The 57671-nt window shown below is 69.2% G+C and carries 49 protein-coding genes; 28 read left to right on the top strand and 21 right to left on the bottom strand.

Annotated features, from left to right (window positions below):
• The first annotated feature begins 1070 nt into the window (after nt 1-1070).
• Entirely contained in the window at nt 1071-1190 is a 120-nt protein-coding gene (locus ABIN76_RS15400; protein WP_346960548.1) for a hypothetical protein, read from the top strand.
• A gap of 520 nt (nt 1191-1710) precedes the next feature.
• The gene (locus tag ABIN76_RS15395) at nt 1711-1920 is read left to right on the top strand and encodes a hypothetical protein (RefSeq protein WP_346960547.1); all 210 of its coding nucleotides are present in this window, start codon (nt 1711-1713) and stop codon (nt 1918-1920) included.
• 73 nt (nt 1921-1993) lie between these two features.
• Here ABIN76_RS15395 and ABIN76_RS15390 read toward each other — a convergent pair whose 3' ends face one another.
• From ABIN76_RS15390 to ABIN76_RS15380, 3 genes are all read right to left on the bottom strand, one after another.
• The gene (locus ABIN76_RS15390; RefSeq protein ID WP_346960546.1) at nt 1994-2173 is read right to left on the bottom strand and encodes a hypothetical protein; all 180 of its coding nucleotides are present in this window, start codon (nt 2171-2173) and stop codon (nt 1994-1996) included.
• 206 nt (nt 2174-2379) lie between these two features.
• A complete protein-coding gene (locus ABIN76_RS15385; RefSeq protein WP_346960545.1) occupies nt 2380-2739 on the bottom strand; it encodes a hypothetical protein in 360 nt (119 codons plus the stop codon).
• A 436-nt stretch (nt 2740-3175) separates the two neighbouring features.
• A complete protein-coding gene (locus ABIN76_RS15380) occupies nt 3176-3379 on the bottom strand; it encodes a hypothetical protein (protein ID WP_346960544.1) in 204 nt (67 codons plus the stop codon).
• A 116-nt stretch (nt 3380-3495) separates the two neighbouring features.
• Between ABIN76_RS15380 and ABIN76_RS15375 the strand changes: the two genes are divergently transcribed.
• The 5 genes from ABIN76_RS15375 (at nt 3496) to ABIN76_RS15355 (ending at nt 10113) form a co-directional block, all read left to right on the top strand.
• The gene (locus tag ABIN76_RS15375) at nt 3496-4314 is read left to right on the top strand and encodes a pyruvate, water dikinase regulatory protein (protein ID WP_346960543.1); all 819 of its coding nucleotides are present in this window, start codon (nt 3496-3498) and stop codon (nt 4312-4314) included.
• A 145-nt stretch (nt 4315-4459) separates the two neighbouring features.
• Entirely contained in the window at nt 4460-6883 is a 2424-nt protein-coding gene (gene ppsA, locus ABIN76_RS15370) for a phosphoenolpyruvate synthase (RefSeq protein ID WP_346960542.1), read from the top strand.
• Nucleotides 6884-6976: 93 nt separating this feature from the next.
• Nucleotides 6977-8461 carry an amidase gene (locus tag ABIN76_RS15365; protein WP_346960541.1) on the top strand — a complete coding sequence of 495 codons (1485 nt, stop codon included), beginning with the start codon at nt 6977-6979 and terminating at the stop codon, nt 8459-8461.
• Between the two features lie 130 nt (nt 8462-8591).
• On the top strand, nt 8592-9215 hold the full coding sequence (locus ABIN76_RS15360; RefSeq protein WP_346960540.1) for a hypothetical protein: 624 nt from the start codon (nt 8592-8594) through the stop codon (nt 9213-9215).
• 199 nt (nt 9216-9414) lie between these two features.
• Nucleotides 9415-10113: a YcnI family protein gene (locus ABIN76_RS15355; protein WP_346960551.1), complete on the top strand. Its 699-nt coding sequence runs from the start codon at nt 9415-9417 to the stop codon at nt 10111-10113.
• Nucleotides 10114-10217: 104 nt separating this feature from the next.
• Here ABIN76_RS15355 and ABIN76_RS15350 read toward each other — a convergent pair whose 3' ends face one another.
• Nucleotides 10218-10490, bottom strand: coding sequence for a hypothetical protein (locus tag ABIN76_RS15350; protein WP_346960539.1), 273 nt, complete (start codon nt 10488-10490; stop codon nt 10218-10220).
• Between the two features lie 22 nt (nt 10491-10512).
• Between ABIN76_RS15350 and ABIN76_RS15345 the strand changes: the two genes are divergently transcribed.
• The 3 genes from ABIN76_RS15345 (at nt 10513) to ABIN76_RS15335 (ending at nt 16975) form a co-directional block, all read left to right on the top strand.
• Nucleotides 10513-10896 (top strand): DUF4232 domain-containing protein, encoded by a 384-nt coding sequence (locus ABIN76_RS15345; RefSeq protein WP_346960538.1) that lies wholly within the window; start codon nt 10513-10515, stop codon nt 10894-10896.
• Nucleotides 10897-11007: 111 nt separating this feature from the next.
• Entirely contained in the window at nt 11008-16131 is a 5124-nt protein-coding gene (locus ABIN76_RS15340) for a DEAD/DEAH box helicase (RefSeq protein ID WP_346960537.1), read from the top strand.
• Complete coding sequence (locus tag ABIN76_RS15335; protein ID WP_346960536.1) at nt 16124-16975, top strand: DNA-formamidopyrimidine glycosylase family protein; 852 nt, start codon at nt 16124-16126, stop codon at nt 16973-16975. Before ABIN76_RS15340 ends, ABIN76_RS15335 begins: the two co-directional genes overlap by 8 nt.
• A gap of 43 nt (nt 16976-17018) precedes the next feature.
• Here ABIN76_RS15335 and ABIN76_RS15330 read toward each other — a convergent pair whose 3' ends face one another.
• Entirely contained in the window at nt 17019-17702 is a 684-nt protein-coding gene (locus ABIN76_RS15330) for a YitT family protein (RefSeq protein WP_346960535.1), read from the bottom strand.
• A 61-nt stretch (nt 17703-17763) separates the two neighbouring features.
• On the opposite strand from ABIN76_RS15330, the gene ABIN76_RS15325 reads away from it, so the two are divergent.
• Complete coding sequence (locus ABIN76_RS15325) at nt 17764-19329, top strand: PLP-dependent aminotransferase family protein (protein ID WP_346960534.1); 1566 nt, start codon at nt 17764-17766, stop codon at nt 19327-19329.
• Nucleotides 19330-19379: 50 nt separating this feature from the next.
• On the opposite strand, the gene ABIN76_RS15320 is transcribed toward ABIN76_RS15325, so the two are convergent.
• Nucleotides 19380-20072 (bottom strand): SRPBCC domain-containing protein, encoded by a 693-nt coding sequence (locus ABIN76_RS15320; protein ID WP_346960550.1) that lies wholly within the window; start codon nt 20070-20072, stop codon nt 19380-19382.
• The gene (locus ABIN76_RS15315) at nt 20065-20706 is read right to left on the bottom strand and encodes a helix-turn-helix domain-containing protein (RefSeq protein ID WP_346960533.1); all 642 of its coding nucleotides are present in this window, start codon (nt 20704-20706) and stop codon (nt 20065-20067) included. The genes ABIN76_RS15320 and ABIN76_RS15315 overlap by 8 nt, the downstream gene beginning before the upstream one ends.
• A gap of 157 nt (nt 20707-20863) precedes the next feature.
• Between ABIN76_RS15315 and ABIN76_RS15310 the strand changes: the two genes are divergently transcribed.
• Together ABIN76_RS15310 and ABIN76_RS15305 are read left to right on the top strand one after the other, a co-directional pair.
• On the top strand, nt 20864-21892 hold the full coding sequence (locus tag ABIN76_RS15310) for an RluA family pseudouridine synthase (protein ID WP_346960549.1): 1029 nt from the start codon (nt 20864-20866) through the stop codon (nt 21890-21892).
• Nucleotides 21893-21939: 47 nt separating this feature from the next.
• Nucleotides 21940-22584 (top strand): VTT domain-containing protein, encoded by a 645-nt coding sequence (locus tag ABIN76_RS15305; protein WP_346960532.1) that lies wholly within the window; start codon nt 21940-21942, stop codon nt 22582-22584.
• A gap of 29 nt (nt 22585-22613) precedes the next feature.
• Here the strand turns inward: ABIN76_RS15305 and ABIN76_RS15300 are convergent, their stop codons facing one another.
• The 3 genes from ABIN76_RS15300 to ABIN76_RS15290 form a co-directional block, all read right to left on the bottom strand.
• The gene (locus ABIN76_RS15300; RefSeq protein WP_346960531.1) at nt 22614-22919 is read right to left on the bottom strand and encodes a hypothetical protein; all 306 of its coding nucleotides are present in this window, start codon (nt 22917-22919) and stop codon (nt 22614-22616) included.
• A 277-nt stretch (nt 22920-23196) separates the two neighbouring features.
• The gene (gene ppc, locus ABIN76_RS15295) at nt 23197-26016 is read right to left on the bottom strand and encodes a phosphoenolpyruvate carboxylase (protein ID WP_346960530.1); all 2820 of its coding nucleotides are present in this window, start codon (nt 26014-26016) and stop codon (nt 23197-23199) included.
• 163 nt (nt 26017-26179) lie between these two features.
• Complete coding sequence (locus tag ABIN76_RS15290; protein WP_346960529.1) at nt 26180-26860, bottom strand: NAD(P)-binding domain-containing protein; 681 nt, start codon at nt 26858-26860, stop codon at nt 26180-26182.
• A 212-nt stretch (nt 26861-27072) separates the two neighbouring features.
• Here ABIN76_RS15290 and ABIN76_RS15285 point away from each other — a divergent pair, with 212 nt between their 5' ends.
• Complete coding sequence (locus tag ABIN76_RS15285; RefSeq protein ID WP_346960528.1) at nt 27073-27714, top strand: TetR/AcrR family transcriptional regulator; 642 nt, start codon at nt 27073-27075, stop codon at nt 27712-27714.
• A 9-nt stretch (nt 27715-27723) separates the two neighbouring features.
• The gene (locus tag ABIN76_RS15280) at nt 27724-28551 is read left to right on the top strand and encodes a DUF1684 domain-containing protein (protein ID WP_346960527.1); all 828 of its coding nucleotides are present in this window, start codon (nt 27724-27726) and stop codon (nt 28549-28551) included.
• Between the two features lie 203 nt (nt 28552-28754).
• Here ABIN76_RS15280 and ABIN76_RS15275 read toward each other — a convergent pair whose 3' ends face one another.
• Both ABIN76_RS15275 and ABIN76_RS15270 read right to left on the bottom strand, forming a co-directional pair.
• Complete coding sequence (locus ABIN76_RS15275; RefSeq protein WP_346960526.1) at nt 28755-29969, bottom strand: acyl-CoA dehydrogenase family protein; 1215 nt, start codon at nt 29967-29969, stop codon at nt 28755-28757.
• Entirely contained in the window at nt 29966-30793 is an 828-nt protein-coding gene (locus ABIN76_RS15270) for an SDR family NAD(P)-dependent oxidoreductase (protein WP_346960525.1), read from the bottom strand. Before ABIN76_RS15270 ends, ABIN76_RS15275 begins: the two co-directional genes overlap by 4 nt.
• Nucleotides 30794-30953: 160 nt before the next feature.
• Here ABIN76_RS15270 and ABIN76_RS15265 point away from each other — a divergent pair, with 160 nt between their 5' ends.
• The 5 genes from ABIN76_RS15265 to ABIN76_RS15245 all read left to right on the top strand — a co-directional run bounded on the left by ABIN76_RS15265 (nt 30954) and on the right by ABIN76_RS15245 (nt 38330).
• Nucleotides 30954-32273, top strand: a complete 1320-nt coding sequence (locus tag ABIN76_RS15265; RefSeq protein WP_346960524.1) for a glycoside hydrolase family 76 protein — start codon at nt 30954-30956, stop codon at nt 32271-32273.
• Nucleotides 32274-32438: 165 nt separating this feature from the next.
• The gene (locus ABIN76_RS15260) at nt 32439-33491 is read left to right on the top strand and encodes an iron ABC transporter substrate-binding protein (RefSeq protein WP_346960523.1); all 1053 of its coding nucleotides are present in this window, start codon (nt 32439-32441) and stop codon (nt 33489-33491) included.
• Nucleotides 33492-33494: 3 nt separating this feature from the next.
• Nucleotides 33495-35087 (top strand): iron ABC transporter permease, encoded by a 1593-nt coding sequence (locus ABIN76_RS15255; protein ID WP_346960522.1) that lies wholly within the window; start codon nt 33495-33497, stop codon nt 35085-35087.
• Nucleotides 35084-36259, top strand: coding sequence for an ABC transporter ATP-binding protein (locus tag ABIN76_RS15250; protein ID WP_346960521.1), 1176 nt, complete (start codon nt 35084-35086; stop codon nt 36257-36259). The genes ABIN76_RS15255 and ABIN76_RS15250 overlap by 4 nt, the downstream gene beginning before the upstream one ends.
• Before the next feature lie 115 nt (nt 36260-36374).
• Nucleotides 36375-38330 (top strand): glycogen debranching N-terminal domain-containing protein, encoded by a 1956-nt coding sequence (locus tag ABIN76_RS15245; RefSeq protein ID WP_346960520.1) that lies wholly within the window; start codon nt 36375-36377, stop codon nt 38328-38330.
• Here the strand turns inward: ABIN76_RS15245 and ABIN76_RS15240 are convergent.
• Together ABIN76_RS15240 and ABIN76_RS15235 are read right to left on the bottom strand one after the other, a co-directional pair.
• The gene (locus ABIN76_RS15240; RefSeq protein ID WP_346960519.1) at nt 38327-39076 is read right to left on the bottom strand and encodes a phosphatase PAP2 family protein; all 750 of its coding nucleotides are present in this window, start codon (nt 39074-39076) and stop codon (nt 38327-38329) included. The two genes, ABIN76_RS15245 and ABIN76_RS15240, sit on opposite strands and share 4 nt — an antisense overlap.
• 41 nt (nt 39077-39117) lie before the next feature.
• A complete protein-coding gene (locus tag ABIN76_RS15235) occupies nt 39118-39735 on the bottom strand; it encodes a YdeI/OmpD-associated family protein (protein WP_346960518.1) in 618 nt (205 codons plus the stop codon).
• 42 nt (nt 39736-39777) lie between these two features.
• Here ABIN76_RS15235 and ABIN76_RS15230 point away from each other — a divergent pair, with 42 nt between their 5' ends.
• Entirely contained in the window at nt 39778-40581 is an 804-nt protein-coding gene (locus ABIN76_RS15230; protein ID WP_346960517.1) for a VOC family protein, read from the top strand.
• Here ABIN76_RS15230 and ABIN76_RS15225 read toward each other — a convergent pair.
• The 5 genes from ABIN76_RS15225 to ABIN76_RS15205 are packed head-to-tail and all read right to left on the bottom strand — an operon-like array spanning nt 40578 to nt 48015.
• Nucleotides 40578-41861, bottom strand: coding sequence for a M20 family metallo-hydrolase (locus ABIN76_RS15225; RefSeq protein ID WP_346960516.1), 1284 nt, complete (start codon nt 41859-41861; stop codon nt 40578-40580). The two genes, ABIN76_RS15230 and ABIN76_RS15225, sit on opposite strands and share 4 nt — an antisense overlap.
• A 53-nt stretch (nt 41862-41914) precedes the next feature.
• A complete protein-coding gene (locus tag ABIN76_RS15220; protein WP_346960515.1) occupies nt 41915-43618 on the bottom strand; it encodes an amidohydrolase in 1704 nt (567 codons plus the stop codon).
• A gap of 13 nt (nt 43619-43631) precedes the next feature.
• On the bottom strand, nt 43632-45047 hold the full coding sequence (locus ABIN76_RS15215) for an aldehyde dehydrogenase family protein (protein WP_346960514.1): 1416 nt from the start codon (nt 45045-45047) through the stop codon (nt 43632-43634).
• Nucleotides 45048-45058: 11 nt separating this feature from the next.
• Nucleotides 45059-46690: a thiamine pyrophosphate-dependent enzyme gene (locus ABIN76_RS15210; RefSeq protein ID WP_346960513.1), complete on the bottom strand. Its 1632-nt coding sequence runs from the start codon at nt 46688-46690 to the stop codon at nt 45059-45061.
• Nucleotides 46687-48015, bottom strand: a complete 1329-nt coding sequence (locus tag ABIN76_RS15205) for an MFS transporter (protein ID WP_346960512.1) — start codon at nt 48013-48015, stop codon at nt 46687-46689. Before ABIN76_RS15205 ends, ABIN76_RS15210 begins: the two co-directional genes overlap by 4 nt.
• Before the next feature lie 193 nt (nt 48016-48208).
• On the opposite strand from ABIN76_RS15205, the gene ABIN76_RS15200 reads away from it, so the two are divergent.
• The 6 genes from ABIN76_RS15200 (at nt 48209) to ABIN76_RS15175 (ending at nt 54143) form a co-directional block, all read left to right on the top strand.
• Nucleotides 48209-49414: a helix-turn-helix domain-containing protein gene (locus tag ABIN76_RS15200; protein ID WP_346960511.1), complete on the top strand. Its 1206-nt coding sequence runs from the start codon at nt 48209-48211 to the stop codon at nt 49412-49414.
• Between the two features lie 76 nt (nt 49415-49490).
• On the top strand, nt 49491-50030 hold the full coding sequence (locus ABIN76_RS15195; protein ID WP_346960510.1) for an NUDIX hydrolase family protein: 540 nt from the start codon (nt 49491-49493) through the stop codon (nt 50028-50030).
• A gap of 122 nt (nt 50031-50152) precedes the next feature.
• Complete coding sequence (locus ABIN76_RS15190; RefSeq protein ID WP_346960509.1) at nt 50153-51223, top strand: DUF6707 family protein; 1071 nt, start codon at nt 50153-50155, stop codon at nt 51221-51223.
• A 90-nt stretch (nt 51224-51313) separates the two neighbouring features.
• Nucleotides 51314-52039, top strand: a complete 726-nt coding sequence (locus ABIN76_RS15185; RefSeq protein WP_346960508.1) for an SRPBCC domain-containing protein — start codon at nt 51314-51316, stop codon at nt 52037-52039.
• Nucleotides 52040-52072: 33 nt separating this feature from the next.
• Nucleotides 52073-53371: a tRNA guanosine(34) transglycosylase Tgt gene (gene tgt / locus ABIN76_RS15180; RefSeq protein ID WP_346960507.1), complete on the top strand. Its 1299-nt coding sequence runs from the start codon at nt 52073-52075 to the stop codon at nt 53369-53371.
• Nucleotides 53372-53393: 22 nt separating this feature from the next.
• The gene (locus ABIN76_RS15175; protein ID WP_346960506.1) at nt 53394-54143 is read left to right on the top strand and encodes a dienelactone hydrolase family protein; all 750 of its coding nucleotides are present in this window, start codon (nt 53394-53396) and stop codon (nt 54141-54143) included.
• A 58-nt stretch (nt 54144-54201) separates the two neighbouring features.
• Here ABIN76_RS15175 and ABIN76_RS15170 read toward each other — a convergent pair whose 3' ends face one another.
• Both ABIN76_RS15170 and ABIN76_RS15165 read right to left on the bottom strand, forming a co-directional pair.
• Entirely contained in the window at nt 54202-54900 is a 699-nt protein-coding gene (locus ABIN76_RS15170) for a queuosine precursor transporter (RefSeq protein ID WP_346960505.1), read from the bottom strand.
• 252 nt (nt 54901-55152) lie between these two features.
• A complete protein-coding gene (locus tag ABIN76_RS15165) occupies nt 55153-56544 on the bottom strand; it encodes an MFS transporter (RefSeq protein ID WP_346960504.1) in 1392 nt (463 codons plus the stop codon).
• Nucleotides 56545-56686: 142 nt separating this feature from the next.
• Here ABIN76_RS15165 and ABIN76_RS15160 point away from each other — a divergent pair, with 142 nt between their 5' ends.
• On the top strand, nt 56687-57550 hold the full coding sequence (locus ABIN76_RS15160; protein WP_346960503.1) for a hydroxymethylpyrimidine/phosphomethylpyrimidine kinase: 864 nt from the start codon (nt 56687-56689) through the stop codon (nt 57548-57550).
• The last annotated feature ends 121 nt before the right edge of the window (nt 57551-57671 follow it).

Raw genomic sequence — 57671 nt, 5'->3', positions numbered from 1 at the left:
CCGACGACATAGCCCCACGCTATCGGGCGCCACAGACGACCGGCCGTCCCGGCAGTCGTCGCCGGCCCTACAGCAAGGTCGGAAGCTTCCTCTCGGCCAGTCTTTTCACAGCCTCGGGCGTCGGCCGGCCCCGCGCCCCCGCGCCTCGTCCAGGGCGACCCTCAACTGCGCGGCCAGAATATTACGGCGCACATGGAGAGCCATTTCCCTCCGTGACGCCGGATCCGTCCTGAGCTTCCCATCCGGCGTTCTCAAAGTATCGGAGGGTGACGGCAACAGCGGGGGCGTTCGCTGTGCCAGCCGCACCACCGCGTCTGGCGTCTGGCGTCCCCGGGCCTCATCGAGAGCGACCCGGAGTCGGGCTGCACGGATTCCCCTCCGCATACGCAGAATGGTTTCTTCCCTCGACTCTCGGGCTTCCTCATCCGCAGCAGACATTGGATCGCCCCTCTCAGTCCGTTGCATTCATCATCTCCGAGAGGTCCATAACCGCCAAGGCTTTGCGTCACCGAGGCGTAAGACGCATGAGCTCTGGGAAGGTCGACGGGACGGCAGCCAGCCATCGCTGGCACAGGACGGCGTAGGGGCTACAAACCAGATTCTCGGCACAGGGTTTCGCAGGGTAAAGACCTCAGTTATACCGACTTCTAGGAAGTTCTAGCGGGTTATACGGATTTTCTTAGAACCCGCTAGAACTCGGTATAACTTGCCAGAATTCACGTCCGAACGGTGCGTGAGGAGAAGCGTCTGGCGTACACAACGGCCGTCCACAATGCCCCAGGCCATCGCACGGGGAGTCATTCGACCACACGTTCCAACTGTCGCCCCGGTGAGAAATCAGAGGCATGAGCAATTCCGGTTCCGAGTAGACGGCCATCTCTGTGGTTCACGTGCCCTCGAGACGACCCGCAGTCCCCTGTTCAGTCGATAAACTTGAGGGACCAGCAGAACCAGAGGGGGAGGGCGCCCTGGATAATACCAGCAACCGCAGCGCGCCGAAAGGGACGGCCGCCGAACAAGCTGACCGCGTCCTGACCCCTGAGCAGAAACGCGAACTCACCATCGACACTATGGCCAGCTGGGCCCTGGAGGGTATGGAACCTGACCGTCAGACCGTCGAGAACATCAATGCGTACTTGCGCGGCGAGGTCACGATGGAGGAATACCTGCGGAAGTTGAAGGGGGCGTGACCCCGGAGGAGGCTGACGTGGGCATTTGGACGTCACTGTCGGACTGGGTAGACGCATAACAATCCAGTCGGCGCCCACTTGACGCCCGGCAGCATCGGAACGTTTCTCCAACAAGACCTTTTGAGCCCGCTTTGTGACCGGATGACGCCCGTCGTGGACGAGCAGTTGCTGCTGCGCCTTACGCGGAATGGGCGTCGATGTACCCGCTCGGGACGGCCCGAATCAAATTGTCTTTCTCATGGCGCGCGGTCAGTAGCCATGGCTGACGCAGCTCACGAGTACGGAAAATCAAGCTGTGCCCCGCTGGTAGGTGGAGGCGGGGCGCCGGCGGTCGGTCTGAACGGATGGTTCACAGACCATCCTTTTATACAGCTTTACATTTTTTATATTCTTTATATTTTATAGATATGCCCATGCAGCTGCCTTGGCGACTCCCGACAGTCATCACCCTTCGGCCCCTGTCAGGCGATTTTCGTACATCCATCCATCGGGGACCCCTCCAAGCCAACGCCGTGGCAAGATGACACCCATCGTGGACAAGCGGTTGCGGCGCGCGCCTGACGCGGAATGGGTGTTGATGTACCGGCTCGGGCTGAGTCGGAAACGCATCGCCGAGCTGGTGCGCGGCGATGCCGCCACCGTCGGTTACCACCTCGTCACCGCCCGCCGCCAGGACCCGGGGCTGGAGGAGGCACATCTGGCCGCCGCCGGTACCCAACGAATGGACTAAGGCTGCGGGCCGGTTCCCTCGCGACCGAGAAGAAGCCGACCCTGACGAGGGCCAGCCGACTTGATGGTGTGCCCTATTCGCCCTTGGCCCGGGACGGTGCCTTCTTGGACTTCGGAGACGAGGTGCTAGTACCACGGGAATTCCGCGAGTTCACGGGAGGGGTGGCGGTGGCTGCGTCGATCTTGGCTGCCTCCTGGTGAACTTGGCACTGGCAGTCCGCCCGCTCCGGGTCGGCGAGGTGCTTATTTGCCACGCCGTATCCTACGGCAATGGCGAACAAGCCGAGTTCGCGGAGTATAGCTTTGATGTTGATGTTGGGCATTACGAGAACTCCTTGTAAACGCTAGTCGGCCTGCTGGCCAGAGGGCTGGTGTAGCGGTCCTGCGGGTCAAGCCAGGACAGCTGCTGGGTCAGGGGCGTCCCGTATCCACCGGATCTGGCCGGATTTCTATGATCATGTCACGGGGCGATCTGGATGCGCGCAGCTTCCTGCATCAGCGGGTCGGAGATCATGACCGTCACCGGTCCGGGTGCCACGTCGAAGGCGATGAAGCCGCGGGACTTGTCGCCGGGCAGGATCTTGCCGGACCCGAGCTGGTCGTCCACGAACAGGTTCTGGTCGGCCTTGCGGCCATTGGCATCCTTGGCCGAGAAATAGAACGGATTCGAGCTGGTCTCCCCCGACATCGTCTCCCAGAGTATGTCTAGGAGCAGGTACGAGCCGTTCTTCGCCGGCGACGAGAACTGCGTGTTCACAGATGTCTTGCGGACGGCCGAGAGGATAGTGATCCTGGCGACGTCGCCGTTACCGAGATCCATGGTGAAGGGCTTGCCCAGCAGCAAACAAACTCTTCGTCCGCAGAGGCGTCGACGCTCTTCGCCCGATTGACTCTTCGTTCAGCCGAGCAGATATAAGCGCTGCTCGCACACGCGCCGGCCAGCCATGACCCCTGCCCCAGCAAAATCAAATTGGCAAAGAATTGGCAAGGGAATCGCTGTGAAGTGTTGTTTTAGACTGTCGGAGAGCGTGACCAAACGTCGCCCGTTTAGCTGAAATACCAGAGCTTTTCAGGATTTTCAGCGAAACTGCAGGGATGATGAAATGGGTTCAAATCCCACCGTCACCGCCACGTAACAAGGCCCCTGCTTCCCTTTGTTTTCAAGGGAAGCAGGGGCTTTTGCTTTGCCCACATTTAAGGGTGCCCACATTTTGCCCATACTGGCGGGCGCCCAGCCCCTGCAACAGCCGCCGCTCCTAGCTGGCCGGCGATACCACGTCCTCCAGCACCGACCGGTCGAAGAAGCGGATCTCGCCGGTTTCCGCGAAGAACACGGGAACCACCGAAGTACTCGGGTCCTTTGAGGTCTCGTAGATTTCGGGCGCGCCCCCGTGCCTGCGCGCAATGGTGCCAACCAGGTCCGTACCGCGGACCTTCACAGTCCGATATTTGTAGCTCATGCGGCCTCCTTTGGGGATGTGGGTCACAGCCTACTCCCCGCAGTCCAGCCGGCGACCGGCGGCGGGTGCATGCGTCATGGAAGACCGCGCGGCCCCCGCTGGTGCACAATGCGTTTATGACCAATGACGCTCCCCGCCCGGTCTACTTCCTTTCGGACAGCACGGGCATCACCGCGGAAACGCTCGGCAACACCCTGCTCACGCAGTTCCCCGCGAACGAATATGACCGCATCACGGTCCCCTTCATCACCACCGTCGACCAGGCACGCGCCGTCGTCCGGGTCATCGACAACCTCGCGGCCACCGGCCAGCAGCCCATCGTCTTCTCCACCGCCGTCGGCAGCGACATCCGCCAGGCGCTGGGCACCTGCAAGGGGATCCTGGTCGATCTGATCGGGAGCCACGTCGGGCAGCTGGAGCAGGCCCTGGGAACCCAGGCCAGCGGGGAACCGGGCCGGGCCCACGGACTGGGCAACGCCGCCCGCTACCAGTCCCGGATGGCCGCCGTCGAATACGCCATGGAGCACGACGACGGGCAGAGCCTGCGCGCGCTCGAAAAGGCGCAGGTCATCCTGGTGGCCCCGTCCCGCTGCGGCAAAACACCCACCACCATGTACCTGGCGCTGCAGCACGGCATTTTCGCTGCGAACTTCCCGCTGGTGGACGAAGACTTTGAACGCGAGGGGCTCCCCAAGCCGCTGCGGCCGTTCGTGTCCAAGTGTTTCGGCCTCACCACCAACCCCCTGCGCCTGAGCCAGGTCCGGACCGAACGCCGCCGCGGCTCGCCCTACGCCTCCCTGCGGCAGTGCGGCTTCGAATTGCGCAGCGCCGAACGGCTGTACGTGTCCCACGGGATCCCCTACCTCAATTCGGCCAGCGTCTCCGTGGAGGAAATGGCCGCCACCATCCTCCAGAAGATGAACCTCAAGCACTGAGGCCAGGCTTCACAAGTGTTGCGTGGGCCACATCGTGTGGAATCACAGGCGCCGACCTGTCACTGTGGACAGGACTTGCGCCCATCAAACGGCGGCCGCCCCACACCGGCGGCATTACGGCATCACCTGCAAAGGAGCAGCAACCATGACGACGGACATCCTGTGGTTCTCAGAACTCGGGCTCAAGGACCTGGACCGGGTGGGCGGCAAAAACGCCTCCCTCGGCGAGATGGTGCAGAACCTCACCTCTGCCGGCGTCCAGGTTCCTGACGGCTTCGCCACCACCGCGGACGCCTACCGCCGCTTCCTGGCCGACTCCGGCCTGGACCAGAGGATTGCCGACCGGCTGGTCGGGCTGGATACCGACGACGTGACGGCCCTGGCCGCAGCGGGCCAGGAAATCCGCGCCTTGATGCGCGAGACACCCTTCCTGCCGGACTTCGAAGCGCAGATCCGCGACTCCTACCAGAAGCTGGTGGACAAGCACGGCGGCTCCGAGGACCTGTCCTGGGCCGTCCGCTCCAGCGCGACGGCGGAGGATCTGCCCGATGCCTCCTTCGCCGGGCAGCAGGAAACCTTCCTGAACGTCCGCGGCATCGAGAACATCCTGGCCGCCATCAAGGACGTCTTCGCGTCCCTCTACAACGACCGGGCCATCGCCTACCGCGTGCACCACAAATTCGAGCACGCCGAGGTGGCCCTCTCCGCGGGCGTCCAGCGCATGGTCCGTTCCGACGTCGGCGCTTCCGGCGTCATGTTCACTATGGACACCGAATCCGGGTTTAAGGACGCCGTCTTCGTCACCTCCTCCTACGGCCTCGGCGAAGCCGTGGTCCAGGGCGCCGTCAACCCGGACGAGTTCTACGTCTACAAACCCGCCCTCGCGGCAGGCCGCCCGGCCATCCTCAAACGCGGACTGGGCGAAAAAGCGCTCCAGATGACATACACGGACAACCGCGAAATCGGCCACACCATCGATTTCGTCCCGGTGGAGGCGTCCCTGCGGAACCGCTTCAGCCTCACCGACGACGACGTCGAGCAGCTCGCCCGGCACGCCGTCGCCATCGAAAACCACTACGGACGCCCGATGGACATCGAATGGGGCAAGGACGGGGTCGACGGCGGCCTGTACATCCTGCAGGCACGCCCGGAAACCGTGCAGTCCCGCCGGACGTCCGGCAGCCTGAGCCGTTTCCGCCTGAACGCATCCGGCCGGGTCCTGGTGGAGGGCCGCGCCATCGGCCAGCGGATCGGCGCCGGCAGCGTCCGCATCCTCACCGCGATCGACCAGATGGCCGCCTTCAAAACCGGCGACGTCCTGGTCGCGGACATGACGGACCCGGACTGGGAACCGATCATGAAGCGCGCCTCCGCGATCGTGACCAACCGCGGCGGACGCACCTGCCACGCAGCCATCATCGCCCGGGAACTGGGGATTCCCGCCGTCGTCGGCACCGGTGACGCCACCGACGCGCTCTCCGACGGACTCGACGTGACCGTCTCCTGCGCCGACGGCGAGACCGGCCTGATCTACGAAGGTCTGCTGGACTTCAGCGTCGAGGAAACCGAAATCACCCAGCTGCCCGAGGCGCCGGTCAAGGTCATGATGAACGTCGGCACCCCCGAGCAGGCCTTCACCTTCGCGCAGCTCCCCAACCACGGCGTGGGCCTGGCCCGGCTGGAATTCATCATCAACCGGCAGATCGGCATCCACCCCAAGGCGCTGCTGAACATGGACGATCAGCCCGCGGAGGTGCTCGCCGAGATCCGGGAGCACATCGCCGCCTACGACAGCCCGCGCGACTACTACATCAAGCGCCTGGCCGAAGGGGTGGCCACCATCGCCGCGGCCTTCGCACCGGAGCCGGTGATTGTGCGGATGTCCGACTTCAAGTCCAACGAGTACGCCAACCTGCTCGGCGGACCGGCCTACGAGCCGCACGAAGAGAACCCGATGATCGGCTTCCGCGGCGCCTCCCGGTACCTGGAACCGTCCTTCCGGGACTGCTTCGACCTGGAATGCGAGGCCCTGTCCTTTGTCCGCAACGAGATGGGCCTGACCAACGTCAAGCTGATGATCCCGTTCGTGCGCACCCTGGACGAGGCCAGCGGCGTCATCGACCTGCTCGCCGAAAACGGCCTGCGCCGTGGCGAAAACGGCCTCGAGGTCATCATGATGTGCGAAATTCCGTCCAACGCGCTGCTCGCGGACGAGTTCCTGGACTACTTCGACGGCTTCTCCATCGGCTCCAATGACATGACGCAGCTGACCCTGGGCCTGGACCGGGATTCGGCCATCGTCGCGGGCAGCTTCGACGAACGCAACCCTGCCGTCAAGAAGCTCCTGAGCATGGCCATCAAGGCGTGCAAGGCGCGCGGCAAGTACGTGGGCATCTGCGGCCAGGGACCCAGCGACCACCCGGACTTCGCCCAGTGGCTGGTCGAGGAGGGCATCGACTCCGTCTCGCTGAACCCGGACACCGTGGTGGACACCTGGATCCGGCTCGCCGGGGCGGCAGAAGCGTCGGCAACCGCCGGTGTCAGCGCCGCAGCCTCCGCCAGCAACTAGGCCACGCGCCGCTCCCACCTCGGTGGGAGCGGCCCGTCCGGTGCGCAACGGGGCCTCTTCCCTCGCGGACAGGGATTAAGGCACAGTGAACCCATGGCCATTGAACGATCCATCGAAGAACTGACCATTGCCCAGGCGCACAAGGCCTTCCTTAGCGGGGAGTTCACCGCCGAGGACCTCGTCAGCGCCTATCTGGACCGCATCCAACACCTTGACCAGTCCGGGCCGGTACTCAATTCGTTGATCTCCGTCTCGCAGAGCGCGTTGGAAGAGGCACGCCGGCTCGACCGGGAGCTCGCCGAAACGGGCCGGCTCACTGGACCGCTTCACGGCGTCCCGGTCGTCGTCAAGGATCAGATTGAGACCGCCGGCCTGCCCACGACATTCGGCAGCATCGCCTCCGGCGACTATCAGCCCACGCAGGATGCGACGGCAATTGCCAGGCTCCGGGATGCCGGCGCCATCATCCTCGGTAAGACCACGCTGCCCGACTTCGCAACGTCCTGGTTTTCGACGTCCTCGCGCAGCGGGGTGACCAAGAACCCGTACGACCTTGCACGTGACCCTGGCGGATCCTCCAGTGGAACCGCGGCTGCCGTCGCGGCGAACCTCTCCCTGGTCGGAGTCGGAGAAGACACCGGCGGCTCGATCCGCCTGCCCGCGTCTTTTTGTGGCCTCGTCGGGCTCCGCGTCACTCCCGGGCTGATCAGCCGCGCCGGCATGTCCTCCCTGGTGAAGCCCCAGGACACCTCCGGGCCGATGACCCGGACTGTGGAGGACGCCGTCCGGCTCCTTGATGTCATGGTCGGCTACGACGCAGCCGACGACTACACCGCGGCCGCCGTCATTGCCGGCCAAAAGGAGCCCTACGCCAGCGCACTCCAGGAGGCGACCCTGACCGGCAAGCGGATCGGGGTCCTCCGCCAGGCGTTCGGCGATGGCTCCGACCCGGACGGCGTCAAGGTCAACAAGACCATTGAGCAAGCGCTGGCGGCACTGCGCGGTGCAGGCGCCGAGCTGATCGACATCACGATCGACAACCTCGACGATCAGGTGGGCTTCACGTCGCTTTACACCACACGGTCGCAGGCGGATATGAATGAATTTGTCGGCGCCCGCCCCGATGCCGGAATCCCCTCCATGCGGTTCCTCATCGAGACAAAGCAGTACCACGAGAAGCTCGACCTGCTCGAGGCGATCGTGGCCGGACCGGAACAGCCCACCGATGATCCCCACTATGTGGAACGCCTCCTGGCGCAAACCGCGTTCCAGCGGCAGGTGATCGGCATCATGGCGCAGAACCGGCTCGACGCCGTCGCCTTCCCGGACGCCAAACTTCCAGCACCCACGCGCGAGGACATTTTCGCTGACCGCTGGACCTGCCTGACCTACCCGACCAACACGGTCATCGCGTCCCAGCTCCTCTTCCCGGCGATCACCATCCCTGCCGGGCAAACAGCTGATGGTTTGCCCGTAGGCCTTGAGTTGATGGCGGTGCCCTACGGCGAACGGGCCCTCCTGGCGCTCGCCGCCGCTGCCGAAGCAACCTTGCAGGGACGGAAGGCTCCTGCCCTCTAGGACAACGTGCCGGGGCTACCTCCCCTTTTCGCAGCCCGGTAGAACTCGCCGCTAGAATCGACGGACAACCCGCGGCGTGCAAGGTGCCTGCGGGAGCAACCATGGCCGCCGCTGGTGAAGGGAGTGTTCCGTGCGCACCGCCGCCAGGGCACCCTTCCACGCCGTGCGTTCGGCCATGGTCGCCACGACCGTCGTGACCCTCGCCGCGGCAGCGCACGTCGTCGCCGGAGGCCTGCTCCCCGCCCCCGCCGTGCTGTCCGCGCTCCTGGCGCTCACCGGCCTAGTCACCACCACGGCCACCCGGCTGAAACTGAATTTTGCCGCCATGTCCGCCCTGCTGGGCGCCGGCCAGGTAGTCCTGCACGAGGCGTTCTCCGCGCTCAGCCCGCCGGCTGCCGCGGCCGTGACCGGCGGAGGAGCCGGGCGGGCGCACCACGGCGGGGCGGCCTTCCTTCCGCTCCCGGCGGACCACCTCCCGCTCCACCAGGTGGATTCCGCCCTGGCCTGGTCGATGCTCGCCGGCCATGCCCTGGCAACGCTCGCGTGCGCCCTGCTGCTGTCCAAGGGCGAGGACGCGCTGTGGTCGCTGGCGGCCTGGCTCCGCCCGCTCATCCAGCGCCCGGCTCCGTTCCTGCCGCGGCCCGCCGCAGCGCGCGTGCTGCCGACGCGGCCCCTCGGTGCCGTTCCGCTGCCGTGGCGCAACCTCCGGCGCGATTGCCGCCGCGGGCCGCCCGCCGTCGTCGTTGCTTCCTGACATTCCTTACGGCCGCGGCCGGACCTGCCCGGAAATGCTTCCGCCACGGGCAGCACCGCCGTGCCACCCCGCTTCTGCGCGCCGCCCAACAAGCCGCGCGCACGCCTGAAAGGCACCTGTTTTGACCACTACACAGCACCCATCCGCCCTCCGCCGCACCCTCTCCGGGAGCGCCGTTGCCGGAGCAACCGCAGCCTTGATGCTCGCCGGCATCAGCGGCGCCTCGGCCCACGTTGATGCCACCCCGGACAGCACGGCCGCCAACTCCTACGCCCTGCTGAGCTTCGCCATCCCGCACGGCTGCGAGCATTCCGGCACCACGAAGATGACCATCACGCTGCCGCCCGAGCTTAACGATGCGCAGCCCACCGTGAACCCCAACTGGACGGCGGCCAAGGTGACCGAGAAGCTTGCTGGACCCAAGAAGCTGGCCGACGGCTCATCGATCACCAAGCGCACCAGTCAGATCGTCTACACCGCAAAGGCGCCGCTGAGCCCGGAACTCCGGGACGTCCTGGTGCTCTCGGTGAAACTGCCGGACACGGCAGGGAAAACCCTGTACTTCCCGACCCTGCAAAACTGCGAACAGGGGCAGACCGACTGGTCCGAGATCCCGAAGGACGGCCAGGACGAGGAGTCGCTCCAGAGCCCCGCGCCGTCGGTCACCGTCACGGACGCCGCTGCGGCGACCGACGGGCACGGCGCGCACGCGGCCGGGACCACGGACTCCACGGCAATGGATGCGGCGGCTGCCGTGACCGACGACGGCGGCCAGGCCAGGAGCTGGGCGGGCCTTGTGGCCGGCGTCGGCGGCCTGGTCCTGGGCGGACTCGCGCTGCTCCGAAGCCGGAAGCCCGCCGCTGTCCGGGTGCCGGCGGCCCGCGCACCCAAGGAGTAAACCACCGCCGGGCAGCGCCAGCGGATTGATGCCCGGAAATCACAATCCGGGCATCAATCCGCGCCCTTCGTCGTGGCGTCGTTGACTCAGGCAACTGTGGAACATCACAGTGGTGCCATGAGGCCTCTGCAGATGAAGAACAGACTGGTAATCACTTCCGTGACGGCTGCCGCCGCGGCTGCGCTGCTGCTCAGCGGCTGCGGACCCACCCAGAGCCAACCCCAGGGCTCCACCGGCGCCGCGTCGCCGTCGTCGTCCGCCTCGACCCCGGCCAGCGAGTCCAGCCCGGCGACCCCGGCTGCGACGGCGTCCGCCTCCCCGAGCGCATCGTCCGCACCTGCCTCCACCACCGCCGCGGCGGGACCGGCCCTGTGCAAGGCCGCAAACCTCACAGCTTCTTTGGATTCCAGGGGCGGCGGCGCGGCCGGCAGCGTCTACATGCAGCTGATCTTCAAAAACGCCGGCGCAGAGCCGTGCCTGCTCAAGGGCTTTGCCGGGGTGTCCCTCACCGCCGGCGCCAGCGGCGGACCCATCGGTGCCGCGGCGAAGCGCGACGATTCCACGCCGGTGGCCAACGTGCTGCTCGCCCCGGGACAATCCGGAAAAGCCACGCTGCGCTACACCCAGGCCGGTAACTACCCCGACTGCACCCGCACCCCGGCCGCGGGCTTCCGCGTCTACCCGCCGGAAGACACCGCGTCCCTGTTCATCGCAGCCCCCAAGGACGCGTGCCGCGAGTCCGCCATCAATCTCCTGACCATCGGGGCGTTCACGGCGGCCTAGCCTTCGCCTCCGGGCACCGCCCGCGTGCCGGGCAGCACCCGCTCGTCCGGCCGGATCGCCCCGGCAAGGACCCCGGCAAAGACTGTCTGCGGCATAGGGCATGATGGAGGAATGAAGGGGCAGGAGCTCGCTGGCGGCACACTCGCGGCCGAGGCCATGGACCGGTTCAGTCGGCCGACCCGGGAGTGGTTCCTGGGCGCCTTTTCTGCGCCCACCCCGGCGCAGGACGGCGCCTGGAACGCCATTTCCTCAGGCGCGCATGCCCTGGTGGTGGCCCCCACCGGCTCCGGCAAGACCCTCGCCGCGTTCCTCTGGGCGCTGGACCGGCTGCTGGTCTCGGCGCCGGCGGAGCCCGAGGAACTTCCCGGCCTGGACGCCACGGCCGCCAAGCCCGGCCGGAAGAAGGTTCCGAAGCGGAAAACCCGGGTGCTGTACATCTCCCCGCTCAAGGCGCTGGGCGTCGACGTCGAACGCAACCTCCGCGCCCCGCTGATCGGCATCACCCAGACCGCCAAACGCCTCGGCCTGCCCGCGCCGCTGATCACGGTGGGCGTCCGCTCCGGGGATACGACGGCGGCGGACCGCCGCTCGCTGCTCAGCCACCCGCCGGACATCCTGATCACCACCCCCGAATCCCTCTTCCTGATGCTGACCTCCAAGGCGCGGGAGACCCTGGACGAGGTGGACACCATCATCGTGGACGAGGTGCACGCCGTTGCCGGCACCAAGCGCGGGGCGCACCTGGCCGTCTCGCTGGAACGCCTCGACGCGCTGCTGCCGAAGCCGGCGCAGCGGATCGGGCTCTCCGCGACGGTTGAACCGAAAGAACTCGTGGCACAGTTCCTGGCGGGGTCCGCGCCGGTGGAGATCGTGGCGCCGCCCTCGAAAAAAACCTGGGACCTGACCGTCTCCGTTCCGGTGGAGGACATGTCCGATCTGCAGGGCGCCGCCGGGGCCTTCGATTCGGGTCCGGCGTCCGGGCTGCAGCCGCACGCGTCCATCTGGCCGCATGTGGAAGAGAAAATCGTGGACCTGGTGCTGGCGAACCAGTCCACCATCGTGTTCGCCAACTCCCGCCGGCTCGCGGAGCGGCTCACCGCACGGCTCAACGAGATCTACGCGGAGCGCCAGCTGATCGCCGCCGGCGGAGGCTGGGACGACGCCGGGCCGGTGGAGGCGGGCGGCGCGGCCCCGGGGGCGGGCGGCGCGCTGCCCGCGTCCACCGCCACACCCGCGCACATGATGGCCCAGGCCGGCAGCACCGCCGGCGCGGACCCGGTCCTGGCCAGGGCACACCACGGCTCCGTCTCCAAGGACCAACGCGCCCTGATCGAGGACGACCTGAAGTCCGGCCGGCTGCGCTGCGTCGTGGCCACCTCCTCGCTGGAACTCGGCATCGACATGGGCGCCGTGGACCTCGTCGTCCAGGTCGAGTCGCCGCCCTCCGTGGCCAGCGGGCTGCAGCGGGTGGGTCGCGCCGGCCACCAGGTCGGCGAAATCTCCCAGGGCGTCCTCTTCCCGAAGCACCGGGCGGACCTGGTCCACACCGCCATCACCGTGGAACGCATGCTGGACGGCAAAATCGAGCGGCTCTACGTCCCGGCCAACCCGCTTGACATCCTCGCCCAGCAGACCGTCGCAGCCACCGCGCTCGGGGCGATCGATGTGGAGGAATGGTTCGCCACCGTCCGCCGCTCCGCACCCTTCGCCTCGCTCCCCCGCTCCGCCTTCGAAGCGACCCTAGACCTGCTGGCCGGGCGCTACCCCTCGGACGAATTCGCCGAACTGCGGCCCCGGATCGTCTGGGACCGCAACGCCGGCACCATCGAAGGCCGTCCCGGGTCGCAACGGCTGGCCGTCACCTCCGGCGGCACCATCCCGGACCGCGGACTGTTCGGCGTCTACATCATCGGCACCGAGGTCGAGGGCACCGGCGGCTCCGGCGGCCCCGGGGACGGCAAGGCCCCGGGCAAGGCCTCCCCGGCCAAGGGCGGCCGCCGCGTCGGTGAACTCGACGAGGAAATGGTCTACGAATCCCGCGTCGGCGACGTCTTTGCCCTCGGTGCGACCAGCTGGAAAATCGAGGACATCACGCACGACCGTGTCCTGGTCTCCCCCGCCTTCGGCCAGCCCGGCAAGCTCCCGTTCTGGAAGGGCGACTCCCTCGGCCGGCCGGTGGACTTGGGCCGTGCGCTCGGCGCCTTTGTGCGCGAACTCTCGGCGTCCGACGTCGGACCGGCCACCGAGCGCTGCAGGGCCAGCGGCCTGGACGACTTCGCCGCCAACAACCTGATCCAGTACCTCGCCGAACAGAAGCTCGCCACCGAAGTGGTGCCCAGCGACACCACCCTGGTGGTGGAGCGGTTCCACGACGAACTCGGCGACTGGCGCGTGGTGCTGCACAGTCCCTTCGGCATGCCGGTGCACGCGCCGTGGGCCTTGGCGGTGGGCCAGCGGCTGCACCAGCGGTACGGGATGGACGGCTCCGCGATGGCCGCCGACGACGGGATCGTGCTGCGGGTGCCGATGATGGAGGACGAGCCGCCCGGGGCCGAGCTGTTCCTGTTCGAGCCCGAGGAGCTCGAACAGATTGTGACCGCGGAGGTCGGCGGCAGCGCACTGTTCGCTTCCCGCTTCCGGGAATGCGCCGCCCGGGCCCTGCTGCTGCCCCGGCAGACCCCCGGGAAACGCCAGCCGCTCTGGCAGCAGCGGCAGCGCTCCGCCCAGCTGCTGGACGTCGCACGGAAGTACCCGACCTTCCCGATCGTGCTCGAAACCGTGCGCGAGTGCCTGCAGGACGTCTATGACCTTCCGGCGTTGAAGGATATTGCCGCCTCCATTGAGCGGCGCGAGCTGCGGATCCTGCAGACCACCACGCAGCAGCCCTCGCCCTTCGCCAAGTCCCTGCTGTTCGGCTACGTGGCGCAGTTCCTTTACGAGGGCGACTCGCCGCTGGCCGAGCGGCGGGCCGCCGCGCTGGCCCTGGATTCGACCCTCCTCAACGAGTTGCTGGGCCGGGTGGAGCTGCGCGAGTTGCTCGACCCGAAGGTCATCGAGGCCACCGAGTTGGAGCTGCAGCGCCTGGCGCCGGACCGCAGGATGCGCGGCCTCGAAGGCGTGGCCGACCTGCTCCGGCTGTTGGGCCCGCTGACCCCAGACGAGGTCGCGGCCCGGCTGGAGGCGCAGTCCCAGCCGGAGGTGGCGCCGGAGGTCGTGCCGGAGGTCCGGCCCGGCGATGCTGCAGCCACGACGGGTCCGGAGACAGCGGAGTCCGGGGAAGCGGAAGCGGCCGACGGCGAGCCCACGGCGGAGCCGGAGCCTGCCGCGGCCCGGGGCGCCGATCCCGGCGAGGCCGCAGCGCACCTGGCCGTCCTGCAGCGCGCCAATCGCGCGATCAAGGTCAACATCGGCGGCGTTGAGCGGTTCGCCGCCGTCGAGGACGCCGCCAGGCTGCGGGATGCCCTCGGCGTCCCGTTGCCAATGGGCGTGCCGCTGGCGTTCATCGAACCCGTCGCGGACCCGCTGGGCGACCTGGTCTCGCGCTACGCCCGGACCCATGGGCCCTTTACCGCCGCCGAGGCCGCCGCCCGGCTGGGACTCGGCGTCGCCGTCGTCGGCACCGCGCTCAAGCGGCTGGCTGCGGACGGCCGTGCCGTCGAGGGCGAGTTCCGGCCCCATTCCGCGGCGCCGGAACCAGCCGGAGCCACCGCCGGGGAGCCCTCCGACGCGGCCGGCGAGGCCGACGCCGTCGAGGACGCCGCCGTCGCTCCTCCGGTCGTTCAGCCTTTGGCGGCCAGCGAATGGTGCGACGCCGAGGTGCTGCGCAAGCTGCGCCGCCGCTCACTGGCTGCGCTGCGCGCCGAGGTGGAGCCTGTGGACAACGCCGCGTACGGGAGGTTCCTCCCTGCCTGGCAGCACGTGCGCACACCCGGCGGCCGGGGGCAGTCCGCGCTGCGCGGGCTGGACGGCATCGTCACCGCCATCGATCAGCTCTCCGGCGTGCCGATTCCGGCGTCCGCCTGGGAACCGCTGGTCCTGGCCAGCCGCGTCTCCAACTACCAGCCGGCCATGCTCGACGAACTGATGGCCGCCGGTGAGGTCCTCTGGTCCGGAGCCGGCTCGCTGCCCGGCAACGACGGCTGGGTGAGCCTGCACCTGGCCGATTCGGCCGAACTGACCCTGAACCCTGCCCTGGACTTCGAACCCGGCGATGCCCAGCAGCGGCTCCTGGAGCATCTGCAGAACAACGGCGGCGGGTACTTCTTCCGCCAGCTGACCGACATCGCCGGCGGGATGGACACGGTGCTCAGCGACCAGGACGTTGTCTCCGCGCTCTGGGACCTGGCCTGGGCGGGCCGGATTACCGGCGACACCTTCGCCCCGGTGCGTGCCCTGATCGCCGGCGGCCACACCGCGCACCGGCAGGTGGGACGTGCCCCGCGGGCCCGGGCGCCCCGGCTCAGCCGGCTGGGCCGCGCCCACGGGACCGGGCTGCTCGGCTCCCCCGGCCTCACCGGCGGCCGGTACGGTTCCGCCAGCGGCGCCGCCCCCACCCCGCCGCTGGCCGCGGGACGCTGGTCCGCGCTGCCCGCGCCCGAACTCGATCCCACCATCCACGCCCGGGCCACCGCGGAACTCCTGCTCGACCGGTACGGCGTGGTCACCCGCGGGTCCGTGATGGCGGAGAACATCCTGGGCGGCTTCGGCCTGATGTACAAGGTGCTGGCCCGGCTCGAGGAAGCCGGACGCTGCCGCCGCGGTTACTTCATCGAGCACCTCGGGGCCGCCCAGTTCGCGGTGCCGGCCACGGTGGACCGGCTGCGGTCCTACGTCGAGGACGCCCAGCTGAACAAGGCCGAGCCGGTCGCCCTGGCACTCGCCGCCACAGACCCGGCCAACCCCTACGGCGCCGCGCTGCCATGGCCGGCCATGGACGTCGAGGCCGGCACCGGCCACCGCCCTGGCCGGAAGGCGGGCGCCCTGGTGGTCCTGGTCGACGGCGCCCTGGTCCTGTACGTGGAACGCGGCGGCAAGACCCTGCTGGCGTTCAGCACCGACACCGACGTCCTCGCCGCTGCCGGCGCCGCGCTTGTGGGAGTGGTGACCCGGGGCGCCGTGGACAAACTGATTATGGAAAAGGTCAACGGCCACGGCATCCTGGACACCCCCGTCGCCGCCGCCCTGGCCCAGGCCGGCGCCTACTCCACGCCGAAGGGGTTGAGGATCCGTGCCTGAGGGCGATTCCGTCTTCCGCGCCGCGGCGCAGCTGCACGCCGCGCTGGCCGGCAAGGAACTGCTCGCGTCCGATTTCCGGGTGCCGCGCTTCGCCACATTGAAGCTGGGCGGCTGGCGGGTGGAGGAGGTCGTCCCCCGCGGCAAGCACCTGCTGATGCGCGTGGCGGGCCCGGCCCCGAAGGACCGGCTCACCATCCACTCGCACTTGAAGATGGAGGGCACCTGGCAGATCTATCCCCCGGGCGGACGCTGGCGCAAACCCGGCTTCACCGCCCGCTGCGTGCTCCGGACCGCGACGGCGGACGCCGTCGGGTTCTCGCTGGGGCTGCTGGAGGTCATCCCGACCGCCGAGGAGGCCAGCGTCGTGGGCCATCTCGGGCCGGATCTGCTGGGCCCGGACTGGGACATGGCGGAGGCCGAACGGCGCCTGCTGTCGGCACCCGAGGTGCCAATCGGCGTCGCACTCCTGGACCAGCGCAACCTGGCCGGGATCGGCAACATCTACCGCTGCGAGGCGTGTTTCCTGTCCGGCGTCCACCCGGCGGCGCCGGTCTCCGCGGTCCCGGACCTGGCGGCGATGATCACCGACGCGAAGGTTCTGTTGACGGCCAACCTGGGCCCGGGCCGGCGGGTCACGGTGCTGAACGCCCGCGGCGTCCCGGTGGGCCGGACGGCGGGGCGGCCGGGCTACTGGGTGTACCGGCGCGAGCACCAGCCGTGCCTCAAGTGCGGCACGGCGATCCGGCGCGGGGTGCTGGCCAAGGCCTCCGGCGCCGAGGAACGGGACATTTACTACTGCCCCACCTGCCAGCCGTTGCCCGCCGCTTCGCAGGACAAGGCGTGACGCTTGCCGCGACGAGCCAGCCGTGGAACGCGGTCCGCAGGGCCTACGTCGCCGGGGTCGAGGCCCCGGCCGCCGCGGCCTCCGCTTCGGGCTGTGCTTCACCTTCGAGCGGCGCTGCAGCTCCGGGCTCCGCTTCAGCTGCGGCCCGGGGTTCCGGCACGGTGAACCGCGGCAGCAGGAGTTGCACCAGCGGGCCGATCGCCAGCGCGTAGAGCACGGTCCCCACGCCGACCGAGCCGCCCAGCAGCCAGCCGGCCCCCAGCACCACCACCTCGATGCCGGTCCGCGCGCCCCGCACCGGCCAACCGGTCCGGCGTGCCAGCCCGGTCATCAGCCCGTCCCTCGCCCCGGGCCCCAATCGGGCGCCGATGTAGAGCGCGGAGGCCACACCGTTGAGCACCACGGCACCGACCAGGAGAGCGATCTGGCCGCCCAGGTGTGAGAACCGCGGGATCAGCGCCAGCCCGATGTCGGCAAACACTCCCACCAGCACGGCGTTGCAGACGGTGCCGACGCCGGGCCACTGCCGGAGCGGAATCCAGAGCAGCAGGACCAGGAAACTCACGATGATCACCACCGTGCCGAGGCTCAGCCCCGTCCGGCCCGCGAGCCCCTGGTGGAAGACGTCCCACGGCGCCGTGCCAAGGCTGGCACGGATGACCATGGCCAGCGAAATGCCGTACAGGGCAAGGCCGAACAAGAGCTGGAGGAGTCTGCGCGTCAACATGTCCACCATCTTTGCGGAGAACTGGCCTTGTAATCCATATCCAGTTTGAAATACTGGCTTTATGTCCGGATCCCTGAACCCCGGCTCCCTGGCCCGCCTGCTGGGTGAGTGGAACGTCGGCGCCGCGCCCGCCTACCGCGAGCTGGCCGACGTCGTCCGCCTCCTGATCCTCGACGGCCGCGTCGCTCTCGACGTCGCACTGCCCAGCGAGCGGGCACTGGCGGCGACGCTCGGCATCAGCCGCACCACCGTGACCGCGGCCTACGCCCTGCTGCGCGAGCAGGGCTTCCTCAGCAGCGGCCAGGGCAGCCGGAGCAAGAGCTGCATCCCCAGCCACGGCCCCGTCCATACCGGCGGGAACGACGGCGGGCTGCGGCTCAGCGGCGCCCCCGGGCTGGCAGTTCCGGACGGGATCCTGGACCTGGCCTACGCCTCGCTGCCCGCCAGCGGCGAAGTGGTGCACCGGGCGTTTGCCGCCGCGCTGACCGAACTGCCGGCGCTGCTGCCCGGTTTCGGTTACGACGCCCTCGGGGTGGGGCGGCTGCGGGAGGCGATCGCGGCCCGCTACACAGCGGCCGGGGTGCCCACCACCGCCGGGCAGATCCTGGTCACTTCCGGTGCGCAGCACGCCCTGAACATCGTGCTCCGGACCTTCGCCGAACGGTCCGGGAAGGTTCTTGTGGAACACCCGAGCTACCCGAATGCACTCGATGCGATCCGCGCCGCGGGCTGCCGCCCCGTGACCGTGGCGATGCCCGCGGCGAACCGTGGCGGCGTCCGCAGCGGTTCCCGGTCCGGCGGGCGCGCCGGCGCCCGGACGGACGAACGCACCGACAGCCACATCGCGGGGCCGGCCGGCTGGGACCTCGAGGCGATGGAGTCGGCATTGCTGCAGCAGCGGCCGGCAATGGCCTACGTGGTGCCGGACTTCCACAACCCCACCGGCCGGCTGATGCCCGACGCCCAGCGGCGCCGCCTCGTGGCGGCTGCCGCGGCGTCGGGCACCGTGCTGGTGGTGGATGAGACGCTGCGGGAGCTGAACCTCGACGGCGCCGCGTCCACCCCGATGGCCGCGTTCGGTCCGGCAGTGGTGTCCGTGGGATCGCTCAGCAAGTCGCACTGGGCAGGGCTGCGCACCGGCTGGATCCGTGCCGGCGAGCCCCTGATCCAACGTTTCGCGGCGGTCCGCACCACCCTGGACCTGGGCGGCCCGGTGGTGGAGCAGCTCGCCGCGGCCCACCTCGTCAACGACCTGACGGAACCGCTGCCGGGCCGGCTCGCAGCGCTGCGCGGCAACCGTGACATTCTGCTGGACCTGCTCCGCCGGCATCTTCCGGAGTGGGAGCCGGAACGGCCGGTCGGCGGATTGTCGGTCTGGTGCCGGCTTTCGGCGCCGGTGAGCACCGCCCTCGCGGTTATCGCCCCGGACTTCGGTATCCGGCTGGCCGCCGGGCCCAGGTTCGGCGTCGGCGGCGCCTTTGAGCATTACCTGCGGCTGCCGTTCACCCTGCCGCCGGAGCAGTTGGAGTCCGCGGTGCTGGCCCTGCGCTCAGCCCAGGACCGGCTGGACCGCTCCCCGCAGCTGCGCCGGAACCTCCCCGCCCGGCCCGCCGCGGCCATCGCCTGATCCCCTTCGTGCCCGGCCAGGCCCGGCCCGCCCCGACCTGAGCCGCGGGCTTAGGCGTAGACCTTGTCGAGGAATCCGCCCCACGCCTTGGCTGTCGCGCCGGAGTCCCCGCGGCCGCTGAAGTCGTGCACAGTCACGCCCACCGGTGCGCCGAAGGCGTTACGCCCGAAGAACCGGTACATCGCGTCAGCGGTCCGCAGCCCGAGGAAGTTCTCGTTGGAGAAGTCCACTTCCCCGGCAAGGTGCCCGACGCCGTCGACGTCCAGCTCCACGGTGTCTCCCTGGGCTGAGGCGGCGACGCCGAGGGCCCTCCTGAGCCGGTCGAAGCCGTCCGGGGCCTGGGACGCGGCCGGCGCCTGGATGTCCGTGAAGACCACGGGCTTGCCGTCGAAGTGCTTCAGGTACTGGCCAAGGGTGTGCAGGTAGAACGCCGTGTGCTTGCTGGCGCCGTCGTATTGCTCGTCCCAGTTGTCGGTGAAGATGCCGCTGTGGACGTAATGCAGCCGCGCCCGGCCGCCGTCGAGCGGTTCCAAAACGTGTTCGAGCTGGTTGAACCAGCCGTCCGGGCCCTCCATCCGCGACACCAGGTGGGAGGGGCGCTCCTCCACGGTCTTCACGTCCGGCCACTGGTCCGTGGGGAACATCCAGGCGGGCGTACCGCGGGTGACGGCCTCCCATACGCGCTCCGGGGTGCCGGGCAGGTCGGTGTCATAGACGATCTCAAATTCCCGCTTGTCAGTTATGGTCCTGCTCCTTAGCTTTCAGGGTTTGGGGTGAGGTTTTCAGTGCCGGGTGGAGTGCGATGACGAGCCGGTGCTTGCGTCCCGCCGCCGGGGAAGCTGCCGGGCCGCGCGCCCCGCCGTCGTGGTACTTTTCGACGAGCCCGGCCACTGCGGCGCCGAGCTCCTCGGCAAAGGCCGCCCGGTCCGCCGCGGAACGGAAGGTGACCTCGCCGTCGATCGCGAAGGTGGCGAGTTTCTGCCGGGCCGCCGCCGCGCCTGCGATCAGCTGGCCCATTTCCTGGACCATGCGGCCCGCAAGCGCCAGCAGCCAGAAGGCGGAGAACCGGTCCGAGAAACGGTGCGGGTCCGGAGCCACGGAGGCCAGGGCCGCCGGCGATATCAGATACGACGCCGCCGTCGCCCGCAGGACGCGTTCCGTGACGTTGCCGCGCCGCCGCTCCTCGACAAGCTCCACCAGGCCGTGCCGCTCGAGGGCCTTGAGGTGGTAATTCACCTTCTGCCGCGGCAGGCCCACCCTCGCGGCAAGCTGGGTTGCGGATCCCGGTTCCGCCAGCTCACGCAGGATCCGGGTGCGGATGGGGTCCAGCGAGGCCTCCGCCGCCGCCGGGTCTTCGATGACCTCGATGTCCAACATGCTTCGAGTCTGCTCGCCGACAATTTTATTTGTCAAGAACTATTTAGTCGTCGGTGCGTTTCAACGGTTACCTGCCCACCCGGCGCTCGGAAACGTCGTGCGGGCACCGAACCGTCGAAACGGCGGGCAGGGAGGGGCAAAGTAGAATGGACCGGTGATGCAATCCCCCCTGCCCGTGCGCGACGGCGTGAACGCTACCCGCCTGCGGCTGCCGGACGAGGGGCCGTGGGACACCGCCATGGACTACATGATGCACCGCTGGGGACATATCGACCCGCAGGGCATCGAGGACCGCTTCGACGCCGGCGAGATCGTGGGCGAGGCCGGCGTGCCGCTGGACCGCACCACCCCGCTGCAGCGCCACACCTTCATCTGGTACTACCGCTCGTTGCCGCCGGAGACCCGGATCCCGGTGGAACTGGACATCCTGCACCAGGACGAACACCTCCTGGTCGTGGATAAACCGCACTTCCTGCCCACCACCCCGGGCGGCACTTACATCCAGGAGTCGGCCCTGGTGCGGCTGCGGAACCAGCTGCAGTTGCCGGACCTGATCCCGATGCACCGCCTTGACCGCATGACGGCCGGCATCCTGCTGCTCTCCACAAATCCCGAGACCCGCGGGAAGTACCAGGTGCTCTTCGAGAAGCGCCAGGTGCAGAAGGAATACGAGTGCGTGTCCGCCGCGGAACCCGCCCCGGGGCACCCCGCCGTCGACTTCCCCGTGGTGGTCCGGAACCGGATGACCAAGTCCCGCAGCTACCTGCTCGCCGAGGTCGTCGAGGGCGAACCCAACGCCGAGACCCGGATCGAGCGGTTGCGCACGTTCGCGGGGCCGGCCGGCATCGTCCAGCCCGGCGCCGCCCGGGCCGGCAGCACCGTGGCCGGCAGCACCGTGGCCGGCAGCTCTGAGGCCAACGGCACCGCTTACGACGCCGGGTCGGCGCGCCGCGCGCTTTACCGGCTGGAGCCGCACTCCGGCAAGACCCACCAGCTCCGCGTCCACATGGCATCACTGGGACTCGGGATTGTCAACGACGCGTTTTACCCCGAGCTGCTGGACAAGGCACCGGACGACTACGCCAAGCCGCTCCAGCTCCTGGCCCGCGGCATCCGCTTCGTGGACCCGATCTCGGGCAGACCGGTGGAGTACCGCAGCCGGCTCGAACTTTCCGAGGCCCGCTAGGGAACCCGCCACCCGCCGGGCGGCCGGATATGCGGTACCTTGTGCCCATGGACCTGGCCAATGCGGACACGTGGGGAGCCGCGATCTATTTCTGGATCATCCCCGTTGTCCTTGGCGACGCCATCTTCCCGCCGCTGCCCTCCGAAATGGTGGTTATCACCGCCGGAGCCCTGTCCGCCGATGGCTGGGCCAACGTCTTCCTGGTGGCCATCCTCGCCGCCCTGGCCTCCTGGCTCGGCGACCTCGTGGTCTTCCAGCTCTTCAAACGCCGCCTCAGCCACGTGCTGGACCGGTGGAGCTGGGGCCGCAAATTCCACAGCGGCGTGCATCTGGCCATCGCCCGGGCGGGCCGCTCCTCCACCTACGGGGCCATCATCGGGATCCGTTTCATCCCCGGCGGAAGGCTGGCCACCACGGCCGCGGCGGGGATCGCGAACGTGTCCACCAAGGGGTTCAGTTTCTGCGCTGCGCTGGGCGGCTCGCTGTGGGCGGTGTGGTCCGTGGGCCTGGGGTACGTCACGGGCTCGGCCACCAAGCTGCCGTTCTGGGCCAGCTCGCTGATCGGGGTGGGGCTTGGCCTGGTGATTGGCGCCGTCGTCGGAGTGATCGTCACCCGCCGCCGCGGCAACCGCTCCCCCGTGGTGGAACCCGGTTCTCCCGCGGCGGATCCGGACGCGGAACTGGACTTTTAGCCCGGCAGCCGCTGCGCCCGGGGTCGCGGCTAGACCGGAGCCCAGCGGCCCCGGTTGCGCCGCAGCACGGTCAGCGGCCCGGTCACCGCGACGCGTTCGACGGCGTCGCGCATCATGGCGGCCGACTCCAGCGCCTGGCTGTTCTCCGCCGCGTACGCCGTGGCGTCCACAAGGAAGCGCAGGTTCAACTGCGGGACACCGCTGGCGATCTCCAGCTGGTTGGACTCCACATGGTGCCGCGTCCCGAGTGCCTCCACGGCAGCGGCCATCACGGCTTCGGGCGGTGTGCCCGGCTTGAGTCCGGTGATCTTGAGTCTGGTCTGGAACGACGGCATAAACCAACCCTAGCCGCCCCCTCCGACGCTCCCGCAGATCCTCCGGAATCAAACCAACCCTCCCGCACATCCGGCCGGAATCAAACCAACCCTCCCGCAGATCCGGCCGGATTCGAACCAACGCTCCCGCAGATCGCTCGCCCAGAAGACCCGCCACACCTGAGGGAGCATCCGGAAAAAACCCGCCACACCTGAGGGAGCGTCCGGAAAAAACCCGCCACACCTGAGGGAGCGTCCGGAAAAAACCCGCCACACCTGAGGGAGGATCGGGGGCGGACTACCCGGTGTTGCGCAGGCCCGCCGCGACGCCGTTGACGGTGATCAGCATGGCGCGCTGGAGGCGTTCGTCGATCTCGGCGTTGGGCATGCCCTCCCCTGCGGCGGCCTCGGCCCGGACGCGCCGCAGCAGTTCCACCTGCAGGTAGCTGATCGGGTCGAGGTACTGGTCGCGGATCTCCAGCGAGCGCTTGAGCGTGGGCTGCGCGTCGAGGAGCAGATCCTCGCCGGTGAGGTTTTGGATTTCGGCGACCGTCAGCTCGTACTCCGCGCGGATGGTGTGGAACAGGTGGTGCAGCTCGGCCGGGACCAGGGTCGAAACGTAGTAGCCCGCGATGTCCATGTCCGTCTTGGCGAGGGTCATCTCCACGTTGGAGAGCACCGACCGGAAGAAGTGCCAGCCCTCCATCATCTCCACCAGCTGGGCCGAGTGGCCCGCCTCGCGGGCGGCCTTGAGCCCGGAGCCCACGCCGAACCAGCCCGGCACGATCTGCCTCGACTGGGTCCAGCCGAACACCCACGGAATCGCCCGCAGGCCCTCAAGTCCCGCGCCGGAGTCGGGGCGCTTGGACGGACGCGAACCGATGTTCAGCGAACCCAGCTGCTCCACCGGCGTGGACGACATGAAGTACGCCGGCAGGTCCGGGTCGTCGATCAGCGTCCGGTAGCGGGCAAACGCGGCGTCGGAAATGGTCTCCATGACGTGGCCGTACCGTTCGCGCTGGTCTTCCGAGGTCCGCGGGGTGCGGTGCAGCGCCGAACCCTGCAGCACCGCGGCGAGGGAGAGCTCCAGGTTCTCGCGCGCGAGCTCCGGCAGCGAGTACTTGTCCGAGATGACCTCGCCCTGTTCGGTGAACTTGATCTCGCCCTCGAGCACGCCGTTGGGCTGGGCCATGATCGCGTCGTAGGTCGGTCCGCCGCCACGGCCCACGGAACCGCCGCGGCCGTGGAACAGCCGCACCCGGACGCCGTGCTTGGCCGCGACGTCGCGCAGCTTGCGCTGGGTCTTGTGGATTTCCCACTGGCTCGTCATCACGCCGGATTCCTTGTTGGAGTCCGAGTAGCCGAGCATGATTTCCTGCACGTCGCCACGCAGCCGGACCAGCTCGCGGTAGGACGAGTCGGAGAGCAGGGCGTCCACGATCTCGGCCGAGGCGCGCAGCTCCTCCACGGTCTCCAGCAGCGGAGCGAAGCCGATCCTGGCATACGGCGCCTCGCCGAAAAGGTTCACCAGCCCGGCTTCGCGGGCCAGCACGGCCGCGGCCAGAACGTCGTCCGCGCCGCGGGTCATCGAGATGATGTAGGTCTCGATCACGTCCGGGCCGTAGGTACGCAGGGCGCGTCGGATCTCGCGGAAGACGTCGTACGTGCCGTCCGCGACGCCGTCGAGCTTGATCGGGTGGCCGGAGAGCGGGCGGCGGGACGCAAGCTCGGAGCCCAGCACTTCGAGCCGCTCGGCCCGGCTCAGCTCGGCGTACCGCACGCCGGGCCCCCCGAGGCGGTCCATGAGCTGCCCGACGGCGTCATGGTGATGGTCTGCGTGTTCGCGGATATCCAGCGTGGCAAGGTGCAGGCCGAAGGAGGCGATCGCCCGCCGGACCCGGGCCAGCGCACCGTCGGCGGCGAGGCCGGCATGGTGGTTCCGCAGCGAGGACTCGAGCAGGCCCAGCTCGGCCAGGAGTTCCGCGGTAGCGGCATAGTCCCGGCCGGGCTCGTGCGCCGAGCCGGCGGTGACCCGGCGGCCGGTGTTCAGCAGTTTGGCCTTGATGCAGGTGAGCTTGAGCCGGTACGGTTCCTGCGCGTTGAGCTCCAGGACGCGCCGGTCCAGCCCGGGCAGGTTCCCCAGGTCGACGTCGATCGAGTCCAGCAGCGCCTGGTCGGCGCCGGCCAGCGCGGTGGAGTTGGACAGGATGGAGATGAGCCCGTCGATCAAGCCGATGCTGATCCGGACGGCGTGCTGGTTGTGGATCTGCAGGATTTCGCGGGTGACGCCGGCGGTGACGTTGGGGTTGCCGTCCCGGTCCCCGCCGATCCAGGAGCCGAAGCGGATCGGCGCCTTGGTGGCCGGCAGGGTGACGCCGTGCTCGGTGAGGAGGTCGGACAGGTCCGAAAGCATCTCCGGCATAGCGTCGCTGAGGATGCCGGTCAGGTAGTAAATCGCGTTCCGGGCCTCGTCCACGGGGGTGGGGCGGACCTGGCGGAGCTCGTCCGTCTGCCACATCTGGTCGATCACCTCGGCCAGGTGGCGGTCCTGGCGGCGGCGGGCCGAGGTTCCTTCCGATGTGGATTCGGCCAGCACGTCGGAGAGCCGGCGGATCTTGTCCAGCACCGACCGCCGGGACGCTTCGGTGGGATGCGCGGTGAAGATGGGCCGGACGTCGAGTTCGTTCACGACGTCCTGCAGCACGGCGGATCCGGCCTGTTCCGCGATTTCGGCGACGGCCTTGGCCAGCCAGCCGTCCTTTTCCTGCCGGCTGCGCAGCCCGCGGACCCGGTGGACCTGCTCGGCGGCGTTGGCCAGGTGGAAGTAGAAAGCGAAGGCCCGGACCAGGTCGGTGGCCTGGTCCAGCGGCAGGGAGCCGAGCAGTTCGCGGACCTGGGCGACGACGTCGTACGAACTCCACGGCCCGGTGGCATCGGCGCCGCCCCGGGCGGCCTCCTTGGATTCCTTGGTCAGCAGCCGCACCTGTTCCACCAGGTCGAGGAGCTCGGGGCCGTGCTGGCGGACCAGGGATTCGCCGAGGAGGGTGGACACCCGGCGGACATCAGCGCGCAGTTCGGAGGCGAGGTCCGTGCCGGAAGTCAATGCAGTGTCAGCCATGGAAATCATCTTTCGAGGTTCGACTTGGCTCGTACACTGCGCTGGATACTGTGAGCCGGGTTACTTGTACCCATGGGATGTTACCCGGCTCACGCGGCGGCCGGGAATCCGTCTCAGATAGTGTCCGGCGTCTTTTCGGCGGCGCTCCCGGCCAGATGGGACGTCAGCGGGCGATCTTGAAGTTGAAGTCCGCGTTGCCGAAGGCGCCCCAGAGCCGCAGCCAGATCGGCAGGAGCATCTCCGTGCCGCGGGCCGTGGTGATGTCGCCCAGGTCGATGATGTCGCGGTGGCCAAGGTCCGCCAGCAGGCCGGCCACCACCGTCTTGGCGTCCGCGTCGTTGCCGGAGACGAACACCGAGTGGTCGCCCCCGGCCACGCTTCCCGGGTCCACCATGACGCCGGCGTTCATGGTGTTGAGCGTCTTGACCACGCGGGCGTCGGGGAAGGCCCGCTGGATCTGCTCACCGAGGCTGTCCGTGTTCACCGGGTTCAGCGACGGCGGGAAGCCCTGGGAGAAGTCGAGCGGGTTCGCGATGTCCACGACCACTTTGCCGGCCAGGTTGGCAGGCCCGGCGGTGGACAGCGCGTCCAGGGAAGCGGTCCCGTTGGTGGCGTTGACGACGATTTCGCTGCCGGCCGCGGCATCGGCGAAGGTGGTCACGGCGATGTCGCTGTGCTCCGCGTGCCATTGAGCAAACGGGACGCCGCCCATCGGCCCCGCCTCGGTCCGGGCCAGCGTGGCTTCCGGATCGCGGGTTCCGATCACGACGTCGTGGCCGAGCTTTGCCAGGGCGCCTGCGACGAGGGGGCCGACGGTGCCGGTGCCAAAGACTGCAATTTTCATGGGGACCTCATTCGGGAAGGGGTTTCGCGGAAGACCTTGAGGTAGACAAGTTCGTCTACCTCTGGGCGAGACGCTACCAGACAGAACTGTCTACGGCAAGGACACCTCGGCCGAAGATCGACGCCCGCATGCCCGCGACCCGCCGCTGCCCGCCGTGGAATGAGCCGCGGAACGAGAAGAACCGGACAGACTGGTCTGTGTACCATGAAGTCATGACGCCGCACCCAGCCACCGCACCAACCGCCGCCGGGCCGCGGGCTGTCCGGACGCCGGCGGGGCAGGCCAAGGACAAGATCCTGGCGACGGCCTTCCGGCTCTTCTATGCGCAGGGCCTCAGGGCGGCCGGCATCGACACGATCATCGCAGAATCCGGCGTTGCGAAGGCCACCTTCTACAAGTACTTTCCGGCCAAGGACGACCTGATCCTGGCCTATCTGGAACAGGTCGACGGCGTCTGGACCGGGCAGCTGCACGCCGCCGCCGAAGCCGCGGGGCCGGACCCCGCGGATCAATTGGTGGGCCTGTTCGACGCCCTTTCCAACGCCTGCCGCCGCGACGGCTACCGCGGCTGCGCCTTCATCAACGCCGCCGCCGAGTCAGCCTCCGGCACGCGGGTGCACGAGCGTACGGTCGCCCACAAACAGCACATCCTGGCCTGGATCCGTGACCTGGCGGAGCAGGCCGGCGCCCCGGACCCGGACCGGCTGGCGCGCAGCCTGACCCTCGTCCTCGACGGCGGCCTGGCCAGCGGGGTGCTCGACGCCGACCCCGCTGCCGCCGCCTCCGCCCGCACCACCGCGGCCCAGCTGGTCGCAACGGCCCTGGCCGGCGCCCCCGGCCGCTTTACTACCTGAGAGGACGCCGTGAGCACTCAGCACTCCGATCCCGACGCCCAGCTTGCCCGCTGGCAGCGCTTCCGCAAGAACCGCAACGAGGCCCTCGCCAGCGAGTACGGCTGGCTCACCCTGACCTCCTTCCAGTGGCTGCCGGAGTCCCCCGCCGCCGTCGAACTCGTCCCCGGCCTGTGGTCCACGGACGGCACGACGGCGTTCCTCACCGCCGCCGCAGCGGACGGGCTGACGCTGGTGGAGAAGGGCGAGCCCGTCGACGGGACCATCAGCGCGGCGCTGGCCAACGAAGAGTCGCTGCTGTGGGTCCAGTTCGGCGGCCCGGACGGCCGTGAGGTCAGGGTGGAGCTCGCCATGCGGGCCAACAAGTACGCGCTGCGCACCCGGGATTCGGCGTCGCCGGTGTTTACCGGGTTCGAGGGCGTGCCCACCTTTGCTTTCCGCCCGGACCTGGTCATCGAGGCGCGCTTCGTGCCCTACCCCGAACCGGTGGACGTGCCCATCGGGACCGCCAACCCTTTGGTGGACGGGGTGCACCGATCCGTCGGTGAGCTGGTGTTCCGGCTTCCCGGCCAGGAACACGAGTGCCATCTGCAGGCCGAGGAGGAAAAGCTCGGAGCCCTGACGGTGACGTTCCACGACGAAACCAACGGGATAACGACGGACGAGTGGCGCAAGGTGTCTACGGCCCGGCCGCGGCCGGACGGCACAGTGGTTCTGGACTTCAACCGGGCGATCAACTACCCCAGCGCCTTCACCCCCTACGGCACGTGCCCCATGCCGGTGCGGAACAACAGCCTGGATTACCGGATCGAGGCGGGCGAAAAGCAGCCCTTCACCTAACCCCGCCCACGCGCGAACGGACACTTGGGGCCCCACCCCAAAGCGCGAACGGACACTTGAGGCCCCCACCCCCACGCGCGAACGGACACTTCAGGCCCCCACCCCCACGCGCGAACGGACACTAGTGGCCCTCAACCTCGCAGGTTCAGGGGCCCCAAGTGTACGTTCGCGCTCCAAGCCAGAGGCGGGGGTAAGGGGCTGGGCTAGACGATCGCGGACACCCCGGTCACGGCGCGGCCCACGATCAGGGTATTGATCTCGTACGAGCCCTCATAGGTATAAATCGCCTCGGCGTCCGCGAAGATCTTGGCCATCCGGTAATCGGTGACGATCCCGTTGCCGCCCAGCAGGGACCGGCCCATCGCCACGGTTTCGCGCATCCGGGCACTCACATAGGACTTCGCCAGCGCCACCTGGGGCATGTCCGCGGCGGCCGCATCCTGCAGCTGGGCAATCCGGACCATCATGCCCATGCTCGCCACCGCGTTGCCGAGCATCGTCACCAGCTGCTGCTGGACCAGCTGGAACTTGGCCAGCGGCCGGCCGAACTGGTGGCGTTCGACGGCGTACTGCCGGGCGACGTCGAAGGCGGCCAGCTGCTGCCCCACGCCCTGCCAGGCGACCATGATCCGCGAACCGCGGAGCAGCTCGTTGGTGTCCTCGAAGCTGTTGATCCCGGCGAAACGGTCCGACTCCGCCACCCGGACGTCGGTGAAGACGATGTCGGCGTTCTGCACGGTCCGCAGCGCGATCTTGTTTTCGATCCTGCTCCGGCGCACGCCGGGCAGTGTGGCGTCGACGATGAAGCCGCGGATGCCGCCGTCGGCCTCGTCGCGGGCCCAGACCAGCATGTAGTCGCAAAACGTCCCGTTGCCGATCCAGCGCTTGGCCCCATTGAGCACCCAGTAGTCGCCGGACTCCCCGGACACGCGCCGCGCGGTGGTCTCCATCCCACCGGCCACGTCCGAGCCGTGCTCCGGCTCGGTCAGAGCGAAGGCCCCCGTGGTGCGCAGGCCCGCGGCGTCGTCCAGCAGCCGGGCCTTCTGCTCTGCGGAGCCGAAGCCGTAGAGCGATTCGACGAACAGGTCGTGGTGGACCAGGAAGAACGTCGCCAGCGAGGTGTCCACCCGGGTCATCTCGGCGATGACCAGCCCGGCGAACAGGTTGCTGTAGCCGCGCTGGGCCGGGGCACTGAGTTCCAGCGCCGCCAGCTTGGGCAGGATGCGCGCCGGAAACTCGGCGTCGTTCCACCACTGGGTGGCGAACGGCGCCACCTCGCGGGCCAGGAACTCCCGGAGCTCGGCCAGCTTCGCCTGTTCGGCGGCGCTGAGCAGCGACTCGAAGTCAAAGAAATCGGCGGACGGCAGTCCGGACAGCGCCGGGTCCACGGGGGCAGCGCTGTCCACGGCCAGGGTCACTTCGGTCCCATCCGGATGGCGCCGTCGAGCCGGATGGTCTCCCCGTTGAGCATGGCGTTGTCCACGATATGCGCGGCGAGGTTCGCGTATTCGGCGGGCCGGCCCAGCCGGGACGGATGCGGCACCTGGCGGCCCAGCGAGTCCTGTGCCTCCTGCGGCAGCCCGGCCATCATGGGGGTCTCGAAGATGCCGGGCGCGATCGTGACGACGCGGATCAGCGAGCGCGCCAGTTCGCGGGCGATCGGCAGCGTCATCGCGGCCACGGCACCCTTGGAGGCCGAGTAGGCCGGCTGCCCGATCTGCCCGTCAAACGCGGCCACGGAGGCGGTGTTGATGATGACCCCGCGCTCTTCGCCGCCCAGCCCGGTGGAGACCGGCTCCGTGGCGGCCATCGCGGCGGCGGCCAGGCGGATGACGTTGAAGGTGCCGACCAGGTTGATCTGGATGACCCGGCTGAAGGTCTCCAGCGGCAGCACACCGTCCCGGCCCAGTACCTTGCCCGGGGTGGCGATGCCGGCGCAGTTCACCACGATCCGCAGCGGGCCGAGCGCGACGGCGGCGTCGACGGCGGCCTGCACCTGCTCCTCGCTGGTGACGTCCGCGGGCACAAAGACAGCGCGGTTCGCCGGTTCCGGCGCAGTGCCGTGTTCCGGCGCGCTGCCGCCGGCGGACGCGTTGAGCTCGGCGGCGAGGGCGTCCCCCGCCGAACCCGGCAGATCCACCAGCACCACCGAGGCGCCGGCACTGAACAGCCGCCGGGCCGTCGCGGCCCCCAGCCCGGAAGCGCCGCCCGTAATCAGTGCGACCGTACCCATGACGTCCATACATCCTCCTTGATGTGGCACCACAACCCGGCCGTGGGACTGTGCGCAGCCCACCGGCACCAGGGAACATTAGTTAGTTCAGGTTAACTGGAATGCAAACATTGCGCACCTCCGGCCCTGGATTCCGCGCCGCGGCGGCCGCCGCCACTAGGCTTGGTCCATGACCGCAGCAGCCGCCCACTCCCCCGCCCCGAACTGGTCTTTCCGCGCCGATGAGGCCGCACGTTCGGTGACCCGGCTGTTCGGGCAGCGTCTCTTCTTCCTGCCCGGCACCCACATCGCCGCAATCAGCCGCCCCTCCGGCCGGCTGAAAAACCTCGCCCGGCCGTGGCACTACTGGTGGCAGGCGCACTACGTGGACTGCCTCGTGGACACCGGCCGCCACGAACTCGGCGTCGAGGGCCACACCCCGGCCAAGTTCGACGGCGACAACCTGCCCAGCGCCGGCAAGCTCGCCTCCCGCCTGGTCACCGGCATCCGGCTGCGCAACTTCCTGACAGTCGTCAACAGCTACTACGACGACATGGCCTGGCTGGCCCTGGCCACCCTGCGGCTGGAGAAGCTCGCCGGGGACACCCGCAAGACCTCCGGCCGGCGCCGCAACGCCAAAGTGCTCAAGAGCCTCACCCTGCAGTTCGATTCAGCCTCCACCGACGACCTCGGCGGCGGCACGTTCTGGAGCAAAAAGCGCGACTTCAAGAACACCCCGGCTACGGCCCCGGTGGCCCTGTACTACGCCCGGACCGGGCAGGCGGCGAAGGCGCAGGCCCTGCTGGACTGGCTGGACGCCAAGCTCTACGACCCGGAACAGGGCATGTACCGGGACGGCCTGCGGATCGCCCCCGGCGGCGAGCTGGTGCTGGAAAGCGCCATCTACACCTACAACCAGGGTCCGGTCCTCGGCGCCCTGCTGGAGCTGGGCGGTGAGGCGAACCTGGAACGGGCGGCCGCGCTCGTGGCCGCGGTGGGGCGCGGCCTCACCGTTGAGGCACCGTTGCTGGGACGCAAGGGCACGGTGCTCCGCTCGGAGGGAACCGGCGACGGCGGGCTCTTCACCGGAATCCTCGTCCGCTACCTGGCCCTGGCCGCCGTTGACGAGCGGCTGCCCGCACCGACGCGGGCCGAGGCAGCCCTGCTCGTGACCGATACGGCGGAGGCATTCTGGGAAGGCCGGCGTCTGGTCGCGGCGCAGGAGCCATTGGCCCGCAACGGCGCCCGGCTGGTGTTCTCGGCCCGTCCCGAACTGCCGGCGCGCCGGAGCTACCCGGCGGGATCCGCCGTCGAGCTCTCCACCCAGCTGCAGGCCTGGATGGTGCTGGAAGCGGCGGCATCCATCGCCGGGAGGCTGCCCGCCGTCGTGCCGCCGTCCGCCGAAGCGGCCGGAACGGAAGCTGCCGCAACCGAAGATGCGGGAACCAAGGCGCCCGCTGCCGCCACGGACAGTGCAACCCCGGCGCCGGAAGCCTCCGCCGGGAATTAAGTCACGCAATAGTTTCGTAATTCGTGTGATCCTCCTCACTTAACGCACTCTCGGCTTGGTTGCTTAGGTTTGGCTAACCTACAGTTTTTCGTAGTGAGCATGGCCTAACTTCCCCGCTCACGGGGGTTAGGCACCTACGACCTTTTCCTTGCAGAAAGTAGCCTCATGAAGATCCGCACCAATGCGCTGGCAGGCATTGCCCTCGCCGCCACCGCCGCGCTCGGCCTCGCAGCCTGTGGCTCCGGCGCCTCGACCTCCGGCAGCACTACCGGGGCCGACGGCAAGCCGGCCGGCGAGATTACGGTCTACAACGCCCAGCACGAATCCCTGACCAAGGAATGGGTGGACGCCTTCACGGCGGAGACCGGCATCAAGGTCACCCTGCGCCAGGGCGACGACACCGAGATGTCCAACCAGATCATCCAGGAAGGCGCCGCCTCCCGCGCCGATGTGTTCCTCACCGAGAACTCGCCCGCCATGGCCCAGGTAGAAAACGCCGGCCTGTTCGCGGACGTGGACCAGGCCACCGTAGACCAGGTCCCCGCCGAGTTCCGGCCCTCCACCAACAAGTGGACCGGCATCGCCGCCCGCTCCACCGTGCTGGTCTACGACAAGGCCAAGCTGAGCGCGGACAAACTGCCCAAGTCCATGCTGGACCTGGCTAAGCCCGAGTGGAAGGGCAAGTGGGCCGCCTCGCCGTCCGGCGCCGACTTCCAGGCGATCGTCTCCGCCCTGCTCGAACTCAAGGGCGAGGCGGCCACGGAGGAATGGCTCAAGGGCATGAAGGAGAACTACAAGGCCTACAAGGGCAACAGCACGGCCATGAAGGCCGTCAACGCCGGCGAGGTGGACGCCGCCCTGATCTACCACTACTACTACTACGGCGACCAGGCCAAGACCGGCGAAAACTCCAAGAACGTCACGCCGTACTACTTCAAGAACCAGGATCCCGGCGCGTTCGTCTCCGTCTCCGGCGGCGGCGTGCTCAAGTCCTCGAAGAATGCGGCGGCCGCCCAGGCCTTCCTGAAGTTCATCACCGGCAAGAAGGGCCAGGAAGTACTGCAGAAGGGCACCTCCTTCGAGTACGCCGTCGGCTCCGGCGTCCCGGCCAACGACAAGCTGGTGCCGCTCACCGAGCTCCAGGCCCCCAAGGTCGACCCGGCCAAGCTCAACTCCGCCAAGGTCACCGACCTGATGACCAAGGCAGGACTGCTCTAACCAGTGACCAAAACGCTGGCGGCTCCCGGAACCACCGGAAGCACGACGACGGCGGGCCGGGGCAAGCGCCCCCGCCCGCCTTTCGGCGTCTCCGTGGTGGCGATCCTCGCGGTCCTGATCGCCCTGTTTTCGCTGATCCCGCTCGGCTACGTGGCGGTCATGACGGTAGCCACCGGCTGGGACACCGCCGTCGGCCTGATTTTCCGCGCCCGGGTGGGCGAACTCCTGCTCAACACCGTGCTGCTCATGCTGATCACCGTGCCGCTCTGCGTGGTCCTCGGGGTGGGCGGCGCCTGGCTGGTGGAACGCACCACCCTCAAGGGCCACAAGGTGTGGGCCGTGCTGCTCGCGGCGCCGCTGGCGATTCCGGCCTTCGTCAACAGCTACGCCTGGGTTTCCGCGGTGCCGTCGATGGGCGGGCTCTGGTCCGGCGTGCTGATCGCGACGCTGTCCTACTTCCCCCTGGTCTACATCCCTGCCGCCGCGACGCTCAGCCGCCTGGATCCGGCCATCGAGCAGTCCGCCGCCTCGCTGGGCCTGGGCGCCTGGCGCGCCTTCTTCCGTGTGGTGCTGCCCCAGCTGCGGATCGCGATGACCGGCGGCGCGCTGCTGGTCTCACTGCACCTACTGGCCGAGTACGGCGCGTTCGCGATGATCCGCTTTGACACCTTCACCACCGCGATCATGGTCCAGTACCAGTCCACTTTCAACGGGACGGCCGGGAACATGCTGGCCAGCGTGCTCGTCTTCTTCTGCCTGATCCTGCTCCTGGTGGAGGTCCGCGGCCGCGGCACGGCCCGCTACGCGCGGGTCGGCTCCGGCGCGCAGGCCAGGGCGCTGCGCCTGCCCCTTCACTCCTACCAGTTGCCCGCACAGCTGGCCCTGCTGGCCCTCACCGCACTGGCGTTCGGGCTTCCGCTGACCTTCGTGCTGCGCTGGATCTACGCCGGCGGACCGGACATCTGGGCCGCCGACGAGTTCCTGCCGGCCCTGCTGCAGACCCTCGGCTACGGACTGGTCGGGGCCGCGGCCACCACCGTGGTCGCCTTCCCGATGGCCTACCTCGCGGTGCGGCATCCCAGCTGGTTCAGCAAGGCCCTGGAACTGTCCAACTACGTCACCAGCTCCATGCCCGGCATCGTGGTCGGCCTGGCCTTCGTGACCGTGAGCATCCGCGTGGCGCCGGACCTCTACCAGACCACGGCCCTGCTGATCTCCGCCTATGTGCTGCTGTTCCTGCCGCGGGCTCTGGTGAACATCCGCTCCGGGCTCTCGCAGGCGCCCAAGGAGCTCGACGAGGCCGCGCAGGCCCTCGGCAAGCCGCCGCTGCTGGCGTTCCTCCGGGTCACCCTGCGCCTCACCGCCCCGGCCGCGGCCGGCGGAGCCGCCCTGGTGTTCCTCGCGATCGTCAATGAACTGACCGCCACCCTGCTGCTCTCGCCCAACGGCACCCGCACCCTGGCCACCGAGTTCTGGAGCAAGAGCACCGAAATCGACTACGCCGGCGCCGCGCCGTACGCCCTGCTGATGATCCTGATCTCGGCGCCGATGACCTACCTTCTCTTCCAGCAGTCCAAGAAAGCAGCGGGACAGTGACCGAACAAAACCCCTCACGGCTTCCGGAACCCCGGATCGCCCCCTCCGTGGCGCCCAGCACCAACAGCCACCTGGAAGTCGAGGCCGTCACCAAGAACTTCGGCTCCCAGGCCGTCCTCAAGGGCGTCAACCTCTCCGTCGCCAAGGGCGGGACGACGGCGATCGTGGGCCCGTCCGGTTCGGGCAAGACCACACTGCTGCGGCTGATCGCCGGCTTCGAGCACCCGGACACCGGCAGCATCTCGCTCAACGGCACCAAGGTGGCCGGCGACGGCGTCTGGGTTCCCGCGCACAAGCGGCACGTCGGCTACGTGGCGCAGGACGGCGCCCTCTTCCCGCACCTGTCCGTGGGCCAGAACATTTCCTTCGGCCTGGACGCCGGCAAACTGCCCGGCGGCCACCGCGGGGTCAAGGCCCGGGTCGCCGAACTGCTCGAGATGGTCGCGCTGGACCCGGCCATGGCCAGACGGCGGCCGCACCAGCTCTCCGGCGGCCAGCAGCAGCGCGTCGCGCTGGCCCGCGCCCTGGCCCGTGAGCCGGAGCTGATGCTGTTGGATGAGCCGTTCTCCGCGCTCGACGCCGGCCTGCGCGTCGCCACCCGCCGCGCCGTCGGCAAGGTGCTCCACGACGCCGGCGTGACCACCATCCTGGTCACCCACGACCAGGCCGAAGCGCTCTCCTTCGCCGACCAGGTCGCGGTGATGCGCGGCGGCAAGCTCGCGCAGATCGGCAACCCGTTTGTGGTCTACACCCGCCCGGCGGACCGGGCCACCGCGGAGTTCCTGGGCGACGCCGTCATCCTGGACGCCTGGATGGAGGGCTCCCTGGCCACCTGCTCGCTGGGCGGCATTCCGGTCCGCAGGCCGCCGGCCCAGGGCCGGGTCCAGCTAATGCTCCGGCCCGAGCAGATCCGGATCGCCGAGGACGGTCCCATCCGCGGCACCGTGGTGGATACGGACTACTTCGGCCCGGAGACCACAGTCCGGCTCAAGCTCGCGGTCCCCCCGGTCCTGGCCGAGGGCGCCGTGGCGGACCACCGCTACCCCGGCGGCGGCGAGGTCATCACCATCCGGCACTGGAACGCCTCCATCGCCCGGCCCGGCACCGAACTGTGCCTGCGGGTGGTGGGTGAAGCCGTGGCCTTCCCGATCGAGGACACCGCGCAGGACTGAGTCCGGCCGATGGCCCGTCCGCGGGCTGCGGGATCGCCGGCGGAGCCTCCACCGGAACCTCTGGCGCACGGGCAGGCCTAGGTACGGCCGTGCCCTCCGGCATAGGCTGGGGCGCATGACTGTTCAGCCAGCCCTTCACCGTCAGCACTGTTCCGTGGCCGCTCCCACCCAGGTATGGCTCGACGCCGAGGGCCGGCTGGCCAGCGGCGCCACCGGTGCCTCCGGCGACAGCGCTTCCGGCGACGGCGCCACGGGCCCCGGCACCGGCACCGGCGAGTGGTTCACCGGGCTGCTGCACGGGGACACCCGGATGCTGTGCCGCGCCGAGGTAACCGTCAACGGATTCGCGCCGGAACCGGCCACCGTGGAGGCCTCCCCCGGCGGCGTGCTCCGGGTCCGCGGACTCGTCCGCGGCATCGAGGGCCCCACCGAGGATCCCGCCGTCGAACTCCTGCAGACCTGGACCGTCACGCCCGGCGCCGTCCGCGTCTCCCTGCGGCTGAGCACCTCGCTGGACGCCCTGGACGCGGAGATCGAGGTGCGGCTCGCGGCGGACTTCACCGACATGGCCGCCATCCGGCTCGGCCGCTACCGCGACCCCCTCCAGCCCTCCGCGGCGGACGATTCGACGCTGCGCTGGAGCGAGGGCGGCAAGACCCTGACGGTATCGGCGCCCGGCCGGGTCACCGGCGGCGAACGGCTCACCTGGCGCGGGACCGCGGGCCGCGGCAGGCCGCTGGAGGCCGAATGGCAGGCCGTGCTGGCCGACACCGAGGACGCCGTGGTGGCCGCGCCGCCGCCGGCCGCCCGCCGCGTCCGGGCCGAGCCGGAGGGGCCGCTGGGCCTGCTCCTGGAAAACTCCCTGGACGAACTCGACGGTCTCCGGCTGGCCACCCGGAAGGCGCCCGATGCCCCCTTCCTGGCCGCCGGCGCCCCCTGGTACTTCACCCTCTTCGGCCGGGATTCGCTGTGGGCCGCCCGGCTGCTGCTGCCGTTTGACGCCGCCCTGGCCGCCGGGACCCTGCGCGCCCTCGCCGCGCACCAGGGCACGAAGACCGATGCCGCCGCGGCCGAGGATCCGGGCAAGATCCTGCACGAACTGCGCGCCAAGGAGCTGGTGCTGGAAAGCCAGGCGCTGCGCCTGCCTCCGGTGTACTTCGGCGCCGTGGACTCGACCCCGCTATGGCTGTGCCTGCTGGGCGAGCTGGGGCGTGCCGGCACGGACGACGCCGCGGTCCGTTCCCTGCTGCCCAACGCCGCCCGCGCCGCGCAGTGGCTGCTGGCCGCCGGCGCCGCCGGCGGCAGCGGAGCAGGGGGAAATACGGCCAACGGCGGCTTCCTCAGCTACCAGGACACGTCCGGGCATGGCCTGAGCAACCAGGGCTGGAAAGACTCCCGGGACGCAATGCAGTTCCGCGACGGCCGGCAAGCGGACGGCCCGATTGCCCTCGCCGAAGTGCAGGGCTACGCCTACCAGGCGGCGGTGGAGACCGCGGATCTCTTCGATGCCTATGGCGAGCCCGGGGCGCAGGAACTGCGGGACTTCGCCGCGGCGCTGCAGCGCGACTTCCGCGAGCGCTTCTGGGTGGAGGACGACGGCGGCCGGTTCCCCGCGATGGCGCTCGATGGCCACGGCGAACCGCTGGACATTCCGGGCTCCAACATGGGACACCTGCTGGGCACCGGGATCCTGGACGCCGCGGAGGCGCGGCTGGTGGCGGACCGGCTGCTCAGCCCGGAACTGTTCTCCGGCTACGGCCTGCACACCCTGTCCCGGCGGGCGGCAGGGTTCTGGCCCTTCAGCTACCACTGCGGTTCGGTCTGGAGCCACGACACCGCCATCGCCGTCAGGGGTCTACTCAGCGAGGGGTTCACCGCCGAGGCCGGGGTCCTCGCCGAGGGCCTGCTGGCGGCCGCAGGCTCGTTCGGGCACCGGCTCCCGGAGCTTTTCGCCGGTGTCACCGCGGCGGAGTCGGGGCGCGCGGTACCGTATCCGGCCTCCTGCCACCCGCAGGCGTGGTCCTCAGCGTCCGCGGTGGTGCTGGCCCAGGCCCTCGGCGTCGCCTTCTAAGGCGCCGGAACCGCCTTCCGAGCGGCGCGGAGGCCGTCGACCAGGATCACGATGCCGGTGACGGCGACCGCCAGGCCGAGGGAGGCGACGACGTCCGTGAGCCAGTGGTAGCCGAGATAGAGCCGGCTGAACCCAACCAGCAGGGCGCCGAGCGCGGCCGCCGAAAACGCGAGCACCGCCGTCGGGCGCCGCACCGGACGGCTGAGCGGACCCCGCGGGCCGTCTGCGCTGCCCAGCAGCAGGTACACCAGGACCAGCAGGAACACGCCGGTGCCGAAGGTGTGGCCCGAGGGGAAGGAGAGGGCGTCGTCCGGACCCATCAGGAAATCGGCTGCCGATGGCCTGCCGCGCGCCACCTCATGCTTGATCAGGGCGGACGCCCCGAAGGTCGCTGCCATGGCCCCCAGAAGCAGCGCCGGCCGCCAGAGTTCGCGTTTCCGGACCGCCCAGCCGAGCGCCAGCAGACCCGCAATGACCAGCAGCCAGGCCGGGGACGTGACCGTACTGACGGCCGCCAGGAGGCCTGTGGCAAGGGGCGACCGGCCCTCCACCAGGGCGTCGTGGACCCCGCCGTCGAGCAGGGCGAGCCCCGAGTCGGTCTGGACAGCGGCCAGCATCAGCCAGAACACCGCCTCGCCGGCCACCAGCAGGCCCGCGGCGCCGAAAAACACCGCGCGTTGCGACCGCGTGCCGGGAGCGGCGGCGGGCAAGGCGGAGCGGGACTGGCCGCGTTGGGAGGTAGGCACCGGGCTACTCTGCCAGCCCGGGCTGTCGGGATCCGGGACGGCTACTGGGAGGTTCCTGAGGGTCCCGGGCCCGGCCGCCGGGTTTGCGGGTGCGGCGTCTCGTAGCGGGCGAGCATCTCCACGAAGCCGGCGATCTTGCGCTCCCGCGTGGACGCCTGCTTCACCGCATTGGTCCGGTAGATCAGGGCGTAGCGGTTCACCGACGTCAGGACCTCAAACATCGCCTGCGCCCGCGGGTCCGCCGCGATGGCCGCGGCCAGATCGTCCGGCACCTCGGCCGAGGCCTGGCCGGAGTACGCCCCCTCCCAACGCCCGTCAGCCTTGGCACTTTCGACGGCGGCCCGCCCTGCCGGGGCCATCCGGCCGGCCGCTTCAAGGCGTCCGACGCGCTCCACGTTCCGGGCCGACCAGACGCTTTTAGGGCCGCGGCGGGTCATCCGCTGGAAGGAGGTCTCGGCGTCCCGGCGCCTGCCCTGGCCGTCGATCCAGCCAAAGCAGAGCGCCTCCTGCAGGGCGGCCTCGTAGTCGAGTTCCGTCACCGAGCCGCCCTTTTTGTGCAGCACCAGCCACACTCCGGGGCTGTCCGCGTGGTGCGTCTCCAGCCAGGCCCGCCACTCGGCGGCGTCTTTCACCAGCAGTTCCATAAGCTCGGCAGCCATGGCACCATTGTGCTCCCAGACCGAACCACCAGGGAGATACCCATGCTGCGTGTCCGTCCCATTCATTTCACCTCCCGACTGGACCAGTGGGAGCGCCTGCTGACCGACCTGGGCATGGTCAAGTCCGTCGACGAGCCCACCTGGCGGGAGTTCGACGCCGGCGCGGGACGCCTGGCGCTGCATTTCGTCGAAGCGGGCTCGGCGGAGGACGGCACCACCTCGTTCGGCGTCGAGGTCGGCGACCTGGCGGAATTCGCCCGCCGGACCAACGAAGCCGGGGCGCCGGCCGGCCCGGGCACCGCCGCCGGCACCACGGCAGAACTCATTGAAGCGGAGCACGGCCCTTCCTGCCGGGTCACCGCCCGGGACGGGTTCAGCTTCCTCGCCGACCCCGCCACGCGCGCGTCCGACGGCAGCTGGGCCGGTGCTGCGGAGGCGGAAGCTGGGCTCGCCGTCGTCGGCATCTGGTTCGCGGAGGACCCGACGGCGGCGACCCAAACCCTGCGCGACGTCGGCGCCCGCCCCCGGCCGGTGCCGGGTGCCGGCGGCGCCGGTCCCGCCGGGACTGACACCGGCGAGTCCGAGTCGTTCACGGCGAAGAACGGCGGGGTCCTAATGGTCGGCGCGGCTGCCGGATCGGCGCCGGGAACCGGGCGCGCCGGGCTGGGCTTCGAATACGACGGCGACCTTGAAGCGCTCCGGGAGCGGCTCGCCGGGGCGGGGCATGAGGTGGCGGCCGTGGAGGACGCCGCCGTGCCGCTGCTGCACGTGGGCAACCCGGATGCGGACGGCGGCGCCGCCCGCCCCCACGCCCTTTGGATCTCCGCGGCCCCGGCGGAGGCTTAGGCCCGGTCCCCCGTCGCCAGGGCTCCCTGGCAAAGCCGGTTCAGGACCTCTGTCAGCATAGTGACGCCGGCGACGGTGTCCTGGTCCTTGGTGAATTCGTGTTCATTGTGCGAGATCCCGTCAACACTGGGGACGAAGAGCATGACCGTGGGGACCAGGTCCTTCATGTTGGTGGAGTCATGCCCCGCCAGGGTCATCACCTGGCGGCTCGTGAGCCCCAGATCCGCAGCGACTTTGGCCGCGAGCTCGACGCCTTCGGGCTGGTAGGGGGTCACCGGCCAGGAGTGCGAGTGGTGGCGCTGGACGGTGACGTTGGCCAGCTGTTCGATCTCATCGATCCGCCGGTGCAGCAGCGTGTCGGCTTCCGCGAGGACAGCCTCGTCGGCGCTGCGCAGGTCCAGCAGCAGGTTCACGCGCGAGGGCACTACGACGGGTGAGTTGGGGTAGACGGTCAGCTGGCCCACCGAGGTGTGCAGCACGCCGGAGAATTGGTCGGCGATCTCCCGGGCTGCCACCACCGTCATCGAGGCGCCCAGCAGGGCGTCCTTGCGGTCGGCGATGACGGTGGAGCCCGTGTGGGCCTGCTCGCCGTGGACCACGAATTCGTATTTGTTGGCTGCCCAGTTGGAGTTGACCAGCCCGATCGTGACGCCGTCGCGCTCCATGCTCCGGCCCTGTTCGATGTGGATCTCGGCGCAGTACACCGCCGCAGGGCCGTCATAGTCTCCCCGGCCGCCGATCGCGTCGAGGGCCTCGCGCACCGAGGTCCCGGCGGCGTCCCTGGTGTCCAGTGCCGTGTCCAGGGCAAGCTTGCCGGTGTAAACCGAGGAGCCCATCATGGACGGCTTAAACCGGGAGCCTTCCTCGTTGAACCAGTTGACCACGGCGATGTTGAACTTCGGCGCGCCGGCCCGCGGGTGGTCCGGGTGCCCGCCGGCCCACGCCTCGGTGAGCCGGAACGCGGCGTGCGCCGCGGCGAGGACGCCGTAGGCGCCGTCGTAGCGGCCTGCGGTCGGCTGCGAATCCATGTGCGAGCCCACCACCACAAACGGCGCCCCCGGGACAGCTTCGTAGAGCCCCCATTGGTTGCCCGCGCGGTCGAACCTGACGGTGAACCCACGCGCCTCAAGCAGCCCGGTGAGCCAGCGCCGTTGCTGCCCGTCGGCCTCGCTGGCGGCTTGGCGGTCCACCCCTCCGTTGGGGGTGGCGCCGAACCGGCTCATGGTGGCGAAGTCGCGGAGGAACGCGCTGTCCTCGGGGCTGAAATTGTTGGTCGTCATGGTGTCCCCTGGTGCTGGTGGGCGGGCTGGTGGATTGGGCCGGGTGGCGGTGCCTACCGGGTTTGCAGGGCCGCGGCGCGTCCGGACTGCGGTTCCGGCAGCGCCCGGTGGGTGAAGCGCCCGCCGACGGCGGTGGCGAGGACTTCGAGTCCATCGATCCGCTCCGCGGTCAACGGCGAACCGGAAAGCACTGTGAAGTCCGCGAGCTTCCCCGGCTCCAGGGAGCCCTTTTGGTGCGCGGCCCCGGTGGCCGCTGCAGCCCCGGTGGTGTACGCCGCGAGCGCCTGGTGGGGGCTCAGGCATTCTGCGGGGTCGCCGAAGAGCGCCCCGGAGGAGGTGCGCCGGTCCACAAACGCCTGCATGCCGCGCAAGACGTTACCGTCGGCCACGGGCCGGTCCGAGCTTCCGGCGAGGGTCACCCCGGCCGCGAGGAAGGACGACGCCCGGTAGGCCCAGCCGAGGCGGTCGGGACCCAAGGATGCCGTCATGCCGTCGCCGCCGTCGTGGAAGAAGCTGGCCTGCGGCGTCACCGCGATCGCAGCCGCGGCCAGCCGCTCGAGCTGGTCCGGCCGGGTCATCGAGGCGTGCTCGATCCGGTTCGGCACCGCGCGCGGCCCGTAGTGTCGTTCGCAGCCGGCGATGATGTCGATGGCCAGGTCGACGGCCCGGTCCCCGATGGCGTGCGCGGCGATGGACCAGCCCGCGGCGTAGGCGGCCTCGATCTCGGCGCGGAGCTGTTCCGGATCGGCCTGGAAGTAGCCCACGTTGCCGGCGTTGTTCTTGTGGCCGTGGCTGCAGAACTCCTGGCTAACCGCCGCGGTTTCCCCCAGCAGCGAACCGTCCAGGAAGACCTTCGCCGGTCCCAGCGAGAGGAAGTCGCCGCCGAAGCCCGTGGCGATGCCCAGGTCCAGTCCGGCCGGAACCGTTCCGGGGAAATCCTGGCCGTGGGCGGCCAGCGGATGCAGCATCTCCAGGACCGGCATCAGCTGGGCGCGGGCATGCAGCCGGCCGTTGGCCGCCGCCCGCTGATAGGCGGCGAGTTCCACCGGGCTGTGGCCGATCCAGCCGCCGCCGATGCCGGCCTCGGTGAAGCTGGTGATGCCCTCCGACGCGTAGTGCCGGGTGGCCCGGTCGAGCGCCGTCTCGAGGTCGGCGACCGGATAGGGCAGGATGAGCTGCTGGATCAGCTGCTGGGCGGTCTCCTCCACCAGCCCGGTGGGTTTCCCGGCGCTGTCACGGACAATCACGCCGCCGTCGGGGTCGGGGAAGGACGCCGCGTCTGCCCCGGCCAGCCGAAGGGCTGCGGTGTTCACCACCGCCATGTGACCGGAGTTATGGCGCATCAGCAGGGGCCGCCCGCCGGTGATCCGGTCCAGCACGTCGATGTCCGGGAACTCGCCGCCGTGGTGCTGTTGGTTGAACCCGGTGGCCAGCAGCCAGGCGGCCGTCCCGGAAGACGCTGGCTGCGCGGCGCTCTCCGCCTCCAGCAGCGCGTAAAGCTGGGTCAGGCCGTGCACGCCGGACACGTCCAGCTCACCCAGGCCCAGCCCGAACCAGGCGGTGTGGCAGTGCGCGTCGATGAAGCCTGGCGTCACCGTGGCGCCGTTGAGATCCAGGACCTCGGCGGCGTCCAGCCCCTCCACTTCCTCATCCAGGCCCACGACGCGTCCCTGCCAGACGCCTAGGCGTGTGGCCGCGGGCCGCGACGGGTCCATGGTGATGATGTCCGCGTTTTTGAGCAGCAAGTCGAGTTTCATGTGTGGTGCGCTTTCAGCGGTGGGAGGTGGTGACGGACTTGATCCGGGTGTAGTTCTCCAGCCCGAAGACGGAGAGGTCCTTGCCGGTGCCCGAATGCTTGAAGCCGCCGTGCGGGGCTTCGGCGGGGATCACCTGGTGGCAGTTGATCCAGACCGAACCGAAGTCGAGGTCGTTGGCGACCCGGGTCACGACGCCGTGGTTGTTGGACCAGACACTGGAGGCCAGTGCGTACTTGGTGCCGTTCGCGAGCTCCAGCGCTTCCTGTTCATCGGCGAAGGGCTGCACGGTGACCACCGGCCCAAAGATTTCTTCCGCGACGACCTCGTCGGACTGGGCCACCCCGTCGATCACCGTCGGGGCAAAGTGGAACCCGACGCCGGTCCGCTTGCCACCTGTGAGCACGCGCGCGTTGGCTGGCAGTCGGGCCATGAACCCCTCTACCCGGTCCAGCTGTGCAGCGCTGTTGAGCGGCCCGAGGTCCGCGGCGTCTCCGCCCACGGTCAGCCCGGCTGCCGCTGCCGCGAGCGCCTGGGCGAACTCGGCGTGGATGTTTTCCTCCACCAGCACCCGGGTCACGGCCGTGCAGTCCTGCCCGGCGTTGAAGAACGCGCCAAGCGCGATCTCCTGTGCGGTCTGCGCAATGTCGACGTCGGCGAACACGATGGCGGGAGCCTTCCCGCCAAGTTCCAGGTGAACGTCTTTGAGCGTCGCGGCGGCGGCAGACATGACCTGGGCGCCGGCGCGCGTGGAGCCGGTGATGGAGACGAGCTCGGGAATCTCGTGGTCCACCATCACGGCGCCCGTGTCCCGGCCGCCGCAGATCACGTTCACGACCCCGGCCGGATAGACCTGCTGGGCCAGCTCCGCCAGGATAACCGTGGACCAGGGGGTGGTGTCCGCAGGCTTGAGCACAACGGTGTTGCCGGCCGCCAGGGCCGGCCCGAGCTTCCAGATCGCCATCATAAAGGGGTAGTTCCAGGGCGTGATCTGGGCGACCACACCCAGCGGCTCCCGGCGCACCGTCGAGGAGAAGCCGGTGACGTACTCGGTCTGCGCCGTGCCCGAGACCACGCGGCAGGCGCCGGCGAAGAAGCGCAATTGGTCCGCGCCGCGCAAGATCTCGATGCTGCGGGTCACGGCAGCGGGCTTTCCGGTGCAGGCCACCTCGGCCGCCAGCAACCGGTCCGCGTTGGCTTCGACCAGGTCCGCGAGCGCAAGCATCATGGCCTGCCGCTCGGCGGGGGTGGTCCTTTTGTAGCTGCGGAATGCGGCCTGCGCGGCGGCGAAGGCACGGTCCACCGTGGCGGCGTCGCTGTCCGGGGCGGTTCCGAGCTGCTCGCCGGTGCGCGGATCGTAAAACGGCAGGGTCGCAGCATCGGCGCCTCCGCCGTCGTCCGCCCCGTTGATGATGTTCCTGAGCGTAATCACGTGGGCTCCAGTCAGTTGCTTGCAGTCTTGGGTGAGCGGACGGCCGGATCCTGCGGCAGGTGCAGGACGGCGGGCACGCCGGACTCAACCGCGCGGCGGAAAGCAGGGGCGAAGTCCGCCGCGGAGTCCACGCGTTCGCCGTACCCGCCGTAGGACCGGGCCAAGGCGGCGAAGTCCGGGTTGGCCATGTGCGTCCCGGAGGGCCGTCCAGGGTAGTGGTGCTCCTGGTGTTCGCGGATTGTGGCGAAGATGCCGTTGTCCACCACCAGCGCAACGAAACGCGCTCCATGGCCCATGGCGGTGGCGATTTCTTGGCCGTTCATGAGGAAACAGCCGTCGCCCGCGACGGAGATGACCTGACGCCCGGGATAGGCCAGCGAGGCCGCCACCGCGGCGGGGATGCCCATTCCCATGGCCCCATTGCGAGGCGCCGCGAGCGAGTTCGCCGCGTTGTGCCTCAGGTAGCGTGCCGCCCACAGCGAGTGGTTGCCGGCGCCGTAGGTGATGACGGCGTCGTCGTCCATCTCCTGCTTCAGTACTTCCATGACGACGTTGAGGTCGACATACCTTGCGTCCGCCCCGTCGCTGTCCGGCTGGGCAGTGGAGAAGTTTTCGTAGTCCGCGCGGGCCTCGGCGAGCCAGCCCGCGGCAGGGTGCACCGCCGGCGCGGTGCCGGCGAGCGCCGCAGCGAAGGCGGCAACGTGGGCCTGGAGGTGCTGGTCCACCCGGCCGAAGTGCCCCTTGAGGTCGGCGTCGGGGTTGACGACGACGGTGACGGCGTCCAGGCCCCGGGTGTAGCCGTCGGACAGCACGTCGGAGCGGACACAGCCCACGAAGAGCAACAGGTCAGCGGCGTCCAGGCGGCGGGCGTTGGCGTCGCTGCGGGCGTAACCGAGGTAGCCGGCGTAACTGCCGCTGTCGTGGGGAACCGCATCGTAGGCGCGGAAGTCGGCAAGCACCGGTATCCCGTGGCGTTCCGCCCAGCCGGCCAGGGCCTCCGATGACGCCTGGTCCCAGCCCTCGCCGCCCACCACCACGAGGGGCCTCGTGCAGGCCGCGAGGCGCTCTTCCAACTCCGCCAGTCCGGCGCCGGTGGCCTCGGTCCGGGCCACCCGCCGGGGTTCGACCGTGCCCGAGTCCACGGTGTGCACCAAGACATCCTCGGGCAGTCCGATCACCACCGGTCCCGGCCGGCCGCTGAGTGCGGTGAAGATGGCGTCGTCAACGACGCGGGCGGCGGATGCGGCGTCGTCGAGGGTCACAACCTTCTTGGCGGTGCTGCCGAACCAGGCATTAATGTCGAATTCCTGGAACGATTCCCGGCCCCTGTCCGCGACCGGGATGAGGCCGACAAAGAGGATCAGCGGGGTGGCATCCTGGTGCGCCGTGTGGATGGCGATGAAGGCGTTGGCGGCCCCCGGCCCGCGCGTGACCATGGCCACGCCGGGCAGTTCGGTCAGCCGTCCCTCGGCCACCGCCATGAACCCGGCGCCGCCTTCGTGGCGGGTCACAACGGTTTCGATCGAGGAATCGTGCAGCCCGTCCAGGACATCCAGAAAACTTTCGCCCGGAACGCCGTAGACCCTCCGGACCCCGGCCCGTTCCAGCTGCGCGACGATCAGGTGACCGGCGGTGGTGCTCAATGCTTCATTCCCTCTTCCTCGATGCTCAGCGAGGGGAGCAGCAGTCCGGAGAGCGCGGTCAGTGCGGAGACGACCAGCAGGATGATGGCGCCCGGCCAGAAGGAGTTGCCGGCGGCGGCAACGAGCGCCGTGGCAAACAGCGGGATGAAGCCGGAGATCACGCCGGCGCTGTTGGAGGTGATCGCCACACCCGTGTACCGGACCTTCGTGGCGAACAGCGCGGTCAGGGCGGTGCCGGACACGGCGTACGGGATCGACAGGGTGGCCACGCCGACGATCATGGCGAGGATTACGAGTGCCGGGACGGCGGTGTTGATGGCCAGGAAGACGGGGATTGCGACGACGGCCGAAGCCACGCCGCCCCACAGGATGACCTTGCTGGCACCGTACTTTTCGCCCATCCGGCCGGCCCAGATCAGGAAGAAGATTTCGACCACGGCAGCGAGCAGCGACCCGGCCAGCAGGACCTCGGAGGGCATCTTCAGGATCTTGGTGCCGTAGAAGACGACGAAACTGGTGATGAGGTAGAACCCGCCAATGCCGAGCAGCGCCGAGCACATGCCCACGAGGATCTGGCGCCAGCTCTTGGTCAGCACGCCGCGGATGGGAGCATGCTCGGTTTCGCCGGCCTCCATCAAGGCTTCGAACTCCGGGGATTCGCTGAGCTTGCTGCGGATCCACAGGGAGATGGCCAGCAGCGGCAGGGCCGCAACGAACGGAATCCGCCAGCCCCAGGCGTCGAAGTTGCTCTGGCCGACCAGGGCGAGCATCCCGAAGAATCCGCCGGAGGACAGGATGGTACCGATCGGGGAGCCGATCTGCGGGAGCGCCGCGTACCGCGCCCGCTTGGCCACGGGCGCGTTTTCGACGGCAATAATCACCGCGCCGCTCCATTCGCCGCCGACCGCGAGGCCCTGCAGGATGCGCAGTGCCACGAGGATCGCCGGGGCGGCCGCACCGATCGTCATGTAGTTCGGCAGCACGCCGATCAGTCCGGTGACCACGCCGATCCCGACGATGGTGACCATCAGGATTTTCTTGCGCCCGATCTTGTCACCCAGCGCGCCGAAGATGAAGCCGCCGATTGGCCGGGCGACGAAGCCTACGGCCAGGGTGGCGAAGGAGCTCATGGCCGCGACGAACGGGTCCTGCGAGACGAAGTACTGGGTGTTGAACACCAGCGCGGCGGCGGTGGTGAACAGGAAGAAGTCGTACCACTCCAAGGCGGTGCCCACCAGGGCTGCGAGCGCGACTTTCTTGGTTACGCTATCGTCGACGATGCGGGGCGGCTGCGGGTTCAGCTGCGCGGTGGCGTTGCTTGCCATAATGTCTCCAAATAATGCGGAATGGATGGGAATCAGCCGGCGGGCCGGCTGGGAGGGTCTGCACTGACTCCGGTGACTGCGGCGACTTGGCAATGTGATTGCGGTCACCCGATTACTCTTCGCCCATTCTGCCAGCACAATTCGCCCAAAAAACTAGCTGCACACCACGCAAATCCGTGCGTAAAATGTGCGAATGCACAATTTTCATGCGCCGGGCGATTCCCTGCGCTGGGCTGAACTGGTGGAGCTCCTGCACGGGAAGATTGACGTCCTGGCCGAGGCTTTCGCCGCCAGGGTTCTCGAGATTCCCGAATACGCCGACAACCAGCTCGGCCCCGGTGACCTTGAAGCCACCGCCCGGGAAACTTTCAGGAGGCTGGTCGACGGCCTGCGCGGCAGGAAACAGCATCGGCTGACCGGGGACGAGGCCGGCCCGGAGCCGGAGATGGAATCGCTGCTCGGGTTCGCCGCCGGCCTCGGGGCCAAGCGGGCCCGCGCCGGCATTCCGCCTGAGGCACTGATCTCCGCCGTGCGGCTCGACTTCAGCATCATCTGGGAGTGCCTGCTCCAGATCGCCGACGCCCGGGATGCGGCCCTGCTGGCCTCCCGGGTGGACAGGGTCTGGCGAGTGGTGGACGAATTCGCCACCCGCACGCACACCAGCTACCTGACCGAGCGGGTGCGGATGGCGCAGGAGGAATCCAGCATCCGCCGCGAGTTCATTGCCCGGCTCTTTAACCAGTCCAGTCCCTCCGCGGAAACGGTGAGCCAGGTTGCCGCCGCCCTCGGAGTGGACGCAGCCGCCCACTTTGGCCTCGCGGCGGCCAGCGGCGACGCAGCCGTGGCGCTGCGGAAAGCCGCGGCCGGGCCCGGATCCGGACCCGGCCACCGGAGCCGCTTCTTCGTCCACGAATTCGGTGGCAACACCTACGCGTTCTGGCCAATCGCTGCGCACCGGGACCCGACCCGGCCACCCATGCCCGCCGCGCTGACGGGCGTCCCTTGTGGCTACGTTCCGGAGGCCGCCGGGCTCCGAGCCCTGCCGGTCGCGGCCCGCACGGCCGAAAGCCTCGCCTCGCTGCTGCGGCCCACGGACTCAGGGCCGCTCTCCGCCGAGGCAGCCTGGGCACGGCTGGCCAAACAACAGCTGGACGACGCCGGCCTCGACCTGCTGGCGGACCTGGACGCGGCGCTGTCCTCGTGCCGCGGCGGGGAACGGGAGCGCCTGGAAGAGACGGTCCGGCACTACCTTTCGACTGGAAGCGTCACGGCCACGGCGCAGCAGTTGTTCTGCCACCGCAACACGATCCTCAACCGGATCAGCCGGTTCCAGGAGCTGACCGGGCTGGACCTGGCCGTGCCCGCCCAGGCGGCCCGCCTGGTGGTTGCCTGGGCCTGATCCGGAGCGGCGGCCCCGGCGGAGGCTTAGGCCCGCCGACCACGCCCGGGGAACGCGGATGGGGTAGAACTTAACCATGAACGTTCGCACTCCCGACCCCAATCCCGGCTGGCTTTCCGACGACGATCTGTTTGAAGCCCGCGGCCGGCTTCCCATGGTTTACGTCGAGGCCGTGCCGGTCCGGCTTGACCCGCTCGGGTTTGTGAACGAGGTCGGCACCCTGCTGCAGGCCGAAGCCGACGGCACCATGGTCCGCTCCCTGGTGTCGGGCCGGGTGCTGTACCGCGAGACCATCCGGGCAGCCCTGCTGCGCCACATGGAAAAGGACCTCGGCCCGCTCGCCTTCCCGCAGCTGCCGATCAGCCCGGTCCCCTTCACAGTGGCCGAATACTTCCCGTCCCCGTCGCACACCGGGTTCACCGACGACCGGCAGCACGCCGTTGCACTGGCCTACGTCATCCCCGTCACCGGCGAATGCTCGCCGCGCCAGGACGCCCTGGAACTGACCTGGATGACGCCGGAGGAAGTGATGAGCTCGGACGTGCAGCTGGAGTTCAGCGGCGGCCGCGGCGCCCTGATCCGGCAGGCGCTGGCGTTCGCCGGCGTCGGCCACTAGGGTCCTCCGCTCCGGGCGGCTGGATCACCAGGGGCGCCCCGGGCTGCCCCCGGCGTCCCCGATTTCGCGCGCCGGTCTTTGTAGACTGTTCAGCGGACCGAAAGAGAAGTTAAGGACTCCAGATGACCCACCCCACAGCCTCACTGAACTACAGCGAACGGCAGGCGGGATCTCTGCAGACCGGGGATCTGCTGCTCCTGCCGGACGCCGTGCGCACTGCCGAAATCCAGCGTGTCGACGTCGACACCGACGATTTGGGCTCCCCCGCGATCGTGCGCGCCACCCTCACCGGCGGCGGCATGCTGCGGATCGCCGCCGGCTCCGTGGTCCTGGTCCGGGACGCCGCGCCGGAGGCACCGGAGCTGCCCTACCCCGCCGATGACGCCGGCCGGCTGTCCGGTGACGCTCCCGGGACGGCTGTCGGCGAACCCGCCGCTCCTTCCGCCGACGACGGCGGCCCGGACCTGCAGCTGGTCCAGCCTCGCACCGTGGAGGACGGCAGCCCGACGGCGGCTTCCGCCGTCGTCGTTCCTCCCCTGCCCGTGGCCCCGCCGGCCGCCAGCGGTCCCAGCGAAGCGGACCTGGCCCTGATCCCGGTTGCCGAGGGGACCCCCGAGTCCGTCGTGGCGGCCGCGGCGGAGGCCCACCCCGACGCGCTGGGCGTGCTGCTGCTCAGCGAACGGCTGGTTAAGGGCATCAACACCAAGTCCGGCAGCTGCCTCAAGGATCTCAGCGACCTGGCCCACGAGCTGTTCGTGGTGCTCAAGGACGCCGACAACGCCCTCGCCGTGGCGGACCTGCTTAACGTGCTGCCCTTCGACGGGAACCCCGGCCGCTGGGCTTCAGTGGAGGCGTCCCTCGCGCTGGCCAGCTACATCTGCCGGCAGCGCGGAGAAGAGGACCGCGCGGCGGTCTACGAAAAGTTCCTCCGGGCGCCGGACGCGATGGAAACGGACCCGTTCAAGGCCCGGATCAACGCCAAGGTCCGCCAGCGCTCCCTCAACGAACCGAACCTGTACGACAAGGAAATTTTCCGCGCCATCGACAGTTCCAACCCGGACGCGGAACGTGAATGGCGGCTGCTCCGGCTCGAGGCGCTCCTCTTCCTGCGCGCCCACGGCGGCTCGCAGACCATCGGCGGAGCAGAACTGGAACGCCGCATCGGCAACGAACTCGAGTCCGTCCGCGGCTGACCCGGCCGCGGGGTTCGGCCCGCGGCCCGGCCGCGGGCCGCGGGCGTTCGGCCCTACCCCGGCACGCCCGGCCGCGGTAAATTCACCCTCATGACGAACAATCTCAGCGTGGTGATCAACTCTGACGCGCCGCAGGTCTGGACGATGTTGCGCGAACCCGCGAAGGTGGCGCAGTGGCACGGCTGGGAGGCCGAGGACCAGGCCGCCGAGATCAACGCGATCTACTTCAGCCCCAACGTGGTCGAGAGCGCGGACCACACCTCCCTCGTCGTCGACGGCGGCGACATCTTCACCCTCAAACCGGTCCCCGCCGGCACGGAAGTCAGTGTGACGCGCGCAGCGATCGACCACAACTCGGAGTGGGCGGCCTGGGACGAGGACATTACCCAGGGCTGGCTGACCTTCCTGCACCAGCTCCGCTTCGCGCTGGAGCGGCACCCGCACGGCAAACGGCGGACGTTCTTCTTCTCGGTGCCCGGCACCGAGGGCTCCGCGATCGACAAGCTGGGCCTGTCCGAGGTGCCCGCCCCGGGCGAGCCGTATTCGCTCACCCTGGCCACCGGCGAGGAGATTGCCGGGAAGGTCTGGTTCCGGAGCAACCACCAGGTGGGCCTGACGGTCCACGGCTACGCCGAGCACGGCGACGGCCTGGTAATCGTGGCGGACCAGCCCGCCATCCCGGACGCCCGGCCCGACGGCGGCTCGCTGGTGATCGTCTCCACCTACGAGCTCGGTGCGCACCAGCTGGAGTCCATCCGCACCTACTGGGACAACTGGCGGGCTGAGAACTACCCCACATCGGAACCGCTGCACTGAGGGTTCCGCCGTGTTAGCTGGCACACTTGAACGGTGCCAGCGAATCCTGAACCCGCCCCATCGTCCCCGCAGCCTGCCCGGCAATCCGAGTTTTCCTTCCGGGTGGGCAAACGCCTGAGCGAAACCTGCGCGCCGTCGGGCCCGCAGGTGACAGCGAACGGCGGGGAGTTCCTGGGCCGCACCGGCACCATCACCACCCCGCACGGCGAGATCCAGACCCCGGCGTTCATCGCCGTCGGCACCAAAGCCACGGTGAAGTCCGTGCTGCCCGAAGCCGTCGCCGACCTCGGCGCGCAGGCCGTACTGGCCAACGCGTACCACCTCTACCTGCAGCCCGGCGCGGACGTCCTGGACGAGGCCGGCGGGCTGGGCGCCTTCATGAACTGGCGCGGGCCCACGTTCACGGACTCCGGCGGCTTCCAGGTGATGAGTCTCGGCTCAGGGTTCAAGAAGGTCATCGACATGAAGTCGGTGGACACGTCCGGCCCGGATGACGCCGTCGCCCCCGGGAAGGAGCGCCTGGCCCACGTTGACGAGGAGGGCGTGTGGTTCAAGAGCCACCTCAACGGCGACCGGCACCGCTTCAGCCCCGAGATATCCATGAACGTCCAGCACCAGATCGGCGCCGACATCATGTTCGCCTTCGATGAGCTGACCACCCTGCAGAATTCCCGCGGCTACCAGGAGGAGTCCCTGGAGCGCACCCGGCGCTGGGCCGAACGCTGCATCACCGAGCACTTCCGGCTCACCGACGAGCGCGCCGGCAAGCCCTACCAGGCGCTGTTCGGCGTCATCCAGGGCGCCCAGTACGAGGACCTGCGCCGCAAGGCCTGCCGTGACCTCGGTGCCATGAACTTCGACGGCTTCGGCATCGGCGGGGCACTGGAAAAGGAGAACCTGGGCACGATCGTGCGCTGGTGCAACGAGGAACTGCCGGAAAACAAACCCCGGCACCTGCTGGGCATCTCCGAGCCGGATGACATCTTCACCGCGATCGAGAACGGCGCCGACACCTTCGACTGCGTCTCCCCCACCCGGGTGGCCCGGAACTCGGCGTTCTACCACCCCACCGGCCGGTACAACCTTTCGGGCGCCATGTACAAGCGCGACTTCGGCCCGCTGCAGGAAGGCTGCGACTGCTACGCCTGCCTGAACTACTCGCGGGCCTACATCCACCATCTGTTCAAGGCCAAGGAAATGGTCTCAGCCACCCTGATCTCAATCCACAACGAACGCTTCGTGGTGAAGATGGTCGACGACGCCCGCCTCGCCATCGAGGACGGCACCTTCTTCGAGTTCAAGGCCGAGACGCTGGCCCGGTACTACTCCTAGGCAGTTCGGCTAGGCTGGCCGGATGCTTATTGAGATCCCCGCCGCAGACGGCACCGCCGAGGCCCTGGTGGCCCGCCCCTCCACCGGCACGGGCCCGTTCCCGGGTGTCATCCTCTACATGGACGCCTTCGGCCTGCGCCCGCGCATCCAGGACATGGCGCAGCGCATCGCCGACTGGGGCTATGTGGTCCTGGCCCCGAACGTCTTCTACCGCGAAGGAACGGCGGCCGAACTGGCCCCGGACCTGGACATGACCACGCCGGAGGGCCGCGAGGCGGCGGGCGCGGCCGCCTTCCCGCGGGTCGGCCGCCTCACCACGGACAAAGCGCTGCCGGACATCGACGCGTGGCTGGCTGCCCTGGGCGGACTCGACGGCGTCGCCCCCGGCCCGGTCGGCGTCACCGGCTACTGCATGGGTGCGCGGCTTGCCGTCCGCACCGCAACCGCCCGCCCCGAGGCTGTGGCCGCCTGCGGCGGTTTCCATGGCGGCGGCCTGGCCACCGACGAGGCGGACAGCCCCCACCTGGGACTCGGCAACGCCCGCGCCCGGTTCGTCTTCGGTCACGCGGACCACGACCGGAGCATGGATCAGGACGCCGTTGCGCGGCTGGGCCAGGCCCTGGACGAGGCCGGCCTGAAGGCTGCCAACGAGATCTACGCGGGGGCACCCCACGGCTATTCGATGGCGGACACCTCCGCGTTCCATCCGGAGGCCACGGAACGGCACTTCCGCGAGCTCCGCGACCTCCTCGACGGGACGCTCAAGGGCTGACGGGCTGACGGGCTGACCCGGGCCTCGCGGCTTCGCCGGTTACTGGCGAGCTGCGGAGCTAGACCGCTCCGTAGCTCGGTTCGCGCTTCTTGACCCAACCGATCGCGAGCGAGGTCAGCGGGACGAAGGCGAACTCCACGAGGGTCTTGTAGAGGAAGCCCACCAGGACGTAGTTCACGAACATCGCGACGTCGGTAATGCCGATCACGGACGCGGCGATGCTGCAGAAGATCAGCGTGTCCACGAATTCGCCCGCCACGGAGGACCCCATGATGCGGGCCCAGAGGGACTTCTCGCCGGTCCGGGCCTTCATCTTCACCATGATCCAGGAGTTGATGGTCTGGCCGGCGAGGAAGGCCAGCAGTGAGGCGAGCACAATCTGCGGGACCGGGCCCAGGGCGCCCTCCAGCGCGGACTGCTTGGCGGCGCCGTATTCGTCGCCGAAGCCGGGCAGCGCGATGATGATCCAGTAGCAGAGGGACGCGAACACGGACAGCGCGAAGGTGGTAATGATGGCCTTGCGCGCCACCTTGAAGCCGTAGACCTCGCTGATGACGTCACCCAGGATGTAGGCCAGCGGGAAGAGGAAGAACCCGCCGTCGGTGATGATCGGGCCGATGGCCACGCCCTTCGACGCCCCGATGTTGGACAGGATCAGCACCACGGCCATGACGGCCAGCATGATGCCGAAGTACGGGGATCCGATCGAGGCGAACTTCGGCGGGGACGCAGCCGGGAAGGTCTTGGCGGAAGTCATGGGTATTCCATTCATAGTGGTTCGCTCGGCAGCCCGGGACGCGTGCACACGCCCGGGGCGCCGGCTGTATTAGCACTGGAGGGTTCCTGCGGCACGGGGCCCGGAACCGCCTCTATTCTCCCACCTGCGTGGCTCCCCCAAGGCGCCCGCCCCGGCAGCCGCAGCACCGGTGTTAACGGCGACGGCGGGCCGCCGGGTCCGGACCGAAGTCCGGAAGCCGGCAGCCCGCCGTCGTCCGTGGTGCGGGAAACCCTAGCGGCGCGAGGCGTCGACGAGGTCCTTGCCGTCGTCCTCGCGGGCCGCGGCGGGCTCCCAGGCGTGGCCCTGCTCGTGGTCCAAGTGCGTGGACTTCTTGTTCTTCAGCGCGAAGATGTAGACCAGCAGGGAGATGCCGATGGCCACCGTGACGTAGGTGAAGAACAGCTCTTCCTGGCCGGCCTTCTGCAGCGCCGCGCCGATCAGCGGGACGGTGCCGCCGAAGAGTGAGTTGGCGATCGCGTAGCCCAGCCCGACGCCGAGGGCGCGGATGGACGCGGGGAACAGCTCGGCCTTTACCAGGGCGTTGATCGAGGTGTAGCCGCCCACGATCAGCAGGCCGCCCATCATGAGCAGGAACGCCGTGAGCGGATCCTTGGTGCCGGCCAAGGTGGAGAGCAGCGGCCAGGTGAACAGGACGCCGGTGATGCCGAACCAGAGCAGCAGCGGCTTGCGGCCTACCTTGTCCGAGATGATGCCGTAGACCGGCTGGAGCAGCATGAAGATGAACAGCGCCCAGAAGTTGATCACCGAGGTGTCGGTCTTGGCGATGCCCGAGGTGTCATTCATGAACTTCAAGATGAAGTTGGTGTACGTGTAGAACGCCACGGTGCCGCCGAGCGTGATGCCGATGCAGATCATCAGCGGCTTCCAGTAGCTGGTGAAGAGCAGCTTCATGGTGCCCGGCTGCGCCTGACCGGCCACCGCGGGGGCCTTGGCCGCCTCGATCTGTTCTGCCGAGACGGTCTCCTCCATGGAGCGCCGCAGCCACAGGACCACCAGGGCCGCGACGCCGCCGATAGCGAACGGGATCCGCCAGCCCCACTCGCCCAGGTCGGCCTTGGGCATGACGTTCTGCAGGATCACCAGGACCAGCAGGGCCAGCATCTGGCCGCCGATCAGCGTGACGTACTGGAAGCTGGAGAAGAAGCCGCGGCGCTTGCTGGTGGCGGCCTCGGACATGTAGGTGGCGCTGGTGCCGTACTCGCCGCCCACCGAGAAGCCCTGGATCACGCGGATGAGGACCAGTAGGATCATGGCCCACAGGCCGATTTGCTGCTGCGTGGGCAGGATGGCGATGGCGAAGGAACCGGCGGACATCAGGGTCACGCTCAGCGTCAGGGCGGCCTTGCGGCCCTTGCGGTCCGCGTAGCGGCCAAAGAACCATGCACCGATCGGGCGCATCAGGAACGACGTCGAGAAGACGGCCATCGCCTCAAGGCCGGCCTGGAGGTCGTCCTTGGAATTGAAGAAGTGCGACTGGAAATACGCCGCAAAGACTGTGTAGACGTAGAGGTCGTACCACTCGACGAGGTTGCCGGCCGAGCCTTTGAGGATGTTGCCGACGGCTTTCCGGGTCTGGGCCGCTTCGGACAGTTGGGTGCTCATCAATGAACCTTCCTGGATCCGGCATCGCAAGAGAGCAATGCCGTCCGCCACCATATTCCCGGTGATCCGGAACACACGGCTTTTGGTCATATTGGTCATACGCACAATGCGGCCGGTTTTCCCCGAGTGGCAGGATGGGTCCATGACTTCTTACGCCGTTGACAACGTGACCTCCGACGCCAGCGCCTACCCCGCCGTCGCCCTGACCATCGCCGGCTCCGAGGCCACCGGCGGCGCCGGCGCGCAGGCGGACCTGAAGACCTTCCAGGAGCTCGGCGTCTTCGGCATCGCGAACCTGACCTGCATCGTGTCCTTCGATCCGAAGGACAATTGGAACCACCGCTTCGTGGCCATCGACCAGCAGGTCATTGCCGACCAGTTGGAGGCGACGACGGCGGCGTACGGCGCGTCATCCGGCGCGCCGTCGGTGATGGACACGGCGAAGATCGGCATGCTGGGCAGCCCCGCGACGATCACCACCGTGGCGTCGGCGCTGGCTGACTCTGCTTTCCGGAACGTGGTGCTGGACCCGGTGCTGATCTGCAAGGGCCAGGAGCCGGGCCACGCCCTGGACACCGACCAGGCGCTCAAGGCGCAGATCCTGCCGCTGGCCACCTTTGTCACGCCGAACCACTTCGAAGCCGAGTCGCTCTCCGGGCTGGAGATCACCGACGTCGCCTCGCTCAAGGCTGCCGCCGTCCGCATTCATGAGCTCAGCGGCGCCGCGGTGCTGGCCAAGGGCGGCGTGCGCCTGGCCGGGCCCGACGCCGTCGACGTCTACTACGATGGCGAGACGCTGGAAGTCCTCTCCGCCCCGAAGGTGGGCGAGGTGGCCGTCTCCGGCGCCGGCTGCTCGCTGGCCGCCGCCGTGACCGCGGAGCTGGCCAAGGGCGCCACCCCGCTGGAGGCCGCCCGCACAGCAAAGGAGTTTGTCACCGCAGGTATCCGGAACCGGGTGGCCTCGGGAGCCCCGTTCGACGCGCTCTGGCAGGGCGGCCCGCGCTAGCCCCGCCCTAGGCGACGCTCCCTCACTTCTGGCCGCTACCCGCCGGACGCTCCCTCAGGTGTGGCAGCTGCCCGCCGGACGCTCCCTCACCTCTGGCAGCTACCCGCCGGACGCTCCCTCA

Origin of the sequence: uncultured Arthrobacter sp. (assembly GCF_964021775.1) — a bacterium.
Taxonomy (GTDB): Bacteria; Actinomycetota; Actinomycetes; order Actinomycetales; family Micrococcaceae; genus Arthrobacter.
The sequence above is the reverse complement of the archived record's forward strand: the minus strand, read 5'-3'. Positions and strand labels throughout refer to the sequence as shown.

Excerpts from the sequence above, each read along its gene's own strand:
- ABIN76_RS15365 (WP_346960541.1), top strand. The coding sequence starts at position 6,977 with ATGGCCATTGAACGATCCATCGAAGAACTGACCATTGCCCAGGCGCAC.
- ABIN76_RS15165 (WP_346960504.1), bottom strand. The coding sequence starts at position 56,544 with ATGAGCACCCAACTGTCCGAAGCGGCCCAGACCCGGAAAGCCGTCGGC.
- ABIN76_RS15305 (WP_346960532.1), top strand. The coding sequence starts at position 21,940 with ATGGACCTGGCCAATGCGGACACGTGGGGAGCCGCGATCTATTTCTGG.
- ABIN76_RS15340 (WP_346960537.1), top strand. The coding sequence starts at position 11,008 with ATGAAGGGGCAGGAGCTCGCTGGCGGCACACTCGCGGCCGAGGCCATG.
- ABIN76_RS15200 (WP_346960511.1), top strand. The coding sequence starts at position 48,209 with ATGCACAATTTTCATGCGCCGGGCGATTCCCTGCGCTGGGCTGAACTG.
- ABIN76_RS15355 (WP_346960551.1), top strand. The coding sequence starts at position 9,415 with ATGCTCGCCGGCATCAGCGGCGCCTCGGCCCACGTTGATGCCACCCCG.
- ABIN76_RS15195 (WP_346960510.1), top strand. The coding sequence starts at position 49,491 with ATGAACGTTCGCACTCCCGACCCCAATCCCGGCTGGCTTTCCGACGAC.
- ABIN76_RS15235 (WP_346960518.1), bottom strand. The coding sequence starts at position 39,735 with ATGGCTGCCGAGCTTATGGAACTGCTGGTGAAAGACGCCGCCGAGTGG.
- ABIN76_RS15170 (WP_346960505.1), bottom strand. The coding sequence starts at position 54,900 with ATGACTTCCGCCAAGACCTTCCCGGCTGCGTCCCCGCCGAAGTTCGCC.
- ABIN76_RS15315 (WP_346960533.1), bottom strand. The coding sequence starts at position 20,706 with ATGTTGGACATCGAGGTCATCGAAGACCCGGCGGCGGCGGAGGCCTCG.
- ABIN76_RS15400 (WP_346960548.1), top strand. The coding sequence starts at position 1,071 with ATGGCCAGCTGGGCCCTGGAGGGTATGGAACCTGACCGTCAGACCGTC.
- ABIN76_RS15290 (WP_346960529.1), bottom strand. The coding sequence starts at position 26,860 with ATGAAAATTGCAGTCTTTGGCACCGGCACCGTCGGCCCCCTCGTCGCA.
- ABIN76_RS15220 (WP_346960515.1), bottom strand. The coding sequence starts at position 43,618 with ATGAAACTCGACTTGCTGCTCAAAAACGCGGACATCATCACCATGGAC.
- ABIN76_RS15285 (WP_346960528.1), top strand. The coding sequence starts at position 27,073 with ATGACGCCGCACCCAGCCACCGCACCAACCGCCGCCGGGCCGCGGGCT.
- ABIN76_RS15385 (WP_346960545.1), bottom strand. The coding sequence starts at position 2,739 with ATGGATCTCGGTAACGGCGACGTCGCCAGGATCACTATCCTCTCGGCC.
- ppc (WP_346960530.1), bottom strand. The coding sequence starts at position 26,016 with ATGGCTGACACTGCATTGACTTCCGGCACGGACCTCGCCTCCGAACTG.
- ABIN76_RS15325 (WP_346960534.1), top strand. The coding sequence starts at position 17,764 with ATGTCCGGATCCCTGAACCCCGGCTCCCTGGCCCGCCTGCTGGGTGAG.
- ABIN76_RS15380 (WP_346960544.1), bottom strand. The coding sequence starts at position 3,379 with ATGAGCTACAAATATCGGACTGTGAAGGTCCGCGGTACGGACCTGGTT.
- ABIN76_RS15245 (WP_346960520.1), top strand. The coding sequence starts at position 36,375 with ATGACTGTTCAGCCAGCCCTTCACCGTCAGCACTGTTCCGTGGCCGCT.
- ABIN76_RS15270 (WP_346960525.1), bottom strand. The coding sequence starts at position 30,793 with ATGGACGTCATGGGTACGGTCGCACTGATTACGGGCGGCGCTTCCGGG.
- ABIN76_RS15185 (WP_346960508.1), top strand. The coding sequence starts at position 51,314 with ATGACGAACAATCTCAGCGTGGTGATCAACTCTGACGCGCCGCAGGTC.
- ABIN76_RS15160 (WP_346960503.1), top strand. The coding sequence starts at position 56,687 with ATGACTTCTTACGCCGTTGACAACGTGACCTCCGACGCCAGCGCCTAC.
- ABIN76_RS15190 (WP_346960509.1), top strand. The coding sequence starts at position 50,153 with ATGACCCACCCCACAGCCTCACTGAACTACAGCGAACGGCAGGCGGGA.
- ppsA (WP_346960542.1), top strand. The coding sequence starts at position 4,460 with ATGACGACGGACATCCTGTGGTTCTCAGAACTCGGGCTCAAGGACCTG.
- ABIN76_RS15205 (WP_346960512.1), bottom strand. The coding sequence starts at position 48,015 with ATGGCAAGCAACGCCACCGCGCAGCTGAACCCGCAGCCGCCCCGCATC.
- ABIN76_RS15300 (WP_346960531.1), bottom strand. The coding sequence starts at position 22,919 with ATGCCGTCGTTCCAGACCAGACTCAAGATCACCGGACTCAAGCCGGGC.
- ABIN76_RS15230 (WP_346960517.1), top strand. The coding sequence starts at position 39,778 with ATGCTGCGTGTCCGTCCCATTCATTTCACCTCCCGACTGGACCAGTGG.
- ABIN76_RS15395 (WP_346960547.1), top strand. The coding sequence starts at position 1,711 with ATGACACCCATCGTGGACAAGCGGTTGCGGCGCGCGCCTGACGCGGAA.
- ABIN76_RS15265 (WP_346960524.1), top strand. The coding sequence starts at position 30,954 with ATGACCGCAGCAGCCGCCCACTCCCCCGCCCCGAACTGGTCTTTCCGC.
- ABIN76_RS15375 (WP_346960543.1), top strand. The coding sequence starts at position 3,496 with ATGACCAATGACGCTCCCCGCCCGGTCTACTTCCTTTCGGACAGCACG.
- ABIN76_RS15310 (WP_346960549.1), top strand. The coding sequence starts at position 20,864 with ATGCAATCCCCCCTGCCCGTGCGCGACGGCGTGAACGCTACCCGCCTG.
- ABIN76_RS15225 (WP_346960516.1), bottom strand. The coding sequence starts at position 41,861 with ATGACGACCAACAATTTCAGCCCCGAGGACAGCGCGTTCCTCCGCGAC.
- ABIN76_RS15330 (WP_346960535.1), bottom strand. The coding sequence starts at position 17,702 with ATGTTGACGCGCAGACTCCTCCAGCTCTTGTTCGGCCTTGCCCTGTAC.
- ABIN76_RS15175 (WP_346960506.1), top strand. The coding sequence starts at position 53,394 with ATGCTTATTGAGATCCCCGCCGCAGACGGCACCGCCGAGGCCCTGGTG.
- ABIN76_RS15260 (WP_346960523.1), top strand. The coding sequence starts at position 32,439 with ATGAAGATCCGCACCAATGCGCTGGCAGGCATTGCCCTCGCCGCCACC.